The organism is Streptomyces litmocidini (assembly GCF_014649755.1).
Taxonomy (GTDB): Bacteria; Actinomycetota; Actinomycetes; order Streptomycetales; family Streptomycetaceae; genus Streptomyces; species Streptomyces litmocidini.
Window position 1 is genome coordinate 56,047 of the sequence record NZ_BMTQ01000021.1, and the last position, 56,036, is coordinate 112,082.

The following is a 56,036-nucleotide window of genomic DNA, read 5'->3' on the forward strand; positions in this document are numbered from 1 at the left end:
GGGACGGCCATGTCGCTCGTCTTCTCCTGCTTCAGCCCCGTCTCGGGGTCGGTCTCGACCTCGCCGAGGACGGCGACCACGGGGACGAGCAGCCGGGCCCCCTTCAGGGCTTCGAGGACCGGGCCGTGGGCGGTTCTGTCCTCCGCCCAGGCCGCGAGGGCCGCGACGAGCCGCGGGTCGGCGGTGCCGTCGTCTTCGGAGAAACCGGGGTCCGGAATGTTCTTGAGCGCCACGCGTCGAGCCTAGCCGCCGGGTCCGGGGCGCCGACTAGGAGGTCCGGTGGGCGCGCCGGAGCATCACGGCGGTGAGGAGGAGCAGGGCGCCGAGTCCGCCGGCGACGGGGGCGAGCAGGCCGAAGGACCGGCTCTCCTCGGCGGCGGGGAGGGGGCCGGGCCCGAAGTAGCGGCCCCGGTAGCCGGTGGTGGTGCTCTTGGGGTCGCCGGGCTCGATCCGGCGGCCGGCGGCGATCGCGGCGGCCGGGTCGACCGTCCCGTACCCCTTGGCGTCGCTGCGTCCGCCCTTCGGCCGGTTGCGGGCGGTGTCGATGAGCAGCCGCTTGATCTGGGCGGGGGTGAGGCCGGGGTGCGCCGAGCGGACGAGGGCGACGGATCCGGAGACGAAGGCGGCGGCGGCGCTGGTGCCCCAGCCCTCGTAGTAGCGGCGGTCGGGGTCGGCGATGACGATGTCGTCGCCGGGGGCGCTGACGGTGGCGTACCAGCGGCGGGTGGAGAAGGAGGCGTGGGTGCCGTAGCGGTCCACGGCGGCGGCGGCAATGACCCCGGGGTAGGCGGCGGGGTACGAGATGTGGTCGCCCTTCTCGCCGCCGTTGCCGGCGGAGGCGACGACGGAGACCCCCTTGGCGAGGGCGTACTGGACGGCGGCGTCCTCGCCCGCGTCGGGATGGGCGGACTCGGAGTCGTCGCCGAGGGACAGGTTGATGACGTCGGCGCCGTGGTCGGCGGCCCAGCGGATGCCCTCGGCGAGGGCCTTGCCCCGGGTCTTGCGGGCCTTGTCGCGAGCCTTGTCGGTGGACTCCAGGATGACCCGCACGGGCAGGATCCGGACGTCGGGGGCGACCCCGAGGACGCCGTCCCGGCCGCCGGGGCCGTGGCCGTGTCCGGCGATGATGCCGGCCATGGCGGTGCCGTGCCGTGCCCAGGCGCGGTCGCCCTTCGACGCGCCGAAGCCGATGAGGTCGCGTCCGGCGAGGACCGAACCCGCGAGGTCCGGGTGGCCGGCGTCGACGCCGGTGTCGAGGACGGCGACGGTGACGCCGTGGCCCTCGGTGGTGCGCCAGGCCTCCGCGGTGTGGAGGGCTTCGAGGCCCCACTGGCGGGCCCGGATGGTGTCGGCGTGGGCGGGGGCGGTGGTGGCGGGCAGGACGGAGAAGGCGGCGGCGAGCAGGGCGACCGCGCCGCCGCGGGTCCGGCGGTGGGCGGGGCGGGTCACCGGGCGTTCTCCTCGGCGGCCTCGGCGGCGGCCGTGCGCAGCAGCCGTACGAAGCGTTCGGTGATGCCCTGGGCCTCGTGGCCGAGACCCGACTGGGCGGTGGCGTCGGTGCGGTTCGCGCCGGAGGCCTCGGAGGCGGGGACGGGGCCTCCCTCGACGACCCGGCCGTCGGCGAAGCCGGAGACGGCGGAGACGACGACCGGCAGGTCGGCGGGGGCTTCCAGCCACCAGGCGGCCCGCTGCGGGGCGCCGAAGCGGGCGGCGACGGTGCCGGGTCCGGCGAGGGCCGGGGGGGCGTCCGTGCCGGGGCGCGCCACGAGGCTCTGACCGAGGCCGCGCTGGGTGGCGGCGTCGGCGCGGGTGAAGACGAGGCCGACGGTGATCACGCTGCTGGCGGTGGCGTCGGTGTACGTGGCGCGCAGGACGCGCTCGCAGCCGAGCGGTTCGACGGTGGCGCGGAGGGTCTTGGCGAGGACGGCGGGGGTGCAGGCGGCGTCCGGGGCGACGACGATCCGGGTCCAGGTGCGGTCGGCGCCGCCGGGGCCCGCGCCGGGGCCCGCGACGGTGCGGGGGAAGAGGGTGTCGACGGGCGCGTTGTGCCAGAGGTCCTCGGCCTCGCTGTACCCGACGGGTTCGACGGGCTTCCCGGGCTCGGACGCGGCCAGCCACACGCCGGCGAGGGCTCCGCCGATGAGCCCGAACCCGAGCACGGCGCAGGCGGCGACGGCGAGGGTCCGCCCGGGCCGCCGCTCCTGCACGGGCCGCAGCCGCGTGGTGATCTCGACGGGCGCCTCGGGCGGGAGCGCGCCGGGCCCGCGGTACGGGGCGGTGGTGCGGGCCGCCGCGTGAGGCGGCACGTCCGGGCGCCCGGCGGCGGCGACCGGGGGCCGGGCGGGGGCGGCACCCGGCCCGGCCGGGGGCCGGGCGGGGGCGGCTTCGGATCGGGTGGGGACCGCCGCGGCCCCGGCGGGCGCGGGCCGCGCGGAACCGGCCGCCGGACCGGTGGGGGCGGTCGCCGGCCCGGCGGGCTGGACAGGACCGCCGGTCGGCCCGAAAGGAGCGGCTGCGGGCCGGGCCCGGCCACCGGCGGGCTCGTCGTGGGGGGCCTCGCGCCACATGGGGGCGGCGGCGGGCCTGCCGGGGGCTTCCACCGGCCGCGCCGGGGCGCCGGCCGGCCGTGCCGGGGCCGTCGTGGACCGGAGCGACGCGGTCGCCGCGGCCGAAGGGACGGGCGCGGGCGGCGCCGTGCCGCCCTTGGGCGGGGTCGCGGGACGGGGCGGGACGGCGACCTGCGCGGGCGTCGCCGGGGCGGGCGTCGGCCGGTGACTCGGCGCGGGCGTCGCCGGCGCGGGCGTCGGCCGGTGACTCGGCGCGGGCGTCGCCGGGGCGGGCGTCGGCCGGTGACTCGGCGCGGGCGTCGCCGGGGCGGGCGTCGGCCGGGGCGGGGCGGGCGTCGCCGGGGCGGGCGGCGGACCGGAGGGCCGGTCCGTCGCGGGGACCGGGCGGAGGCGGGTCGTGGTCTCGACCGCCGGGAGGTCCGTGACGTCCGGGGCCGGGAGCAGGGCGTCCGTGATGCGGGAGGCCATGGGGCGGTGCTCGCCGGTCATCCCCGTCCCCCCGCTCGTGTCGACAATGCCCGTCACTCTACGGGCTGTTCCCCCGCGCACGGGAACCCAGGGGCTACCCACCCCCCGACCGGTCTGGCAAGCTCGGGCCATGACTCCCCGTGCCGCCGACCGGGCCCGTTACGACCGGGCCACCGCCCACCTCGACGCGCCCGTGGCGATCGTCGACCTGGAGGCCTTCGACGCCAACGCGGCGGACCTCGTGCGCCGGGCCGGGGGCAAGCCGGTCCGGGTGGCGAGCAAGTCGGTCCGGTGCCGGGCGCTCCTCGAGCGGGTGCTGTCGCGCGACGGGTTCGCCGGGATCATGTCGTTCACGCTCGACGAGTCGTTGTGGCTGGCGCGCGCCGGGTTCGAGGACGTCCTCCTGGCGTACCCCTCGGCCGACCGTTCGGGGTTCGGGGAGCTCGCGCGGGATCCGAAGCTCGCCGCCGCCGTGACCGTGATGGTGGACGACGTGGCGCAGCTCGATCTGATCGACGCGGCCCGCGCGGGCGGGACGGAGGAGGTGCGGGTCTGTCTGGAGCTGGACACGGCGCTGCACCTGTTCGGCGGGCGGATGCGGGTCGGGGCCCGGCGCTCGCCGCTGCGGGAGCCCGCCCAGCTCGCCGAGCTGGCCCGTTCCGTGGTGCGGCGGCCGGGCTTCCGGCTGGTCGGGATCATGGCGTACGAGGGGCACGTCGCCGGCGTCGGGGACGCGGTCGCGGGCCGGCCGCTGCGCTCGCGGGCGATCCGGCTGATGCAGTCCGCCGCCCGCAGGGAGCTGGCGGAGCGCAGGGCTGCCGTGGTGCGGGCCGTCCGGGCGGTGGCGCCGGACCTGGAGTTCGTGAACGGCGGCGGCACCGGGAGCGTGCAGCACACGGCCGCCGAGGACGCGGTGACGGAGATCGCCGCGGGTTCGGGGCTGTTCGTGCCGCGTCTCTTCGACAACTACACGTCCTTCAGCGGGCGTCCGGCCGCGCTCTTCGCCCAGCCGGTGGTCCGCCGCCCGGGTGTGGGCGTGGTGACGGTGCTCGGCGGCGGTTACCCGGCGTCGGGGGTCGCGGGTGCGGACCGGCTGCCCGTCCCGTACCTGCCCGAGGGGCTCCGGTACGACCCGCAGGAGGGTCCCGGCGAGGTGCAGACCCCGCTGCTCGGCTCCCCCGCCGATGATCTCCGGATCGGCGACAAGGTCTGGTTCCGGCACGCGAAGGCCGGGGAGCTGTGCGAGCGGTTCGAGAGCCTGCACCTGGTGGAGGGCGATCGCGTCACGGCGACCGTGCCCACGTACCGGGGCGAGGGGATGACCTTCCTCTAGAACACCGTGTCCGGCTGGTCCGGGACGATGCTGCCGTCGGGGCGCCGGACCGGCTGCGCGGTGCCGTCGCCCGCCGTGTAGCCGGTGGTGGCGCACGGGTACGGCGCCGTCCTCCGCTTCTTGGGCTCGATGAACATGGGGTTGACGAGCCAGCGGCCGTCGCCGTTCTCGTACGCCCGGCACATGAGCTCGTCCTTGTTGCGGTTGAGGACCAGGCGCAGCCCGGTGGCGTCCCGCAGGAAGGAGACGTCGGTGTCGGAGTCGCCGGCGGCGAAGACCTGGCGCCGGTCGGCGGGCCGGACGCGCTCGGCGTCGGGGCCGCGGACGCCGAAGACCTCCTGGTTGATCCAGCAGCGCTTGCCGTCGATGTAGGTGATCATCGTGTCCTCGCCGTCCCGGACGGTGCCGCAGCCCTTGAGGTGGCTGGTGAGGCGGCCGTGGTCGGTGGTGTTGCGGATGCCGACGGCGTGGGCGGGGTCGATGCCGACGCCCTTCGCCCAGACGTCGACGACGGGTTCGGGCGAGGCGGAGACGATCCAGACGTCGAAGCCGCCCTCCCGGAGGGCGCGGATCAGGTCCCGCTGCTGGTCGTAGTAACGGACCCAGCCGGTGACCCGCGCGGTGCCGACCCGCTGGGTGGCGCCCTGCGGGGCGGCGAGGTTCTCGGCGCGGGCGGCGGCGGCGAAGGAGGCGGCCTGGCGGGGGGTCCAGCCGTGCAGGAGCTGGGCGAGCCAGGCGTACCGGGGTTCCGTGCGGCGGTGGTCGTGGCCGGCGAAGGCCGTCCGGCCGGTGGTCGTGGCCCCGTCCGCGTACACGGAGAGGAGTTCGTCGGCGCAGCGGGTGTCGGTGGCCGTGGGGAGGGTGCGGACGCCGGTGGGGCAGGCCCGGCCGAGGGCCGTCGCGGCCTCGGGGGTGAGGTGGCGGCTGGTGGTGGACCAGTCGCCGTCCTTCGGGGGCCGGACGCGGTCGTGGCGCAGGAGCCAGGAGAAGGTGGCGTCGCCGACGTCGTTCTTGACGACGGTGTTGTCCCAGTCGAAGACCGCGACCGGCTTCCGGCCGCCCTTGTCGTGGCAGTGGTCGGCCAGCAGGGCCTCGATGCGCGCCTCGTTGTCGCCGTACCAGCCGTCGGAGACCTTCAGGGTGGGGCATCGGGCGGGTCCGGCCCCGGCGTTCGTCGTGGGGAGGAGGCCGGTGGCGGCGAGGGCGAGGGCGGACGCCGTGGCGAGGGTGCGGAGCTTGCCGTTCATGAACGCTCTCCCGGGTGTGCGCGGACAGCCGGGCGCCTCGTGACGCCCGGCTGTCGGGTGGGGGAAGGGGGGTGGCGGCGGTGGGGTCTAGAGGGGGGTCACGTACGCGCCCGAGATGCCGCCGTCGACGAGGAAGTCGCTGGCGTTGACGAAGGAGGAGTCGTCGCTCGCGAGGAAGGCGACGGCGGCGGCGATCTCCTCGGCCTCGGCGAAGCGGCCGACGGGGATGTGCACGAGGCGGCGCGCGGCCCGCTCGGGGTCCTTGGCGAACAGTTCCCGGAGGAGCGGAGTGTTGACCGGGCCGGGGCAGAGGGCGTTGACGCGGATGCCCTCCCGGGCGAACTGGACGCCCAGCTCGCGGGACATGGCGAGGACGCCGCCCTTGGAGGCGGTGTACGAGATCTGGCTGGTGGCGGCGCCCATGATGGCGACGAAGGAGGCGGTGTTGATGATGGAGCCCTTGCCCTGGCGGCGCATGTAGGGCAGGGCGGCCTTGCAGCAGAGGTAGACGGAGGTGAGGTTGACGTCCTGGACGCGCTTCCAGGCCTCCAGGCCGGTCTCCAGGATGGAGTCGTCGTCGGGGGGCGAGATGCCGGCGTTGTTGAAGGCGATGTCGACGGAGCCGTAGGTGTCGAAGGCGACCTCGAAGAGGTTCTCGACCTCGTCCGGGTCGGTGACGTCGACCCGGACGAAGGTGCCGCCGACCTCCTCGGCGGCGGCCTTGCCGGCGGTCTCGTCGATGTCGCCGCAGACGACGCGGGCGCCTTCGGAGGCGAGACGGCGGGCGGTGGCGAGGCCGATGCCGCTGCCCGCTCCGGTGATGACGGCGGTGCGGCCGACGAGGCGGCGGCAGATGATCTCGTTGCTCACAGTGCGGGACCCTCCGTGCTGATGAAGACGTTCTTGGTTTCGGTGAAGGCGGTGAGGGCGTCGGGGCCGAGTTCGCGGCCGAGGCCGGACTGCTGGTAGCCGCCGAACGGGGTCCAGTAGCGGACGCTGGAGTGGGAGTTGACGGAGAGGTTGCCGGCCCGGACGGCGCGGGAGGCGCGCAGCGCGCGGCCGACGTCCCGGGTCCAGATCGAGCCGGAGAGGCCGTACTCGGTGGCGTTGGCGAGGCGGATCGCGTCGGCCTCGTCCTCGAAGGGGAGGACGACGGCGACGGGTCCGAAGATCTCCTCGACGGCGCAGCGGGCGTCCTCGGGGACGCCGGTGAGGACGGTCGGCGGGAACCAGAAGCCGGGACCCTCGGGCGCCTTGCCCCGGATGCCGGCGGCGTGCTCCGGGACGTAGGAGCGGACGCGGTCGAGCTGGGCGCGGGAGATGAGCGGGCCCATCTGGGTGCGCTCGTCGGCGGGGTCGCCGACGACGATCTCCTCGATGGCGGGGGTGAGGAGTTCGAGGAAGCGGTCGTACGCGCCGCGCTGGACGAGGATCCGGGTGCGGGCGCAGCAGTCCTGGCCGCTGTTGTCGAGGAAGGACATCGGCGCCGCCGCCGCCGCGGCCTCCAGGTCCGCGTCGGCGAAGACGATGTTGGGGCTCTTGCCGCCGAGTTCGAGGGTGACCCGCTTCACCTGGTCGGCGCACTTCGCCATGATCGACTTGCCGACCCCGGTGGAGCCGGTGAAGACGATCTTGGCGATGCCGGGGTGTTCGACGAGGGCGTTGCCGGCGACGGGGCCGGTGCCGGGCAGGACCTGGAAGAGTCCCTCGGGGAGACCCGCTTCGAGGGCGAGTTCGGCGAGGCGGAGCGCGGTGAGCGGGGTGGCCTCGGCCGGCTTGAGGATCACGGCGTTGCCGGCGGCGAGGGCGGGCGCGGTGGCCCAGGCGGCGATCGGCATGGGGAAGTTCCAGGGGGCGATGACGCCGACGACCCCGAGCGGTTCGAGGATCGTGATGTCGAGGCCGCCGGCCACCGGGATCTGGCGGCCGTTGAGGCGCTCCACTCCCCCGGCGGCGAAGTCCAGCAGGTCGCGGACGTTGCCGGCCTCCCAGCGGGCGTTGCCGATGGTGTGGCCCGCCTCGGTGACCTCCAGGCGGGCCAGTTCCTCGACGTGGTCGTCGACGACGGCGGCGAAGCGGCGGAGCAGCCGGGCCCGGTCGGCGGGCGCGGCGGCGGCCCAGCCGCGCTGGGCGGCGGCGGCGCGGGCGACGGCGGCGTCGACGTCCGCGGGGGTGGCGGCGGGGACGGTGGCGACGGTTTCCTCGGTCGCCGGGTTCAGTACCTGGAGCAACTCGTTCCTCTCGGAGGCGATGCAGAGGCGGTCAGTGGCGTTCGAAGGAGCGGCGCAGCTCCCAGTCGGTCACCGCGGCGTCGAAGGCGTCGAGTTCGACGCGGGCCATGTTGCGGTAGTGGGCGACGACCTCGGCGCCGAAGGCGGCCTTGGCGATCTCGCTGGTCTCCCAGAGTTCGGCGGCCTCGCGCAGGGTGGTGGGGACGTGCGCGTACTCGGCGGTGTACGCGTTCCCGGTGCAGGGCGGGGGCAGTTCGAGGCGCTGCTCGATGCCGTACAGGCCGGCGGCGACCAGGCCGGCGACGGCGAGGTGGGGGTTGACGTCGCCGCCGGGGAGGCGGTTCTCGAAGCGGGTGGAGCGGCCGTGGCCGACGACCCGGAGCGAGCAGGTGCGGTTGTCGTGGCCCCAGGCGACGGCGGTGGGCGCGAAGGAACCGGGCTGGAACCGCTTGTAGGAGTTGATGTTGGGGGCGTAGAGGAGGGAGAAGTCGCGGAGGGCGGCGAGCTGTCCGGCGAGGAAGTGCCGCATGGTCGCGGACATGTGGTGCTCGTCGTCCCCGGCCATCACGTTCTCTCCGTCGGCGTTCTGGAGGGAGAGGTGGATGTGGCAGGAGTTGCCCTCGCGTTCGTCGTACTTCGCCATGAAGGTGAGCGAGTAGCCCTCCTGGGCGGCGATCTCCTTGGCGCCCGTCTTGTAGACGGCGTGCTGGTCGCAGGTGACGAGGGCCTCGTCGTACTTGAAGGCGATCTCGTGCTGGCCGGGGTTGCACTCGCCCTTGGCGGACTCGACGGTGAGTCCGGCGCCGGCCATCTCGTTGCGGATGCGGCGCAGGAGCGGTTCGATGCGTCCGGTGCCGAGGACGGAGTAGTCGATGTTGTACTGGTTGGCGGGGGTGAGGCCGCGGTAGTGCGCGTCCCAGGCCTGCTCGTAGCTGTCCCTGAAGACGATGAACTCGAGTTCGGTGCCGACGTGGGCGGTGAGGCCGAGCTCCGCGAGGCGCTCCAGCTGGCGGCGGAGGATCTGGCGGGGCGCGGCGGCGACGGGGGTGCCGTCGGCCCAGGCGAGGTCGGCCGTCACCATGGCGGTGGCGTCGTTCCAGGGGAGGCGGCGGAGGGTGGTGAGGTCGGGGTGCATGGCGAAGTCGCCGTAGCCGCGGTCCCAGGAGGACATCTCGTAGCCGTCGACGGTGTTCATCTCGGTGTCGACGGCGAGGAGGTAGTTGCAGCCCTCGGTGCCGTGGTCGAGGACCTCGTCCAGGAAGAACGGTGCGGCGAACCGCTTGCCCTGGAGTCTTCCCTGCATGTCGGGGAAGGCCAGGACGACGGTGTCGATCTCGCCGCTCGCGACGAGGGCGCGCAGCTCCTCGACGGTGAGCGGGGGTGTGCGGTCTGCCACGGGATTGCTCCTCCTTCGGCCTGCCGGGAGCCATAAGGTATTGCGGAAGACCATTGCTTGGGAAGTGCTGGAGGAAGGGAAACGAGAACGTGGCCAGTACGAGTGAACCGGCGGACCGGCTGACGCCCGTGCTGCGGCCGGTGCGGGCGGGCAACGGGTTCGAGGAGGCCCTGGAGCAGATCCTCCAGGTGGTGCGGCTCGGCCTGGTGCCCGGTGGGGAGCGGCTGCCCGCCGAGCGGGAGCTCGCCGACCGGATGGGGATCAGCCGGGTGACCCTGCGCGAGGTCCTGAAGGTCCTCCAGGAACAGGGGCTCGTGGAGAGCCGGCGCGGCCGGTACGGCGGGACGTTCGTGCTGCCCCGGGTCCAGACGGCCGACGAGGACGAGCTGCGCCGCCGGATCGCCACGGTCGACATGGAGGACACCCTGCGCTTCCGTGAGGTCCTGGAGGTGGGGGCCGCCGGGCTGTGCGCGGCCCACGGCCTCGACGCGGCGGGCGCCGAGCGGCTGCGGACGGCCCTCGCGGCGACCCATGACGCCCCGCTGGCCGATTACCGCCGCCAGGACACCCTGCTCCACCTGACGCTCGCGGAGCTCTCCGGCTCGCCGACGCTGACGGCCCGGTACGCAGCCGTCCGGGCGACGGTGAACGACCTCCTGGACTGCATCCCCCTGCTCGTGCGCAATCTGGAGCACTCCCAGCACCAGCACACCGCCCTGGTGGAGGCCGTGCTCGACGGGGACGCGGACGCGGCGCGCGAGGTGATGCGGGAGCACTGCTCGGGCACGGCGGCGCTGCTGCGGGGCTTCCTGACGTGAGGGGCGGGACCGCCGCGGGGCGTCCCGGCCCCGGCCCGGCACCGGGAACGGCGTGACCCGAAAGTAACGCACGGGGGTTGCGCTTCCCCACCGGCCACCGCAAAGGTATGGCACCAATCCATTGGGCCCGTTGCGGGGAGCTGACGCCGCCATGACGCTGGAAGACACCACGCAGTCGAAGGACGACTACCTCGAACGCCGGGCCCTGCGCCGCGGCAGCGCCGGCTGGCTGCTGCTGACCGGCCTCGGCGTCGCGTACGTCGTGTCCGGGGACTTCTCCGGCTGGAACATCGGCCTGTCGAAGGGCGGCTTCGGCGGCCTCGCCGTCGCCACCGTCCTGATGGGCGCGATGTACGCCTGTCTGGTCTTCGCGCTCGCCGAGCTCTCCGCCATCCTGCCCACCGCGGGCGGCGGCTACGGCTTCGCCCGCCGGGCGCTCGGCACCTGGGGCGGCTTCCTCACCGGCACCGCGATCCTCATCGAGTACGTCCTCGCCCCCGCCGCGATCTCCCTCTTCATCGGCGACTACGTCGAGTCCCTCGGCCTCTTCGGCCTGGAGTCCGGCTGGCCGGTCTACCTGGTCTGCTTCGCGCTCTTCATCGGCATCCACCTGTGGGGCGTGGGCGAGGCGCTGCGCTTCAGCCTGATCGTGACGGCGATCGCGGTCGCGGCCCTGGTCGTCTTCGCGGTCGGCGCGTTCACCGACTTCCACGTGGACGGCCTGGACGACATCCCGGTCGACGGGACGGCCTTCGGGTCGAACTCCTGGCTGCCCTTCGGACTGCTCGGGATCTGGGCCGCGTTCCCCTTCGGCATGTGGTTCTTCCTGGGCGTCGAGGGCGTGCCGCTGGCCGCGGAGGAGGCCAAGGACCCGGTGCGGTCGATGCCGAGGGCGCTCGCGATCTCCATGGGGATCCTGGTGCTGCTCGCCGTCATGACCTTCTTCGCCGCCACCGGGGCGCGCGGCGCGGCCGCCGTCCAGGAGGCCGGCAACCCGCTGGTCGTGGCGCTCCAGGGCGACGGAGAGCCCACGGCGCTCAGCCGCTTCGTGAACTACGCGGGCCTCGCGGGCCTGGTCGCCTCCTTCTTCTCCCTGATCTACGCCGGTTCGCGCCAGCTGTTCGCCCTCTCCCGCGCGGGCTACCTGCCCCGGTTCCTCTCCCTGACCAGCCGCCGCAAGTCGCCCTACCTGGGACTCCTCATCCCCGGCGCCATCGGCTTCGCGCTCGCCGCCGGCACCGGGGACGGGGCGCGGATGCTGAACGTCGCGGTCTTCGGCGCCACCATCTCGTACGCCCTGATGGCGCTCTCCCACATCGTGCTGCGCCGCCGCGAGCCGGGGCTGCACCGGCCGTACCGCACGCCCGGCGGGATCGTGACCTCGTCGGTGGCCTTCGTCCTGGCCCTGTCGGCGCTGGTCGCCACCTTCCTGGTGGACCGGACGGCGGCCTTCATGGCGCTGGGGGTGTACGTGATCGCCCTCGCCTACTTCGCGTTCTACAGTCGGCACCACCTGGTGGCCAGGGCGCCCGAGGAGGAGTTCGCGGCGCTCGCCGCGGCCGAGGCCGAACTCGAACGCGACTGACGTCCCTTCCCTTCCTGGAGGAAGTTCCGTGACCAAGCCGCTCATCGGCGTGACCACCTATCTGGACCGGGCGCGCTGGGGCGTGTGGGACATGACCGCCGCACTGCTCCCGGCCGCGTACCCGCGTCTCGTACGGGAGGGCGGCGGGCTCGCGGTCATGCTGCCGCCCGCCGGGCCCGAGGAGGCGGCGGCGGTCGTGGCCCGGCTCGACGGGCTCGTCGTCGCGGGCGGGGCGGACGTCGAGCCCGTACGGTACGGGGCCGAGCCCGACCCCCGCACCGGCCCGCCCGCCCGCGCCCGGGACGCCTGGGAGCTGGCCCTCATCGACGCGGCGCTGGCCTCCGGCACCCCGCTGCTCGGCATCTGCCGGGGGATGCAGCTCCTGAACGTGGCGCTCGGCGGCACGCTGGTCCAGCACCTGGACGGGCACGTGGAGGCGGTCGGCGTGATCGGCCGGCACGCGGTGAAGCCGGTGCCGGGCACGCGGTACGCCTCGCTGGTGCCCGAACTCGCCGAGGTCCCGACCTACCACCACCAGGCCGTCGACCGGCTCGGCGCGGGGCTCACAGCCTCGGCGCACGCGGAGGACGGCACGGTGGAGGCGGTGGAACTGGACGCGCCGGCCTGGGCGCTCGGGGTGCAGTGGCACCCGGAGATGGGCGAGGACACGCGCGTGATGCGCGGCCTGGTGGAGGCGGCCGGCCGGTAGCGGCCGGACGGACGGGGCCGCGGGGCGGCCGGGGCGGGCTCCGGCCGCCCGCGGTTCAGGGGGCTCGGAGGGCTCCGGCCGCCCCGCGGCCCGGTGGGCGAGGGCCCCGCGGCCCGGTGGGCGGGGGTGGTCGCCGCGGCTCAGCGGGCGGCGGCGGTCGCCGCGACCGCGCGGCGCCCCAGCACCACGTACAGCACGGTGGAGACCACCATGCCGACCGGCAGGGAGAGGTCCATGCCGCCGAGGGCGGCGGCGACCGGTCCCGTGTAGAGGGTGTTCACGCAGAGGGCGGCGGCGGCCACGCCCGTCAGCAGGGAGACGGCTCCCGCCCAGTTGACTCCGCCGGTGAACCAGAAGGGGCTGCCGGACGTCTCGTCCGAGAGCGCGACGCCGTCGTACCGGTTGCGGCGCAGCACGACGTCCGTCGCGTACACGGCCATGAGCGGGCCGATCAGGACGGTGATCACCTGGAGGGCGTTGCTGACGGTGTCGAGGAAGTTGGAGACGAGCAGCCCGTAGAGGGTGAGGCTCACCGCGACGACGCCGTCGAAGAGGACGCTGACGGTGCGGCGGATGCGCAGGCCGACGGCCTGGAGGGCGAGGCCGGCGCTGTAGGCCGTCAGTGCGTTGATGGAGATCGTGCCCAGGACCAGGGAGAGCAGGAAGACCGGTGTGAACCAGCCGGGCAGGATCTCCTGGAGCGCGTTCTGGGGGTCCGTCATGTCGACGGCCGTCGCGGCGAACGCGCCGAGCGCGCAGACGATGACGCTCGGCACGAAGGAGCCGAGCGCGGTCCAGCCGGCGACGGCCTTCGGCGAGGCCGTGCGGGGCAGGTAACGGGAGAAGTCGGCGCTCGTGGTGTACGAGAGCGGGCCCGAGGCCACCATCGCCGTGCCCGCGACGAGCACCGCCCACAGGTCCGTGCCCGTCAGCGACTCGGCGGGGACGTACGAGAAGTCGGCGTGCTCGAAGACCGCCAGCGCGACGACGGTGAAGGAGCCGGCCAGGGCCAGCGTGATCGGCAGGTACAGCTTGATGATCAGGCCGTGTCCGTACACGCTGATGCCGAGGGTGAGCGCGGCGATGACGACGATGACGGCGACCTTCACCGGGGTGTCGGCCGTGATGCCGACCTTCTCGACCAGGGCGAAGGCGGCGGTCGCGGCGGCGGCCAGGTTGAGGGCGAAGTAGCAGACGGAGACGAGCCAGCCGCCGACCGCGTTGTTCACGCGGTTGCCGATGACGCCGTAGAGGGCGCGGGTGATGACCTCGCTGGGCGCGCCCGCGGCGGGGCCCGGGGTGGCGACCAGGCCGGTGAGGACGCTGAAGAGGTTGCCGATGACGATCACGGCGAGCGACTGCCAGAGGGTCAGCCCCATCAGGACCAGGGCGCCGCCCACGACGAGGCTGAGGTAGTTGACGCTGGCGGCGGCCCAGACGGCGAACAGTTCGCGCGGGTTGCCGTGGCGCTCCGCGTCGGAGATGTGATCGATGCCGTGGGCCTCGATGCGGCCGGACCGGTCGGCCGGCGGGGTGACCTCGGCGCGGGCGGCGCCGGGGTCGGGGATCGTGGAAGCCATGCGGCCCTCCGGATGCGTGTGATGCCCACCTGGTTGCTTATTGGTCGCACACTCAATAGCATCGCCGGTATGCCGTCAAGCGTCCAGCGCAAGAGAATTCGGAAAACTCCCGAGGCCCGGAGGGCGGAGATCGTGGAGACCGCGGCCCGCGTCGCCCTCACCGAGGGCCTGGAGTGCGTCACGCTCCGGCGCATCGCCGAAGAGCTCGCCGTGCGCCCCGGTCTGATCAGCCACTACTTCCCCTCGGCGGAGGACCTGGTGGCCGAGGCCTTCAGCGTCGCCTCCACCGGCGAGCTCGACGCCCTGCTGCCCGCCGACCGCCCCGACGGGACGCCCACGCAGTACCTCGCGCGCTACTTCGCCCTCTCGGCCGGAGAGGCGTACGACGACATCAGCCGCCTGTGGATCAACGCCCGGCACCTCAGCCGCTACCGGCCCGTGCTCCGCGACCGGGTCGCCGAGCAGGAACTCGCCTCCGACGACCGCCTCGAAGGACTCATCCGCGAGGGCGTCGAACGCGGCGAGTTCCGCACGGACGACCCGCGCGCGGCGGCCATCCAGATCCTGGTGGTCCTCGACGGCCTCGGCGCCCACGCCAACACCGACCGCAGCAACCGCCCGGAGGCGGTGACGCGGATGGCGGTGACGACGGCGGAACGGGAACTCGGCCTGCCGTACGGCACCTTGACGGACGTACGGCTGCCGGGAGAACCGCCCGTGCCGAGCTGACGAGCGGAGACGACCGGGCGGCGACGCGCCGCGCCGGAGGCCACTCGGCCTCCGGTCCCACCGGTCCGCGAGCCCCACGGGCGAACGGGGCGGCGACCGACACCGGGCCGGCCTCCCGCCTGCGGCCGCCGGCGGGCCGCGCCTCCCCCGGCGACCGTCCGGTCCGCCACCGGGCCACGCCGACGGCCATCCGCCCGACGACCACCCCGCCCACCGGCCCCACACCGCCGACCCGCCCCGCACCCGCCCACCGGTCCCACCCCACCCCCACCTCCTACGACTCCACTGTCCCGACCGCCTTCCGCACCCTTCCTGGAGCCACCGTGCGCACCCGACTCGTCCTGCACTCCGCCCGTCTGCTCGACCCCGGCACGGGGGCGTTCCTGCCGGAAACCGCGCTCGCCGTCTCCGACGACGGCCGGATCTCCGCCCTGGGCGACGACCGCGAGATCCGGGCGCTGGCCGCTCCGGCGACGACCGTCGTCGACCTCAAGGGGGCCGTCGTCACCCCCGGCTTCGTCGACGGCCACCTGCACCCCGTCTCCGGCGCCGAACTCACCCACGGCCTCGACCTGTCGTACTGCGCCGACCTCGACGACGTACGGGAGGCGCTGGCACGCGAGGTGCGGTCCCTCGGCCGCGGCCAGTGGCTCTTCGGCTGGGGCCTGGACCCGAACGTCTTCGGCGGCCGGCCCGTCGGCACCGCCCCCTTCGACGCGGTGCTCGAAGGGGTGCCCGCCTTCCTGCTGCTCTTCGACGCGCACTCGGCCCTGGCCAGCCGCCGGGCCCTCGAACTCGCCGGGGTCGACGGCCCCCGCGTCTTCGACCAGGCCTCCGCCGAGGTCGTCTGCGACGCCGACGGACGCCCGACCGGACTGCTCCAGGAGGACGCCGCCTGCGAACTGGTCGAGCGGGTCGCCCCCAAGCCGACGCGCGAGGAGAGCCGGCAGCGGCTCGCGGCGGCGCTGCGGTCCATGGCGGCGGCAGGCCTCACCGGCGGTCACGCCATGGACGCCAACGGCGACAGCCTCGCCCTGTACGGGGAGCTCGACGCGGCCGGTGAGCTGCCGCTGCGGCTCCGGGTCGCGCCCTGGTGCCAGCCGGGCACCGACGCCGACGGCGTGCGCGCGCTGATCGAGCAGCAGGGCACGGGCGGGGAGCTGTGGCGGGTCGCCGGCGTGAAGCTCTTCATGGACGGGACCATCGACAACGGCACGGCGTGGCTGGAACGGCCGGACTGCCACGGCGAGTCCACGCACGCGTTCTGGCCGGACCCCGAGGCGTACACCCGGATCATCGGGGAACTGCACCGGGCGGGCGTGGCCACCGCGACGCACGCCATCGGCGACGCGGCCGTACGGCACGTCCTCGACTCCGTCGAGAAGGCGCGGGCGGAGGCGGGCGGCGGGGTACGGCACCGGGTCGAGCACATCGAGACGGTGCCGGACGACACGCTGCGCCGCTTCGCCGAGCTGGGCGTCCTGGCGTCGATGCAGCCCACGCACTGCTGCGACTTCACCCGCGCCGACCACACCGACAACTGGTCGCGGCGTCTGGGCGAGGAGCGCGCCGGGCGCGCGTGGCGCTGCCGCGACCTCGCGGAGTCGGGTGCGACCGTGGTCCTCGGCTCGGACTGGCCCATCGCGCCGTTCCCGCCGCTGGGCGTGATGGCCGGGGCCCGGCACCGGCGCCCGAGCCGTGACCTCGGGCAGGCGCCGCACGGGCCGGAGCAGGCGCTCACGGCGCTGGAGGCGCTGCGGGGCATGACGACGGCGCCGGCGTACGCGGCGGGCGAGGAGCACGAGGCGGGGCGTCCGGTCGTCGGCCACCGCGCCGATCTGACGGTCCTGGGGGCGGATCCCCTGACGACCCCGGCGACGGAACTCCCGGACGTCCCGGTCCGCCTGACGGCGGTGGCGGGGCGGATCACGTTCCGCGCGACGGACCTCTGACGCCCCCGGGCCACACCCCACACGGACCCGCGCCCTGCGGGGCGGCGCCTCCGCCCGCCTCCGTGTGGGCAATCGTCCCGCTGGGCGGGACGGGTGGGCACACGGGACGGCGCCCTCCAGCGGCGCCTCCGCGTTCCGGGCCTGAACCCGCACCCCGCGTGCGCCGTGCCCGTCGGTGCGGGTCCAGGCGCAGCAGCCTCGGGCGCCGGCAAGGGGCGCCGTCCGTTGTGCCCACCCGTTCCGCCCCAGCGGAACGACTGCCCACAACGGCGGGGCGGGCGCAGCCCGCGACGGGGCGCGGGGGCGGGCGCCGCCCCGCGGACGTCCGCAACGGGGGCGCGGGGGTGGCCGCCACCCCGGGGTTGCCCACAGCGGCGGCCAGGGGGTGGTCCGGTGGTCGGGGCCGATCAGGGTGCCGTCTTCGCGGGCTCGGTCACCCTCACGGGCTCCGTACCGACCGCGCTGTGCCGTTCGGCCCACGTCTCCAGGGCCGTACGGCAGGCGTGGTCGAGGTGGTGCAGCCCGGAGACGTCGACCACGATCGGTCGGTCCTGGGGCAGCGCCTCCAGGCTGTCGAGTATCTTCGGCAGCCGCAAGAAGGTCGCGTTGCCCGACAGGTGCGCCTGGAGCGGGCCCGCGCCCTTGTCGACGACCTCCAGTCCGACGTGCGACGTCTCCCAGGCGGTCTTGGCCACGGACAGGGCCAGTCCGATCAGCACGCCTTCGAACATGTTCACGGTGACGATCGCGACGGCCGTCACCACCAGGATCAGCGCCTCGCCCCGGTGCCCCCGCCACAGCGTCGCGACCCCGCGGAACGGGATCAGCTTCCAGCCCGCGTGGATCAGGACGCCGGCGAGCGCGGGCAGCGGGATCAGCGCCAGCGCCCCCGGCAGCAGCGCCGCGAACAGCAGCAGCCACACGCCGTGCAGGACGCGGGACGCCTTGGTCTTCGCGCCCGCCGCCACGTTGGCGGAACTGCGGACGATGACCGCGGTCATCGGCAGGGCGCCGAGCACGCCGCAGACCGCGTTGCCCGCGCCCTGCGCCATGAGTTCCTTGTCGTACTGGGTGCGTGGGCCGTCGTGCAGCCGGTCCACCGCGGCGGCGCTGAACAGGCTTTCGGCGGAGGCGATCAGGGTGAAGGCGAGGACCGTGCCCAGGACGGCCGGGTCGGCCAGTTCGCCGAGGGCGTCGGCGCCGGGCGGTCGGACGGAGTCGATCAGGCCGTTCACCTCGACGGTGGCCACCGGCAGGTCGAACGCCAGGGTGACCGCCGTCGCCAGGATCACCGCGGCGAGCGCGCCCGGTACGGTCCGCGCCTGTTTGGGCAGGTGCCTCCACCCCACCATCACGGCCACGGTGCCCGCGCCGACCGCGAGCGAGACGGGCGCCGCGGTGCCGAAGGCGTCGAGGGCGGCTCCGGGCAGCCCCAGGATCTTGTCGACGCCGGAGGCGGGAGCCTTGAGGCCGGCCGCCGCGTACAGCTGACCGGCGATGATCACCAGGCCGATGCCGGCCAGCATGCCCTCGACGACGGCGACGGAGATCGCCCGGAACCAGCGGCCCAGTCTCAGGGCGCCCATGGCCAGCTGGAGCACCCCGGCGGCGAGGACGATCACGCCGAGCGTGGCGAGTCCGAACTCGGTGACGGCCTCGAGGACCAGCACGGTCAGTCCCGCAGCCGGTCCGGACACCTGCAGGCTGCTGCCCCGCAGGAGACCGGTGACGATGCCGCCCACGATGCCGGTGACGAGTCCGAGTTCGGCCGGGACGCCCGAGGCGACGGCGACGCCGACGCACAGGGGGAGGGCGACGAGGAACACGACGAGCGAGGCGGCGAAGTCCTGCCGTAAGAAGGGGAAGTGGGTCATGTCGGCTTCCCTCACAGTGCTTCGAAGGCGTCGGTGTCCGCGCGGTGCTCGCGCACGGCTCCGGTGTGGACCTCGTAGTACCAGCCGTGCAGGTCGAGCCGCCCGGACGCGAGGCCCTCGTGGACACAGGGGTAGGAGCGCAGCCGCAGCAGCTGTGTCAGGACGTGGTGCTGTACGGCTTCGGCGAGCGTGGGGTCGGCCGGGTCGGCGCACCGGGGCTCCTCCGCGGCGTGCGCGAGCCAGTCGCGCACCGCGGGGACGGCGTCCAGGTCGTCGCCGCGCACCACGGCGCCCACGGCGCCGCAGTGGGAGTGGCCGCAGACCACGACGTGCCGGACGCCGAGGACCTCCACGGCGTACTCGATGGTGGCGGCCTCGCCGGTCGGGGTGCCGGAGCCGTACGGCGGGACGATGTTGCCCGCCGTGCGCAGTTCGAAGAGCCGGCCGGGCCGGGCGCCGGTGATCAGGGCGGGGACGACCCGGGAGTCGGCGCAGGTGATGAACAGGACCTCGGGGGACTGGCCTTCGGCCAGCCGGGCGAACTCCTCAGGGCGCTGTCCGAACGTACGGGCGTTGTCGATGAGGGGTTGCATGGCGTGGTGACTCCTCCTGGCGCGTCGTGGGGACGCGTCGGGTGTGCGGGGCGGGTGTGCGGGGTGGTGGTGGGGGCCACTCCGCCGCTCAGCAGCGGAACGCCTGGAGTGCGGCTATGGAGCGGAGGCCCGGCGTTCTCGCCGAGGAGGGATCCGCGGCACCGCGCGTGGCCGGCCGGGGTGCGGTCGGGGCGGGGCGCGGCGGCGACGGGCGTCCGGACGCGGCCGGCTTGTCGGCGGCGCGGTGGCGGTCGCGGGTGCGCGGGGGACCGATCGGGTCTCCAGGCGGTTCGAGGTCGCGGCAGGTGAGGGCCTCGTCGTGCGAGGTCGTCCCGGAGGGCTTCGTCCCGAACGGCGCCCCGGCGACGGCGTGCCGGGGCATGTGTGCGGAGGTGAAGGAGGCGGTGGTGAGGAGCTGGAGGGCGACGAGGACGGCGGCGAGGGTCGAAAGCCCCGTCCGGGCCGTCGTTGCTCGGTGCATATGCCTCCCCCAGGGCGTCCCACCGGGTCTGGAAATGACCAATGGTTGGTCAACGAATGGTCAAGGGGGACGATAACTCAGCAAAGTCGCTTGCGGGGCTGACTGAACGTCACCGATGGAAGCGAGCCCGAAAACCCGAGGAAATTTGACGCGCATCGGCCCTTGAACACCGCTCGCCGGTCGTGTAATTGCGAAGTTTCCCCGCGTGCCGGTCGTCGGCAGCGGGCACCGGTGGACCCGGTCGGGAAGAGGCCCCTATCCCCGCGTCAGCGACAGCAGGTCCCGCGCCGGGCCCGTCGGGCGGTGGCCCGTCGGCCACACGGCCCGCAGGTCGCGGCGGAGCAGCACCCCCTCCACCGGGATGGCGACGAGGCGTCGCGACGCCAGCTCCTCGGTGATCGCGAGTTCGCTCAGGACCGCGGGTCCCGCCCCGCTCACCGCCGCCGCCTTGACCGCCGTCGTGGAGGCGAGTTCGAGGAGCGGCTGCGCGAGGCCCCCGTGCGCGGCGAGCGCCGCGTCGAGGACCTGCCGGGTGCCGGAGCCGCGTTCGCGCAGGACCAGCGGGGTCGCGGCGAGTTCGGCCGGGTCGAGCGGGCTCCGGCGCCGGGCCCACGGGTGGGAGGACGCGGCGACGACCGCCAGCCTGTCGTGCGAGACGACGACGCCGTCCAGGCCGTCCGGCACGGCGAGCCCCTCGACGAAGCCGATGTCGGCCTCGCCCGCGAGGAGGCGTTCCGCGACGGCCGCCGAGTTCCCCGCCTGGAGCGACACGGCGGTGTCGGGACGCTGGGCGCGCAGTGCGATCAGCCAGCCCGGCAGCAGGTATTCGGCGATCGTCATGGACGCGGCCACCCGCAGCCGCGAGTCCCGTCGGCCGCGCAGCGCCTGCGCGCCCGCGTCGAAGGCCTCGGCGGCCTCCACGACGCGCCGCGCCCAGTCGGTGACGAGGGCGCCGGCGTCGGTGAGCCGGGAGCCGCGCGGGGAGCGGTCGAGCAGGGCCACGCCGAGCTGCCGTTCCATCGAGCGGATCCGGCTGCTGGCGGCGGGCTGGGTGATCCCGACCTCGCGGGCGGCGGCACCGAGGCTGCCGTGCCGGGCGACGGCGAGGAGGAGTTCGAGCGCGCCGAGGTCCGGGACCCGGTGGGAGAGGCCCCGGTGGGGGGAAGGGGGCGGTGTCGGGCCCGGCTCGCTGCTCATAAGGTCAGCTTATGGCCTCATAGTCGCGGCGTCCCTGGTGGGGGCCGTTCCGGCGCGAAACGATCGGGACATGGCAAGCCTCGCACCTTCTCCTCCCGCCCTTCGCGCCACCACCCCCGGCGCCCGGGCGACCCGTTCCGTCCGTCACCTCGGACCCAACTGGTACGCCTCCGTGATGGGCACGGCCGTCGTCGCCAACGCGGGCGCCACCCTCCCGCTGGACGTCCCCGGCCTCCGTACGGCCTGCGCCGCGGTCTGGGTCCTGTCGCTCGTCATGCTGCTCGCCCTGCTCACCGCCCGCGCCGCGCACTGGGCCCGCCACCGGGACCGGGCCCGCGCCCATCTGATGGACCCGGCGATGGCGCCGTTCTACGGCTGCCTGTCGATGGCGCTGCTCGCGGTCGGCGGCGGGGCGGTGATCGTGGGCCGGGACTGGGTCGGGCTTCCCGCGGCCGTCGCCCTCGACGCCGTCCTGTTCGCCGTCGGCACGGTGATCGGCCTGGTGGCCGCGGTGGGCGTCCCGTACCTCATGGTGGTGCACCACCGGATCGAGGGCGCGTCGCCGGTGTGGCTGCTGCCGGTGGTCGCTCCCATGGTGTCCGCCGCGCTCGGCCCGCTGCTCGTGCCCCACCTGCCCGCCGGGCAGGCACAGCAGACCCTGCTGATCGGCTGCTACGCACTCTTCGGCGTCAGTCTGCTCGCCACCCTGGTCATGCTGCCGCTGGTCTTCGGACGGCTCGTCACCGGCGGCCCGCTGCCGCTCGCCCTCACCCCCGCCCTCTTCCTGGTCCTCGGCCCGCTGGGCCAGTCGACGACCGCCGCGAACAAGTTCGCCGACACGGCCGCGGGCGTGCTGCCCGCCCCGTACGCCCACGGCTTCGCCGCCTTCGCCGTCCTCTACGGGGTGCCCGTCATGGGGTTCGCGCTGCTGTGGCTGGCGCTCGCCGGGGCGATGGTGCTGCGGGCGCGGCGGCGGGGCATGGGCTTCGCGATGACCTTCTGGGCGTTCACCTTCCCGGTCGGGACCTGCGTGACCGGTGCCGAGGGCCTGGCCGGGCACACCGGTCTGACGGCGTTCCGGTGGCTGGCGGTCGTCCTGTACGTGCTCCTCGTGGCGGCCTGGCTGGTGGCCGCTCTCCACACCGCGCGCGGGCTGTTCAGCGGTGCGCTGCTCGAAGGGCCCGGGCCAGGGCCCGCGGGGCCTCGGCCAGTGACGGGCCGTACCAGGTGAGCATGCGCCCGTCGACGAGGGCGGCGGCGGTCCCGGGGAAGGCCTCGGGTCCGTCGTCGCGCGTGAAGCGGTAGGGCTCGTCGGGCAGGACGACGAGGTCGGGGGCGGCGGCGCGGAGTTCGTCGAGCGGGACGCGCGGATAGCGCTCGGGGTGGTCGGCGTACAGGTTCCGGACGCCGAGGCGGGCGAGCAGGTCGCCCGCGAAGGTGTCGCGGCCGACGACCATCCAGGGCCGCCGCCAGATCGGCACGACGGCGGTGGCCGGTTCGAGGCGTGCGACGGACTCCCAGGCGGCCTCCGCCTCGTCGAGCCAGCGCGGCCGGGGCGCGCCGCAGGCGGCGAGGACCCGTTCCAGTTCCCGCAGCGCCTGGTCGAGGGTGCGGATCTCGGTGACCAGGACGTCGAGTCCGGCGGCCCGCAGGGCGGCGAGGTCGGGGGCGCGGTTCTCCTCCTCGTTGGCGACGACGAGGTCGGGCCGGAGCGCGGCGATCGCCGCGACGTCGGGGTTCTTCGTGCCGCCGATGCGGACGGCGTCGAGTCCGGCGGGGTGGCTGCACCAGTCGGTCGCGCCGACGAGGACGCCGGGGGCGGTGACGGCGACGGCCTCGGTGAGGGAGGGCACGAGGGAGACGACTCTCATCGGTGCGCGGCCCTCACTCCACCTCGGCCTCGACGTGGTCGCCGACGGCGACGACGAGGAGGCGGGTGCCGGGCTCGGTGGCGCGCCAGCGGTGTCGTACGCCGCCGGAGAGGTAGAGCGTGTCGCCGGGGCCGAGCCGGTGGGCGCGGCCCTCGGCCTCGACCTCGGCCGCGCCGTCGGCCACGTAGAGGAGTTCGTCGTTCCGGTGCTGGAACTCGCGGCCCGCGTCCTGCTCGCCGGTGAACTCCAGGGCGTGCAGCTGGTGTCGGCCGCGGACCAGCGTCCGGACGCCCGGGGGCATGCCGGGCGAGCGGTCCCCGGCGCGTACGACGTCGACGGTGCGGGAGGCCTCGGCGGCGGCGAGGAGTTCGCCCGCCGTGGTCTCCAGGGCCTCGGCGACGAGGTCGAGGGAGCGGCGGCTGGGGCGCGCGCGATCGTTCTCTACCTGGCTGAGGAAGGGCACGGAGAGGCCGCTGCGGGAGGCGACGACGGCCAGGGTCAGCTGGAGCGCTCTGCGGCGCCTCTTGACGGCCGCGCCCACGCGGGGTGCTTCCTTCTCGTCCACGTCGGCTCCCTCCCTCTGCTCGTACCGGTCGGTTACCTGAACCTTACGCAGCTTTGGGGCGGGGTTTCGCGTCGTGCCGAAAAGGGGTGGCCGCCGAACACGTTCGGCGACCACCCCTTTTCGGTCAGTGAGCGAAGTGCCCTACTGCGGGGCCAGCTTCTCCGCGAGGCCGGGGTTCCGGTCCAGCCAGGTGCGGACGGCCTGCTGCTCCTTGCCCTTGCCGGTCTCCTGGATGACGGCTTCCAGGCCCGTGAGCTGCTTCTCGGTCAGCGAGAAGTTCTTCAGCCAGGTGCCGACCTCGGGGTTCTCGGCGGCGAACCCCTTGCGGGCGAGGGTGTGGACGCCGTCGCCCTTGCCCCAGGAGCCCTTGGGGTCCTTGAGCTTCTTCAGGTCGTGGGCGGAGTAGGCCCAGTGCGGCGACCAGAGGGTGACGACGACGGGTTCCTTGCGGTCGTAGGCGCGCTTCAGCTCGGCGAGCATGCCGGGCGTGGAGCCGTCGACGACCTTGTACTCGCCCTCCAGGCCGTAGTCCTTGAGGACCTTGTCCTTGAGGAGGCCCATCATTCCGGCGCTGGGCTCGATGCCGACGATCCGGCCCTTGAACCGTCCGGCCTTGCCCTTGAGGTCGGCGAGGGAGTCGACGCCCTTGACGTACGAGGGGACGGAGAGCTCCAGGGAGGTGGGGCCGTACCAGGAGCCGAGGTCCTCCAGCTCGTTCTGGTACTTCTTCCAGTACTGGGCGTGGGTGACGGGGAGCCAGGCGTCGGTCTGGAGGTCGACCTGTCCGCCCGCGAGGCCGGTGTAGAGGGCGCCGGCCTCCAGCTGCTTGGTCTCGACCTCGTAGCCGCGGCGCTCCAGGAGCTCCTTCCAGAGGTACGTGGAGGCGATGCCCTCGTCCCAGGGGATGTAGCCGATGCTGACCTTCTTGCCGTGGCCGCCGTTCGGGCCCGAGGCGGAGGCCTGGCCGCCGGAGCCGCCGAGGAAGCCCGTGCCGCCGGCGGCGAGGGCGAGGACGACGACGCCGACGAGGGCGGTGACGGGCTGCGGGCGGTGGGCCCAGAGCTTGGCGCCGGGCCGCTTGGCGCCCAGCGCGGCGCGGGCCTTGGCGACGGCGCGGCGGCCCAGCGGGGAGACCTGGCTGCCGAGCGCGCCGGTCATCCGGTCCAGGTACATGGCGAGGACGACGATGGAGACGCCGGCCTCGAAGCCGAGGCCGATGTCGACGTTGCCGATGGCGCGGTAGACGGCGCCGCCGAGTCCGCCGCCGCCGACCATGCCGGCGATGACGACCATGGAGAGGCCGAGCATGATGACCTGGTTGACGCCGGCCATGATGGTCGGCAGGGCGAGCGGCAGCTGGACGCGCAGCAGCGTGTTGCGCGGGGTGGTGCCGAACGCCTCGGCGGCCTCGACGAGTTCGCCGTCGACCTGGCGGATGCCGAGCTCGGTCATGCGCACGCCCGGGGGCAGCGCGAAGACGATGGTGGCGATGATGCCGGGGACCACGCCGACGCCGAAGAAGATGATGCCGGGGATCAGGTAGACCATCGCCGGCATGGTCTGCATGAAGTCGAGGACGGGCCGCAGGACGGTGCTGACGTTCTTCGAGCGGGCCGCCCAGATGCCGAGCGGGACGGCGATCACCAGGGTGACGAGGGTGGCGACGAGGACGAGGGAGAGCGTGGCCATGGCCTCGTCCCACAGCTGGACCGAGTCGACGAGCGCGAATCCGGCGAAGGCGAGCACGCCGGCGGCGAGGCCGCGCAGCCACCAGGCGACGACGGCGAGGACACCGGCGAAGAGCAGCGGCTGGGGTGCGGACAGGACGGCGTCGATGCCGTCGTAGAGGCCGGTGACGCCGGTGGTGACGGCGTCGAAGAGCCAGGAGAACTGGGCCTGGAGCCAGTCGACGGAGCTGTCGACCCACTGGCCGAGGGGGAGCCTAGGCACGGGCGGTCACCTCCCGGGGCTCGGGGAACGGGGCGGTCGTCGCGGCGACACCGCCCATGACGGCGAGGAGGCGTTCCGTCGGTACGACTCCGAGGACGGAGCCTTCGGCGTCCTCGACGGTCACCGGGTGCGGGGCCAGGGCGGCGGCGGCGCACAGGTCGGCGACGAGGGTGTCGGGGCCGACGGGACGGCAGGCGCAGTCGTCGGGGCAGTCGACGGGGGCGGCGTCGGTCATGACGGCGGCGGCGGTGAGCACCCGGGAGCGGTCGACGTCCTGGATGAAGGAGGCGACGTAGTCGTCGGCGGGGCGGACGAGGATGTCCTCGGCGGTGCCGAGCTGGACGATCCTGCCGTCGCGCATGACGGCGATCCGGTCGCCGAGGCGCATGGCCTCGTTGAGGTCGTGGGTGATGAAGACGATGGTCTTCTTCAGCCGCTGCTGGAGCACGAGGAGCTGGTCCTGCATGTCGCGGCGGATCAGCGGGTCGAGTGCGCTGAAGGACTCGTCCATCAGGAGCAGGTCGGCGTCGGTGGCGAGGGCGCGGGCCAGGCCGACGCGCTGCTGCATGCCGCCGGAGAGCTCGTCGGGCCAGGACTTCTCCCAGCCGGCGAGGCCGCACAGTTCGAGGGCCTCGGCGGCGCGGGTCTCGCGCTCGGCACGGGGCACGCCCTGGACCTCCAGGCCGTAGGCGGCGTTCTCCAGGACGTTTCGGTGCGGGAAGAGCGCGAAGTGCTGGAAGACCATGCTGATCTTGGTGGCGCGGACCTCGCGCAGCTCGCGGGGGGAGAGCGCGGTGAGGTCGTGACCGTCGTAGAGGACCCGGCCGGCGGTCGGTTCCAGCAGGCCGTTGAGCATGCGGAGGAGGGTGGACTTCCCGGAGCCGGACAGGCCCATCACGACGAAGATCTGGCCGGGTTCGACGACGAAGCCCGCGTCCACGACGGCCGCGGTCGTGCCTTCGGCACGCAGCTCTTCGCGTTCGGCGCCGTCCGCGAGCCTGCGGACGGCCTCGTCGGGTCGTCTGCCGAACACCTTGTACAGATGATCGGCCTGGAGCCTGGACACATGCACCTCACGGGTAGGAACGAAGAACGGCCCCACCACCCCCGCGCGGCCGGGCCGTGGAGCGGGCGGGATCGGCCCGCGGCCCGTCGCGCACGGGATCCTTTTCGTTGAATCCCGTACCGGGTTCCGCTCCGGGCTCGCGCATGCCCTGCTTCACCGAGTGCAAACGCAAAGGTGACGGGGGTCACGCGAGGCTCCCCGGAAGGGCCCGCACACGGAACGGAGGGGCCTGTCGGTGGGGTGCGGCATGATCGGGGTGTGACGCGACGCCTGATGCTCCTCGACACCGCCAGCCTCTACTTCCGCGCGTACTTCGGCGTGCCGGACTCCGTCCGGGCGCCGGACGGCACCCCGGTGAACGCCGTGCGCGGGCTGCTCGACTTCATCACCCGGCTCGTCCAGGACCACCGCCCCGACGACCTGGTCGCCTGCTGGGACGAGGACTGGCGGCCGCAGTGGCGGGTGGACCTGATCCCCTCGTACAAGGCGCACCGGGTGGCCGCGGAGACGGCGGCGGGCCCGGACGCGGAGGAGATCCCGGACACCCTGTCCCCGCAGGTGCCGGTGATCGAGGAGGTCCTGTCCGCGCTCGGCATCGCGCGGGTCGGGGCGGCGGGTTACGAGGCGGACGACGTGATCGGGACGCTGACGGGCCGCGCCGGCGGGCCCGTGGACATCGTCACCGGCGACCGCGACCTGTTCCAGCTGGTGGACGACGCCCGGGGCGTCCGCGTGCTGTACCCGCGCAAGGGCGTCGGCGACTGCGACCTGGTGGACGCGGAGCTGATCCGCACGAAGTACGGCGTGCGGCCCGACCAGTACGCGGACTTCGCGGCGCTGCGCGGGGACACGAGCGACGGGCTGCCCGGCGTGAAGGGCATCGGCGAGAAGACGGCGGCGCAGCTGATCACGGAGTACGGGGACCTGGCGGGCGTCCGGGCGGCGGCGGAGGACCCGGCGTCGGGGCTGACGCCGGCGAAGCGGCGCGGGATCGTGGAGGCGGCCGCGTACCTGGACGTGGCGCCGACGGTGGTGCGGGTCGCCGCCGACGTGCCGCTCCCCGGGTTCGACCCGGCCCTGCCGACCGCTCCCCACGACCCGGAGGCCCTGGAGGCGCTGGTGAAGCGCTGGGGACTGGGGGGCGCGGTGGGCCGTCTGCTGCCGGTCCTGGAGCGCTGACCGGGACCGTTCGGGCCGCGCCCCTCTTGACGGATGATGGTAGCTTAGGCATACCTAAGTAAGCAGAGTCAGGAGAGCCCGTCGTGGCAGAGCAGCCGACCCGCAAGGCACCGAAGGCCACCGAAGCCCACGTGGTGCACACCGAGCGGATCACTCCGCACATGGTGCGGGTCGTGCTGGGCGGCCCCGGACTCGACGGCTTCTCGGCGGACACCTACACCGACCACTACGTGAAGCTGCTGTTCGCCCCGGAGGGGGTCACCTACCCGGAGCCGTTCGACGTGGAGCGGATCCGGGCGGAGTTCCCCCGGGAGCAGTGGCCGACGACGCGGACGTACACGGTGCGGTCGTGGGACCCGGTCCACCGCGAGCTGACCATCGACTTCGTGGTCCACGGCGACGAGGGCCTGGCGGGCCCCTGGGCGGCGCGCGCCCGGGCGGGCGAGACCGTACGCTTCCTCGGCCCCGGCGGCGGCTACGCTCCGGACCCGGCGGCGGACTGGCACCTGCTCGCGGGCGACGAGAGCGCGCTCCCGGCGATCGCGGCGGCCCTGGAGCGGCTGCCCGAGGGGGCGAGGGCGCACGTCCTGATCGAGGTCGCGGACGCGGCCGAGGAACAGAAGCTGGCGTCGGGGGCGGGCATCGACGTCACGTGGCTGCACCGGGGCGACCGCCCGACGGGCGAGGCGCTGGTCGAGGCGGTCACGGCCCTGGCCTTCCCGACGGGCGACGTGCACGCCTTCGTCCACGGCGAGGCGGGCTTCGTGAAGGAGCTGCGCCGGCACCTGCGGCTCGACCGGGGCGTGCCGCGCGAACGCCTGTCGATCTCGGGCTACTGGCGCCTGGGCAAGTCGGACGAGGCGTGGCGCGCGATCAAGCGCGAGTGGAACGACCAGGTGGAGCGCGAGCAGGAGAGCTGAGCGGCGGGGCCCGGGGCGACGAGAGCCCCGGGCCCGTCCGTCACTCCACCCGAACGCTTCCGCCACTCCGCCCCGGGCTCCTCCGTCACCGCGCCCCGGGCCCCTGCCGTCACTCGGCTCCCCCGTCCTCCTCCGTCCGGCCGAACATCCGGTTCGAGGCGTCCGTGTGGGCCAGGCGACGCAGCGCGGCGAAGATCGCGTCACCCAGGACCGTACCGACGACCGCGCTCTCGACCAGCTCCTCCCGCGCCACGTGGTGCGCCACGTAGTCCAGATCGGCCCGCGCCACCCCCTCCGCCGCGTCCGCGTACGCGTCCAGGACCTCGACGAACCGGCCGTGCCCGAGTTCGTCGAGCGCCACGAGGGCCGTCGCGAGGGCGTCCGACGCCGGGCCGGAGGGGTCGGCGCGCCAGCCCCGCGCCTCGATCAGCCCGGCGACCGTCTTCCGCGCCTCCTCGATGCCGCCGTCGGCCTCACGGCCGTAGCGCGGCACCAGCGGCTTGGTCGCCGCGCCCAGCACCATGTGCACCGGCCGCCCCGGGTCGTCGACCGCCATGACCACGCCCCGGATCGCCGCCACCGACAGGCCGCCCACGTCGAGGAGCGCCCTGATCAGGCGGAGCCGCCGCACGTGCGCCTCTCCGTACGACGCCTGGTTCGGGCTCGTCAGCTCACCGGCGGGCAGCAGGCCTTCCCGTACGTAGAACTTGATCGTCGGCACCGACACCCCGGTCCTGCGACTCAACTCTCCGATGCGCACAGCGCGTTCACCTTCCAGATCCCTCTCCGGCCTTGCCGACCGACACCTCCATCATAGATAGTGGCGCTATCAGATAGTGGCGAGTGCCACTATCCATACTTTCCCACGGGGGGATCCGTATGTCCTCGTCGAATCCACGCGCCCGCACCACCCCGCCACTCCGGCCGCACCGCCCCCTGATCTGGTTCGTCGCCTCGATGGGCGTCCTCGCCCTCGTCTCCGCCGTCGGCATCGCCGTCGACGACCGGGTACTGGTCGGCGTCCCCATCTGGACCAAACCGTTCAAGTTCTCGGTCTCGTTCATCGCCTACGGCCTCTCGCTGGCCTGGATGCTCTCGCTGCTCCCCCGCCGCCGACGGGCCGGCTGGTGGGCCGGGACGGTGGTCGCCGTCGCCAGTGCCGTCGAGATGGTGCTCATCACCCTCCAGGTGATCCGCGGCACCCAGAGCCACTTCAACCGGGCGACCCCCTTCGACGGCGCCGTCTTCCAGGTCATGGGCCTCACCGTCGCCGTGCTGTGGCTGAGCGCCCTGGCCATCGCGGTACTGCTGCTCCGCGCCCGGATCCTCGACCGGGCGATGGCCTGGGCCGTCCGGCTGTCCTCCCTGATCGCCCTGGCGGGCATGGCCGTCGGCTTCCTGATGGTCCGTCCGACACCGGAGCAGCTGACCGTCGACGACCCGCCGGTCGTCGGCGCCCACAGCGTCGGCGTCCCGGACGGCGGCCCCTCGATGCCGCTCACCGGCTGGGCCACCACCGGCGGCGACCTGCGCATCGCCCACTTCTTCGGCATGCACGCCCTTCAGCTGCTGCCGCTGCTGCTGATCGTCCTCACCGCCCTCGCCGCGCGCTCCGCCCGCTTCCCCGTCCTCGCCCGCCTGGCCGACGAGCAGGTCCGGCTGCGCCTCGCGTTCACGGCCTCGGCGACGTACGCGGCGGCCTTAGTCCTGCTGACCTGGCAGGCCCTGCGCGGCCAGGCGCTCCTGGCACCGGACGCCACGACGCTCGCCGCCGCGGGTGCCGTCGTGCTGCTCGGCGGGGCGGCCACGGCGCTGTCCCTCCGCACCGTCCCCGTCGCCTCCCCCGCCCGCACCGAGGAGGTCACGGCATGACCGGCTTCCTGTTCGAGCTGGCGTTCCTCCTCGCGGCGCCGGTCTGGCTGCTGATGATCTTCGCGCCGGGGTGGCGGGGCACGGAACGGCTCGCGGCCTCGCCGCTGACCGTCCTCCCGATCCTGGCCGTCTGGGCGGTGCTCGCCGCCCCCGTCCTGCCCGAGCTGTGGACGGCGGTCAGCAGCCCCGACCTCGACGCCTTCCGCGACCTCACCGCCCTCGCGAACGGCGCCGGCGCCCTCTGGGCCCAGGTCATCGCCTGGGACCTCCTCCTCGGCCAGTGGATGTACCGCGAGGCCCGCCGCCTCTCGGTCCCCCCGCTCCTGATGGCCCCCCTGCTCCTTCTGACGATCCTCCTCTCCCCCGTCGGCCTCCCCCTGTTCCTGGTCGTCCGCGCGATCTGGACGACCAGGGGCGAGCGGCGGCCGGTACGCGCTCCGGCGTGACGGCCCGGGACCACCCCGTCGCCCCGGGGCGGCGGGTCTACTCTGGCCGGATGCCGGACATCGACCGCGCCGTCGGCGCCGTACTGGGCTCCGCCGTCGGCGACGCGCCGGGCGCCCCTCAGCACCCCGAGCCAGAGGCGTCCGATTTCAGGCGCTGGGACGATCCACGCGACCGGTACGAAGAAGGTGACTCACGACCCACAAGATCGGGTGAACCGACCGGCTCCGTTGCCGTGCCAACACCCGCGGCGAACGGTCCAAAACAGCACGGGTGAAGGGACGTCAACTCTGCCGCCTCCGGTCGGACTTCGCGCATACTCGACCGCATGGAGACCGATCCGTACCTGGACCCCGAGCTGGTCGCCGCGCTGGCCGCCCGCGGCGGGGTGCCAGCGCCGCTGACGCCCGGCGGGCTGGCGGCCTGGCAGCGGCGGGACGCCGAACGGCGGCCGCGGCCGCCGCTGGGGCAACTCGCCGACGGCGGACGGTTCGAGGCGGCCGAGCACGACGCGGACGGGGTCGCCGTGGTCTCCGGCCGCCCGGCCGGGGCGGACGGCCCGCTGCCTGCGCTGCTGTACCTGCACGGGGGCGGCCTGATCGGCGGCAACGCGTACGCCGTCCTGCCCCGCGTGCTGCGGGAGTTGGCGGAGCCGCTCGGGCTGGCCGTGCTCTCCGTCGAGTACCCGCTCGCCCCTGCCGCCCGCTACCCCGCCCCGCTGCACGCCTGCCGCACCGCCCTGCGCTGGGCCGCCGCGCATGCCGGGCGGCTGCGGATCGATCCCGACCGGATCGTGCTCGCCGGCAAGAGCGCCGGCGGCGGACTGGCCGCCGCCCTCACCCTGCTGCTCCGCGACCGGGGCGGCCCGGCGCCATACGGACAACTGCTGCTCAGCCCGATGCTGGACGACCGCGGCACCACCTCCTCCGCCCGGCAGGCCTCCGGCCACGACACCTGGGACGCCACTTCCAACGCCACCGCTTGGCAGGCTGCCCTCGGCCCCCAGCACCGTGCCCCCGACCTCCCCTCGTACGCCGCTCCCGCCCGCGCCCACGACCTCACCGGCCTGCCCCCCGCCTACCTGGAGGTCGGCTCCGCCGAAACCTTCCGCGACGAGGTCACCGCCTACGCCGACGCCCTCTGGCGGGCAGGCGGCCACGTCGAACTCCACGTTTGGCCCGGCGCCCTCCACGGCTTCGACACCCTCGCCCCGGGCGCGGCCGTCAGCCGCACCGCGGTCGCGGCCCGACGGGACTGGCTGCGGCGCCTGCTCTGTTAGGCCCTCCCCCGATCCCGCCGGGTGCCCGACGTCGCGCGCCGGTCCGACAAGATCCGGAAGAGAGGGGCTGGGGCCGCTCTGCTCATGTGTCGAAGCAGCACCAGCCTCGGGCGGGGAAAGCAGACGGCAGGCCCTGCTCGATGTGTCACCCTTTCGGAGTGCTGTCGGAAGCGGTGAACAACTGCTGCCCCATTTCGCGAACAAGGCCCCTGGCTGGCACCCGGACGACGCGACCGAGTTCAACGGGGCGGTCTGGCCCTGCCTCGGCTCGGCGGTCTGGGCGCTGCGCACCACCGGTTCCTTCGAGGAGGCCCTCGCCGCGGCCGTCGACCTGGGCGGCGACACCGACACGGTGGCCGCCGTGACGGGCACCCTCGCGGGCGCGGTGTACGGCCCCGATGCCGTCCCCGCCCGCTGGACCGACCTCCTCCACGTCCCCCTCCCCGGTTTCGGCGCCCGGGTCCTGCGCGCCGGAGACCTACGGGGCCTGGCCAGGGCCCTCGCCTCCGCCGTGTGAGGGTCGGTCGGAAGTCGAACGCCCCGTTGTCGAACACCCCGTTCCGGAGCCGGCCCCTGTCGAGGCCCTCCCACGGCGCCCGCCCGTCTCAGCCCCGCGCGCGCACCGTGGCCAGGACGTCGCGGTCCGGTTGGAGGGTGAGGCTCGGGACCGGGAGGATCTCGTCCGCCGTGACGTCCAGGTGGTAGCGGCGTGCCAGGACCGCGAGGACGAGGACCGCTTCGACGAGGGCGAAGCGGGTGCCGAGGCAGACGCGGGGGCCGCCGCCGAAGGGGAACCAGGCGTACTCGGGTATCTCCTCGGCGGGTTCGCCGTCCCGGTCGATCCACCGCTCGGGGCGGAAGGCCTCGGCGTCGCCGTACCAGCGGGGGTCACGGTGGGTCGCCCACTGGCTGGACCAGACGCGGGTGCCGGCGGGCACGGGCATGCCGCCGAGGGTGGCGCCCTCTTTGGCCAGGCCGGTGATCAGCCAGATCGTGGGGTACAGCCGGAGGGTCTCCTTGATGACCGCCTGGGTGTACGTCAGGGAGGCGTAGTCGTCGTGACCGGGCTCGTGGTCGGCGAGGACCCGGTCGAGTTCCTCCGTGAGGGCCTCGCGGACCCGGGGGTTGCGGGAGAGCAGGTACCAGGCCCAGACGAGGGTGGAGCTCGTGGTCTCGTGACCGCCGATGTAGAGGGTGACGGTCTCGTCCCGGATCTCTTGGTCGGAGAGGGACGTTCCGGTCTCGTCCCGGGCGGCGAGCAGTCGGCTGAGCAGATCGGGACGGTCGCTCCCGCCGTCGCGGTGCTGGGACACGACGCGGGAGACCTCCGCGTCGATGACGGCGGTGGCGCGCCTGATCCGGGCGCGGCCGGGGGTGGGGACCCAGTCGGGCAGGACCGCTCCCATGCCGCTGAACTCGGCCCCGATCTCCTTCTGCGCGACGTCCATGGCCCGGCCGATGACCTCGGCGTCGGCCGCCGTGTCGACGCCGAAGATGGTGCGGACGGCGACGAGTTGGGTGAGGGCGGCCATCTCCTTCTTGACGTCGACCCGCTGCCCGTCGCTCCACCGGTCGGCGAGGGCGACGGCGCACTCGCTCATCGTCGCCGCGTAGGAACGGACCTGCTTCGGGCGGACCGAGGGCTGCACCAGGGACCGCTTGCGCCGCCAGTCCGCGCCCTTGGAGACGATGACGCCGTCGCCGAGGAGCGTCCGGAAGGCGATGCCGAGGTCGGGCTGGTCGAAGGTGCGCTCGACCTCGGTGAGGAGCTCACCGACCGCGTCGGGGTGCGCGATGAAGAGCGAGGGCTTGCCGCCGAAGCGCCAGCGGACGAAGTCGCCACGACTCCGGAGCTCCTCGAAGAAGGCGAGCGGGTCCTTGCCGAAGGCGGGCAGGTTCCCCAGGAAGGGAACGCCCGGTGGTCCCTCGACGACAACCGGAGCCGCCGGACCCCCTTCCCCCTCCCCCGTCGGCCGCCCCTCGTCCCGTGTCCCGGCATGCGGATGACCGGCTCGCGTGGTCATGTACGTCCCCTCCCCAACTGGCCTTTCCTGCTTGCGAGTCCATGCAAGCGGAAGGGCCCCGCACGCGCCACCCCTGTGGACGGACGCCTGTGGACGACCTCTGCCCGCGGTACGGCGAGGGGGCCCGTGGCATGCGCGCCACGGGCCCCCTCGGAAACTGCCGGACCGTCAGCCCACCGAGCTGTAGGCGACGACCCCGCGCAGCAGCTCGTCCACGGCCTTGCGGGCGTTCTTGGCGACCGTGCTGTTCTCCTTGGGCGCCGCCGCGGCGATCTGCCCGAGGACGTCGATCACCTGCTTGCACCAGCGGACGAAGTCGCCCGCGGGCATCTCCGCCTCGCGGAGCACCTCGTCGAGGCTCTTCCCGGAGGCCCACTGGTAGGCGGGCCAGGCGAAGCCGAGGTCGGGTTCGCGCTGGCCGACCCCTTCCGCCTGGTTGATCTTGAACTCCTCTTCGAGGGCGTCCAGCCGGCCCCAGATCCGGACCATCTCGCCGAGCGCGGCCTTCGCGTTGCCCGTGGGCAGCTTGGGCGCGACGGCGTCGTCGGCCTGCCGCGCCTCGAAGACCAGCGCCGAGACGCAGGCGGCGAGCTCGGCCGGGCTGAGGCCCTCCCAGACGCGGTCGCGGAGGCATTCGCTCGCCAGCAGGTCGAGCTCGCCGTAGAGCCGGGCGAGCCGCTTGCCGTTGTCCGTGACCTCGTTGCCGCGCAGGTAGTCGAGCTCGGTGAGGAGCGCGACGATCCGGTCGAAGGTGCGGGCGATGGTGTTGGTGCGCCCCTCGATGCGCCGCTCCAGCTGCTGGGTGTCGCGCTGGAGGCGGTGGTAGCGCTCGGCCCAGCGGGCGTGGTCCTCGCGCTCGTCGCAGCCGTGGCAGGGGTGCGCGCGGATCGCGGTGCGCAGCCGGGCGATCTCGCGGTCGTCGGCGGCGGCGGAGCGCTGCCGCTGGTGGCGCTCGGGGTTGATGTGCCCGGCCTTGCTCCGCAGGGCGGAGGCCAGGTCACGGCGGGACTGCGGGGAGCGCGGGTTGAAGGACTTGGGGATCCTCATGCGCTCCAGCGCCTCGACCGGGACCGGGAAGTCGATGGAGGCGAGCCTCTTGACCTGCCGCTCGGCGGTGAGGACGAGGGGGCGCGGCCCGTCGTGGTGCTCGAAGCCGCGGTGGCCGTTGGTGCGGCCGGCCGGGATGCCGGGGTCGAGGACGAGGGCGAGGCCGGCGAACTTGCCGGTGGGGACGTGGATGACGTCGCCGGGCTTGAGCTTCTCCAGGGAGCCGGCGGCCTGGGCGCGGCGCTGGGCGGCGCCCTGCCGGGCCAGCTCGGTCTCGCGGTCCTTGAGGTCGCGGCGGAGCCGCGCGTACTCCTCGAAGTCCCCGAGGTGGCAGGTCATGCCCTCGCGGTAGCCCTGGAGCCCCTCCTCGTTCCGCTGGACCTGGCGCGAGATGCCCACGACGGAACGGTCGGCCTGGAACTGGGCGAAGGAGGTCTCGAGGAGTTCGCGCGAGCGGTGCCGGCCGAACTGGTCGACGAGGTTGACCGCCATGTTGTACGAGGGCTTGAAGCTGGAGCGCAGGGGGTACGTGCGCGTGCCGGCGAGTCCGGCGAGGTGGTCGGGGTCGAGTCCGCGCTGCCAGAGCACGACGGCGTGGCCCTCGACGTCGATGCCGCGGCGGCCGGCGCGGCCGGTGAGCTGGGTGTACTCGCCGGGGGTGATGTCCGCGTGCTGCTCGCCGTTCCACTTGACGAGCTTCTCGAGGACGACGGAGCGCGCGGGCATGTTGATGCCGAGGGCGAGGGTCTCGGTGGCGAAGACGGCCTTGACGAGGCCACGGACGAAGAGCTCCTCGACGACCTCCTTGAAGGTCGGGAGCATGCCGGCGTGGTGGGCGGCGATGCCCCGCTCCAGGGCTTCGAGCCACTCGTAGTACCCGAGGACGTGCAGGTCCTCGGCGGGAATGGCGGCCGTGCGCGCCTCGACGATCTCGCGGACGCGCTCCCGTCCCTCGTCGTCGTTGAGCCTCAGGCCGGCGTAGAGGCACTGCTGGACGGCGGCCTCGCAGCCGGCGCGGCTGAAGATGAAGGTGATCGCGGGCAGGAGGCCCTCGGCGTCGAGGCGCTCGATGACCTCGGGCCGGCCGGGCGTCCAGATCCGGGAGCGCTGGCGGCGCTCGCGCTCGCGGTCGGCCTCGCGGACCATCTTGCCGCGCCGCCGGTCGCGCGGGTTGTACGTGCGCGTGTTCTCGGTGCGGGCGAGGCGGAGGAGGTCGGGGTTGACCTCGCGCCGGGACGCGCCGCGGCCGCCGTGGTCGGTCTCCTCCTCGAAGAGGTCGTACATCCGGCGTCCGGCGAGGACGTGCTGCCAGAGGGGGACGGGGCGGCTCTCCGAGACGATGACCTCGGTGTCGCCGCGGACGGTGTCGAGCCAGTCGCCGAACTCCTCGGCGTTGGACACGGTCGCGGAGAGCGAGACGAGGGTGACGGACTCGGGGAGGTGGATGATCACTTCCTCCCAGACGGCGCCGCGGAAGCGGTCGGAGAGGTAGTGGACCTCGTCCATCACGACGTACCCGAGGCCGGAGAGGGCCTGGGATCCCGCGTAGAGCATGTTGCGGAGGACTTCGGTGGTCATGACGACGATCGGGGCGTCGCCGTTCACGCTGTTGTCGCCGGTGAGCAGGCCGACCTTGTCGGGGCCGTACCGCTTGACGAGGTCGGCGTACTTCTGGTTCGACAGCGCCTTGATGGGGGTCGTGTAGAAGCACTTGCGGCCCTGGGTGAGGGCGAGGTGGACGGCGAACTCGCCCACGATGGTCTTGCCGGAGCCCGTGGGCGCGGCGACGAGCACGCCCTTTCCCGCTTCGAGGGCCTGGCACGCCTCGATCTGGAAGGGGTCCAGGTCGAAGTCGTACAGCTCGCGGAAGGGTGCCAGTGCGGTGCGCCGCTCGGCGTTGCGGGCGCGGGCGGCCGCGTACGCCTCGGCTGGTGTGAGGTCCTCTGTCATCTTGTTGTCGAGCCTACCCGCCCCCTGTGACAGTGACGCGATCTTTATCGAGGGGATGCGGAGGGCTCGGCTCCGGGAGGGGCGCCGCCGACCGCGCCCGGCGGCGGGACCGACGAAGAGGGTGAGATCGCCGGCCACGGGGGCCCTCCGGACCGGTTGTGGAACGCCCCCGGACCGGTCATGGAGGCGCCCGGACCGGCCGTGGCCCCCCGGACCGGTCATGAAGGCCCCGGACGGGCCACGGGCTCCCCCGGGCCGGACCGGTCATGGGACTCCGGCCGGAACCCGGGGGGCCCTACGCGGTCAGGTGATGTCGTCGTAGCCGTTGAGCCGGTGCGCGCCCGCACCGCCGTGCTCCCCGGTGGCCTGCTCGGGCAGGGCGCGGACCGCGCCCACGGGCTCGACGGTTCCGACGGCCTCGGGGGTCAGGTCGAGCGAGGAGGCCTCGTCGTCGTCGAGCTCGGCGTCGGGGTTGCCGCGCTTGCGCCGGCGGTCGTTGAGGAGGGAGAACCCGACGGCCCCGAAGTACAGGACGGTGATGGGTCCGGCGAGGGCGAGCATGCCGACGGGGTCGGTGGTGGGGGTGATGACGGCGCCGAAGACGAAGACGCCCATGATCACGCCGCGCCACCAGCCCGCCATCCGCCGGCCGGACAGGACACCGGTGAGGTTGAGCATCACCAGGACGAGCGGGAGCTCGAAGGCGAGGCCGAAGACGAGCACCATGCGCAGGGTGAAGTCGAGGACGTCACCGAGCGAGAGGATGTTCGCGGAGCCCTCCGGCGTGAGGCTGATGAGGACCTTCACGCTGACGGGGAGGATGAGGTACGCCAGGTAGGCGCCGGCGGCGAACAGCGGTACGGCCGCGCCCACGAACGCGTACGTGTACTTCTTCTCGTTCTTGTGCAGGCCGGGCGCGACGAAGGCCCACAGCTGGTAGAGCCAGACGGGGCTGGCGACGACCAGGCCCGTCGTCAGGGACAGCTGGATCGTCGTGCTGAAGGGGGCCATCAGCGTGTTGAAGGAGACGATCGCGCAGTTGCCGCCATTACTGGTGACGTGCGGTGCGCAGGTGGGCACCGACCTCGTCAGGAACTGCATGAGCTCCTCGCTGTACACGAGGGCCACGATCGTCACCGCCGCGATGGCGAGGAGACCCTTCGCCAGGCGGTTGCGGAGTTCACGCAGGTGCTCCACGAGGGGCATCCGGCCCTCGGGGTCCTTCTCCTGCTTGCGGGCAGACTTGGGCAACCCACGTCCTCATCTCGTGCGGCAGGCCGCCGCCCGGTGCGGCGGCCGCGGCGGACCGGGTCAGCGCTTGGTGGTGTCCGAGGGCTCGGTCACGGGACGCGCGCTGGTCACGTCGCCGGGAGCGGCCTGGATGGTGCGCGCGGCGGGCTCCTGCGTGCCGGTTCCGGCGTGCGGGGGGTCGGCGGGGGCGCTCTGCTGGTCGTCCGCCTTCATCGCCTTGGCCTCGCTCTTGAGGATGCGGGCCGACTTGCCCAGCGAGCGCGCCATGTCGGGGAGCTTCTTGGCGCCGAACAGGAGGATGACGACGACGAGGATGAGAATGATCTCGGTGGGGCCGAGCCTACCCATAGCTGTTTACCTTCTTCACCGAGGCGACAGGGAGTACGTGCCCGGCGGGTCGGACAGGCGTCCGGCCACCGCGCTGCCTGCGATCGTAACCCGCAGGAGTAAACGCGGGGCAATGCCCCTGCGTACTCCCGATTGCGTCCCGCCGACCGTGGCCGGGGCGGCTTCCCGCAGCGTGGGCCGTGGAGTCAGCGGAGCGTCTCACCGGTTCGGGCGAGGCCGACGGCGGCGGTCTCGAGCTCTTCGGCGGCCCGCTGGATCCGGTCCGTGGTGCGGGCCACTTGACGGCCGAGGCGCTGGACCTCCAGGAACACCTTGACGGCGAGGACGCCGAGGACGGCGATGCCGAGGAAGCCGAGGGCGATGGCGAGCATGGGCCAGAACATGTGCTGAAGCCTAGACCTTGGGCGGGCGCCGGTCGTTCAGACGGTGGTGTGGAGGCGCAGGGTGCGGACGCCGCCGCCGGTGAGGAGTTCGACGATGCGCTCGCCCGCGGGCTTGCGGACGGAGCTGCCGCACTCGGGGCAGGTGAAGGAGTAGAAGGTGGTGCGGCGGCTCGCCCCGATGGCGAGGCGCAGGGCGCTCGCGGAGAGTTCGAAGCGCGAGCGGCAGTCGGGGCAGGCGGCCTTGAAGAGGACCGGGGCCATGGACGCCGCAAAACCGTGCATCACGGACATCTCCCTCATCTCTCTCGACTCTGGCATCACGTCAGTAACAGCGTCCCGGAAGCGGGGAACGTCACACGCCCTCGCGGACACCCCTGCGACCGGCGAACTCACACACCCTCGTACGCGGCGAGCGCGGCGGCCGCCGCCGTCCTCGCGCTGTCGGCCAGCTCCGCCGGCGCGACGATCCGCCCGTCGCTGCCGAGCCGCAGCGCCAGCCTGCGCAGCGAGGCCGGGTCGGGCGTCCGCAGCGTGATCCGCAGCCCGCCGTCCGGCAGCTCCTCGGCCCGGTCGTGCGGGTAGTACTCGGCGACCCAGCGCCCACCGGGCCCCACCTCGACCACGACCTCCGGGTCGTCGGCGGACGGGTGCACCAGGCCCTCGGAGAGGTCGCGCAGCTCCAGCTCCGGCGGGGCCGCGTGCTCGTCGAGGATCCGGATCTCCACGACCCGGTCGAGCCGGAAGGTGCGGCGCGCCTCGGAGAGCCGGCACCACGCCTCCATGTAGGTGTGGCCGACGGCGAAGAGCCGGATCGGGTCGACCTCGCGCTCGGTGAGCTCGTCGCGCGCCGGCGAGTAGTACCGCACCCACAGCCGCCTGCGCTCCGAGATGGCCCGGTCGACCTCGGCGAAGACGCCGCCCTCGGACTCGAAGGTCACCGAGAGCCGGGCGCTGGCCCCGGCGGCCTCTCCGGCCGCCGCCTCCAGCTTGGCGGTGGCGCGCAGCAGGGCGTCCCGGTCGCTCTCGCGGAGCCCCGGCAGGGTGGCGACGGCCCGGGCGGCGACGAGCAGCGCGGTGGCCTCGTCGGCGGCGAGGCGCAGCGGCTCCGCGACGTCGTCGGGGTTGTGCCACCAGATCCGGTCGCCGTCGGTGTCGATGTCCAGGAGGTCGCCGCCCCGGAAGCTGGTGCCGCACATGGGCAGCACGTCCAGGTCGGAGATCAGCTCGTCCTCGGTGATCCCGAAGGCGCGCGCCACGTCGGCGACGTGGGCGCCGGGGCGCTCGCGGAGGTAGGTGACGAGCGAGAGCATCCGCCTCGTCTGGTCGATCGCGTTGGCAGCCATGCGGTACGCCTTCCCCTCAGCCCTTGGCGACGGCGCGCAGCCGCTCCACCACATCGGCCCGCAGATCGGCGGGCTCCAGTACGACCACGTCGGGGCCGAACTCGACGAGCCAGGCGTCGAGCCCGTGCCCGTACGGGATCTCCAGCTCGTCCCAGCCGTCGTCGCCCCCGGTCACGGCCCGGGCGCGGGCCCGCAGCGGGTAGCCGCAGCCGGCGCGGAGCCGGATCCGGGCGGAGCGGGTGGCGGTCTCGCCGGCCCAGCTCTCGACGGTCTCCCGGACGGTCACGACGTCGGGGACGGGCGCCGTGAAGGCGCCGGCCCGGGAGCGGACCTTGCCGGTGATGCGGGAGAGCCGGAAGACGCGCTCGGCGCCGCGGTCGCGGTCCCAGCCGGCCAGGTACCAGTGGCCGCGCCAGCACTCCAGGGTCCAGGGCTCGACGTGGCGGGTCTCGGGGCGGGCGGCGTTGGCCTTGCGGTAGTCGAAGACGACGGGCCGGCGGTCGCGGCAGGCCAGCATGAGCGGCTCGAAGGCGGCCTCGTGGACCGGGATGCGCGGCTCCAGGGCGCTGGGCTGGGTCTCGTACGAGTCCTCGGCCTCGGGCATGCCGGCGGCGCGGAGCTTCTGGAGGGCGCCGCTGGCGGCTCCGGCGAGGCGGGCCTGCTGCCACACCTTGGCGGCGAGGCCGAGCGCGGCGGCCTCCTCGGCGTCGAGGGTGATCGGCGGCAGCCGGTTGGAGTCGCGGCGGGCGAGGTAGCCGGTCTCGCCCTCCAGGTTCTCGACGGTCTCGATGACCAGGCCGAGCTCGCGGAGGTCGTCCTTGTCCCGCTCGAACATGCGGTTGAAGGCCTCGTCGCCGCTCGCTTCGAGATAGGCCTCGATGGAGCCGCGGAGCTCCCGCTTGCTCAGCGGACGGCGCGTCCCGAGCAGACACAGCGCGAGATTCATCAGCCGCTCGGACTTGGCAATCGCCATCGACGCCCTGCACCCTTCCGCCGGTTCCACTTCTCGGACGTCCGACCGTACCGCCCCGGGGTGTCGCGACAAAAGCCGAGGGCCCCCGCCGCGGACGGCGGGGGCCCCGGAACGACCTGGACCAGGTCGGCGCTACTTCACGGACACGAGGTCGCAGACGAAGATCAGCGTCTCGCCCGGAGCGATCTTGCCGCCGGCGCCGCGGTCGCCGTAGGCGAGGTGCGGGGGGATGATCAGCTGGCGGCGGCCGCCGACCTTCATGCCCTGGATGCCCTGGTCCCAGCCGGAGATGACCTGGCCGGCGCCGAGCTTGAACTCGAGCGGGTTGTCGCGGTTCCAGGAGGCGTCGAACTCCTCGCCGGTGGAGAAGGCCACGCCCACGTAGTGGACCTCCGCGAAGTGGCCGGCCTCGGCGACCTCGCCGTCGCCCTCCCAGAGGTCCTTGATCTCCAGGTCCTTCGGCGGCTCGCCGCCCGGGAAGTCGATCTCGGGCTTCTCGATGCTCACTGAACTGCTCCTCAAACCGATGAACTGCGCGATGACGATCCGCGCGAACAGGACAGTCTTACACCTTCGTCAGGATGTCCACCGCGAAGACCAGCGTGGAGTTCTTCGGGATGCCCTGCTGCTCCTTGTCGCCGAACCCCTCCGACGGCGGGGCGACGATCAGGACGCGGCTGCCGACCTTCTTGCCGACGAGGCCGTCCTTGAGGCCCTTCAGCGTCAGGTTCGCGAGCGGGAAGTTCGCGGGCTTGCCCGTGGTGTAGGTCGAGTCGAAGACCTTGCCGTCCTTCCACAGGGCGGCGACGTAGTTCACGACGACCGTGTCGGTGGCCTTGACGGCCTCGCCCTTGGACTCGAGCACGTAGTTCGAGACGAGCTTGGTCGGCGGGTCGGTCTTCGGGACCGTCAGCGAGGGGGCCTTGCCGTCGGTGTTCGTGCCGACCTTCGGCAGGTCCTTGTTCTCCTGGGCGACCTCGGTGCCCGTGGCGGACTTCGGGATCGTCACGGCCTTCAGGATGTCCACGACGAAGACGAGGGTGGCGTTGGGCTTGATGCTCGGCGGCGAGCCGGCCTCGCCGTAGGCGAGCTCCGGCGGGATGCCGAGCTCGATGCGGCTGCCCACCTTCTGGCCCTCCAGGCCCTGGTCCCAGCCCTTGATGACCCGGCCCTCGCCCAGCGTGAGGTCGAAGGGCTGGCCGCGGTCGAAGCTGTTGTCGAAGGGGGTGGTGGAGTCCCAGGCCTGCCCCAGGTAGTTCACCTTGAGCGCGTCGCCCTTCTTCGTCACCGGGCCCTTGCCCTCGCTGATGACGTTGACCTTCAGTTCCTTGGGCGGGGCGCCCTCGCCCTTGGAGAGGGTCGGCTTCTCCCCGAACTTCTCCCCCGCGGTGATGGCGGGCAGCCCGTTCTTCATCGAGGCGGAATCGGAGCCCTTGTCGTCGCTGCCGCAGGCCGCTGTGGAGAGCAGCAGCAGCGGGACGACGAGAAGGCCGGCAAGTCGGCGCACGTGTTCCTCAGATCTCAGACGGCACGGTAGTGGTGCCGACACTCTAGGCGTTCCTCCTGTCACGTCGAGAGCCCCGCACGCCGAACGTGCGGGGCCCTGCCTGTCCGTACGACCTGCCTACATTCCGGCGATCAGCTTTTCCACCCGGTCGTCGACGGAGCGGAAGGGGTCCTTGCACAACACCGTGCGCTGCGCCTGGTCGTTGAGCTTCAGGTGGACCCAGTCGACGGTGAAGTCCCGCCGCTGCTCCTGCGCGCGGCGGATGAAGTCGCCGCGCAGCCGGGCCCGAGTGGTCTGCGGGGGCACCGACTTGCCCTCGAAGATCTTCAGGTCGTTGCAGATCCGGGCCGCCTGGCCGTTCTTCTGGAGCAGGTAGTACAGCCCGCGACGACGGTGGATGTCGTGGTAGGCGAGGTCTATCTGCGCGACCCTCGGGTTCGACATGGTCATGTTGTGCTTGGCCCGGTACCGCTCGATGAGCTTGTACTTCATGACCCAGTCGATCTCGGTCTCGATCCGGTCGAGCTGCTCGCTCTCGATCGCGTCGAGCGTACGGCCCCACAGCTCCAGGACCTGGGCGACCGTCCCGGCGCGGATGCCCCGGCGGTCGACGAAGTCCACGGCCTTCTCGTAGTACTCGCGCTGGACCTCCAGGGCGGAGGCCTCGCGGCCGCTGGCGAGGCGGACCTTGCGCTGCCCGGTGATGTCGTGGCTGACCTCGCGGATGGCCCGGATGGGGTTCTCCAGGGTCAGGTCGCGCATCACCGTGCCCGCCTCGATCATGCGGAGCACCAGGTCGGTGGCGCCGACCTTGAGCAGCATGGTCGTCTCGGACATGTTGGAGTCGCCGACGATGACGTGCAGCCGGCGGTAGCGCTCGGCGTCGGCGTGCGGCTCGTCCCGGGTGTTGATGATGGGGCGCGAGCGGGTGGTGGCGGAGCTGACGCCCTCCCAGATGTGCTCGGCGCGCTGGGAGACGCAGTAGACCGCGCCGCGCGGGGTCTGGAGGACCTTTCCCGCGCCGCAGATGAGCTGCCGCGTCACGAGGAAGGGAATGAGGATGTCCGCGAGCCGGGAGAACTCGCCGTGACGGGCGACGAGATAGTTCTCGTGGCAGCCGTAGGAGTTTCCGGCCGAGTCGGTGTTGTTCTTGAAGAGGTAGACGTCGCCCGCGATTCCCTCCTCGTGCAGGCGGCGTTCGGCGTCGACGAGCAGGCCCTCGAGAATGCGCTCGCCCGCCTTGTCGTGGGTGACCAGTTCGGTCACGTTGTCGCATTCCGGTGTTGCGTATTCCGGATGCGAACCCACGTCCAGGTACAGGCGGGCACCGTTCCGCAGGAAGACATTGCTGCTGCGGCCCCATGACACGACACGGCGGAAGAGGTAGCGCGCCACTTCGTCAGGAGACAGTCGGCGCTGTCCCCTGAACGTGCACGTGACGCCGTACTCGTTCTCCAGCCCGAAAATGCGGCGGTCCATGTCTGAACATTACGCCTGACAGCGTGCGCTGAAACCGGGTTGGACGTCCCCGTTTCGATCATTTTCCGATCAGTGCGCGTTCTTTTCGGCGTGTACGGCGGTGGACACCGCCCCTCCGTCGGCGTGTCGCGCGCCGGCACCGGCGCCGCCGGGCGTGTCGGGGGCGGCGAGGACGCGGCCGGTGGCGAGCAGGACGAGCAGCGCCACGAGGCCGCCCGCGCCGGCCACGGCGAACCCGGCCGCCGTTCCGGCCAGTTCGACCGCCGGTCCGGCGACGGCCGAGCCCAGGGCCGCTCCGACGCCGAAGGTGGTGACGAGCCAGGAGAAGGCCTCGGTGACCGTGCCGCGGGGGGCGTGCCGGTCGACCACGATGAAGGCGCAGGCGAGGACGGGGGCGAGGAAGAACCCGGAGAGCACCGAGAGGCCGGTCATGGCGACGGGGCCGGGGGTGAGCATGAGCGGCAGGTAGCAGAGCGCCAGGAGGGCCACGAGGACCCTCAGCCGCCGCTCGGGCGCCCCGGCCCACCGCCGGGCTCCGTAGAGGACGCCGCCGGCCAGCGCGCCGAGGCCGAGGGCGGCCATCAGCCAGCCGTACACGGACGGCGCGCCCCGGTCGTCGGCGTAGGCCACGGCGGCGACCGTGATGGAGCCGAGGGCGAGGCCGACGAAGAAGAACGAGCCGAGGAGGGCGAGGAGCCCGGGCGAGCGCAGGGCCCCCAGCCAGTGGGCCTCGCGGGGGGCGGAGCGCCAGGCGCGGGAGGGCTCGGAGAGGACGACGGCGAGGGCGCCGAGGATGCCCAGGACGTTGATGACGAGGAGGGCGGCGGCGGGTGACCACAGGGCGACCAGGAGCGTCACCAGGAGCGGGCCCACGGTGAACATGACCTCCTGGGCGACGGCGTCCAGGGCGTACGCCCGGTGGACCCGGTCCTCCCGGCCGAGGACGCTCGGCCAGAGGGCGCGCAGGCCGCCCTCCAGGGGCGGGGTGAAGAGTCCGGCGACCACGACGGCGGCGTAGGCGAGGGCCAGGTGGCCGATGCCGGTGAGGGCGAAGAGGGCCATGCCAAGGGCCGAGAGGACGGCGGCGGGCAGCTGGACGCGGGGCTGGCCCTTGAGGTCGACGGCGCGGCCGAGGAGCGGCTGCCCGACGGCGTTGGAGACGCCGTAGGCCGCGATCAGTCCGCCGGCCAGGGTGTAGCTGCCGCCCAGGTCCCGGACGAACAGGGTCATGGCGATGGGGCCGGTGCCGTTGGGCAGGCGCCCGACGAGGGTTCCGGCGAGGAGCCGGGCGGCGTGCGGCGCCCGGAGTATGTCGAGATAGCCGCCGTGCGCGGGGGCCTCGGTGGCCATGTCACTCTCCCGTCACCTCGGAGCCACGCCGAGGTTTTACGTATAACGTCCGGAGTCATACGTACCATGTCGACGTGACGCGGGTCCACCCCGCACCCTCCGGGACGCGGGCCCACCCGCGCCCCGCCCCCGACCACCGTCCCACGCGGAGGCCATCCGTGCAGTCCCCCGAGCCCTCCGGCGCCCGCCCGACCAGCAGGGACGTGGCCCGGGCCGCGGGCGTCTCCCAGGCCACCGTCTCCCTGGTGCTCGGCGAGAAGTGGCGCGGCCGGGTCTCCGAGCGCACCGCCGAGTCGGTCCGCCTCGCCGCCCGCGAGCTGGGCTACCGGCCCAACCTCGCCGCCCGCAACCTGCGGCTCGGCCGGACCCGCACCGCCATGCTCGTCGTCCCCGCCCTCACCAACGAGTTCTTCGCCCACGTCCACACGGGTGCCGCCCTCGCCGCGGCGCGACACGGCTTCGGCGTCGTCCTCTACCCCTCCCCCGACGGCGTCGGCCCCGCCCGCGACCCCTTCGCCTCGGCCCAGGCCGCCCTGGACGGCGTCATCGCCTCCTCCATGGCCGCCGACGCCCTCAAGGCCTTGCGGGGCACCGGCCTCCCCCTCGTCATGCTCGACAGCGACCCCTCCGACCCGGGCGCCTCCGCGCACCTCAACCTCGACGTCGCCGACGGCATGCGGCGGGTGACCGGCCACCTGCTGGAGCTGGGCCACCGCCGCTTCCTGCACCTGGCGTCCGCGGTCCCCTCCTGGACCTTCGACGTCCGGGCCGCCGCCCTCGCCGAGGCCCTGCGCGGCACGGAACTGCGCACCGTACGGTCCCCGCTGAACGTCGCCGACGCGTGGGAGGCCGCCGACCTCGCGTTCGGCGCCCCCGGCCCCCGGCCCACCGCGGTGATCTGCGACGACGACATCCTGGCGGTCGGCGTCCTCAAGGCCGCCCGCCGACGGGGACTGCGCGTCCCCGAGGAGCTGTCGGTCACCGGCTTCGACGACCTGGCCCTCGCCACCGCCGTGGAACCCGAGCTCACCACGGTCCGGCTCCCCGCCGAGGAGTTCGGCCGACGGGGCATGGAGGCGCTCCTCGCCGTCCTGGCGGGCGAACCGGCCCCGCCGGTCACCCTGCCCGTGTCCCTGGTCCGGCGGGGCTCCACCGGCCCCGCACCGGCCGTCTGAGCCCGAAAACCGGCCCTCCGGGCCGGGAAACGCCGGAGGGCCCCGGTCCGCGTGGACCGGGGCCCCTCCGGGCGGGGCCGACTACTCCTCGGGCGCCTCGTCCGAGGGCTCGTCCGTCTTCGCCGCCGCCGCGTTGTCCGCCTCCAGGAGGCGCGACAGCTGACGGCCGACGATCCGCTTGAACTTGCGCTGCTGCGGACGCGTGCGGTCCAGCACCGCCACCTCCAGGCGCTCCGCGGGGATCTCCCGCTCGGTGCCGTTGGTGTCCCGCGACAGGGCCTGCACGGCCAGCTTCAGGGCCTCGGCCAGCGACATGCCGTCCCGGTGCCGCTGGTCGAGGAAGGAGCTGATCTGCTCCGCGTTGCCGCCGACCGCGACCGAGCCGTGCTCGTCCACGATCGAGCCGTCGTGCGGCAGCCGGTAGATCTGGTCGCCCTCCGGCTCGGAGCCGACCTCGGCGACGACCAGCTCCACCTCGTAGGGCTTCTCCCCCGCGCTGGAGAAGATCGTGCCCAGGGTCTGGGCGTAGACGTTCGCCAGGCCGCGCGCGGTGACGTCGTCCCGGTCGTAGGTGTAGCCCCGCAGGTCGGCGTAGCGCACACCGCCGATGCGGAGGTTCTCGTACTCGTTGTACTTGCCGGCGGCCGCGAAGCCGATCCGGTCGTAGATCTCGCTGAACTTGTGCAGGGCACGGGACGGGTTCTCACCGACGAAGACGATGCCGTCGGTGTACTGGAGGACGACCAGGCTGCGGCCGCGGGCGATGCCCTTGCGGGCGTACTCGGCCCGGTCGGCCATGGCCTGCTGGGGTGAGACATAGAACGGCGTGGACACCGGCTACCGTCCCTTTCTTCCGGTCTGAAGGGCTTCTACGGGCGACGAAACGGTCAGAGCAGGGCGGCACGCGGCCCGTCGGGCTGCTCCAGACGCCGCTCGGTGATCGACCGGGCCAGCTCGGAGGACTCCGCCTCGCTGAGCCTGCGGAAACCCTCGTCGGTGATGACGGTGACGATCGGGAAGATCCGGCGGGCCATGTCGGGACCGCCGGTCGCCGAGTCGTCGTCCGCCGCGTCGTACAGCGCCTGCACCACCAGCGTGGTGGCCTGCTCCTCGGTCAGGTCGGCGCGGTACAGCTTCTTCATCGAACCGCGCGCGAAGATCGAGCCGGAGCCGGTGGCGGCGAAGCCGTGCTCCTCGGAGCGGCCGCCGGTCACGTCGTACGAGAAGATCCGGCCCTTCTCCTTGCCCTCGTCCCAGCCCGCGAAGAGCGGCACGACGGCGAGGCCCTGCATGGCCATGCCCAGGTTTCCCCGGATCATGGTGGAGAGACGGTTCGCCTTGCCCTCCAGGGAGAGCGTCGCGCCCTCCACCTTCTCGAAGTGCTCCAGCTCCAGCTGGAACAGCTTGACCATCTCCACGGCGAGACCGGCGGTGCCGGCGATGCCGACGGCCGAGTACTCGTCGGCCGGGAACACCTTCTCGATGTCCCGCTGCGCGATCATGTTCCCCATGGTGGCCCGGCGGTCACCGGCGAGCACGACGCCCCCCGGGAACGTCGCGGCCACGATGGTGGTGCCGTGCGGGGCCTCGACGATCCCCTCCGGCAGCTTCCGGTTCCCCGGGAGCAGGTCCGGCGAGTGATCGGCCAGGAAGTCCATGAACGAGGACGAACCCGGCGTCAGGAAGGCCGCCGGCAGACGCCCGGTGCTTCGAGGGTTGGCTTCCACGCGATTCCTTCCGGTGGGACAGTCGGCCGGTCGTGGGAAGCACCGGCTGATCTTGGATGCTGTGCACGGACCTTACCCGTGCCACCGCTTGTCATCCGTCCCCGGACCCACGGCTTTCACCGGGGCTCCGGGGACGGAGGACGACAGACGCGTGGGGCGGCTACTCGCCGCCCTTTTGCACGAAGGACCGCACGAAGTCCTCGGCGTTCTCCTCGAGCACGTCGTCGATCTCGTCCAGGACGGAGTCCACGTCGTCGCTCAGCTTCTCCTGGCGTTCCTTGAGGTCGGAGCTCGCCTCGGTGGTGGTCTCCTCGACCTCCTCCGTGGATCGCGTCGCCTTCTGCTGTCCGCCGCCGGTGTCCTTGGTCGCCATATCCCTCACCCCGCTCGAATCGGCCCGCTCGGTTGAGTCCGTACAAGATCAGACCTTATAGGTCGGGTCTGACTTCGGCCCCGCAGTTTCCACAAACGCCCGGGCACTGATTCCATGATTCCCAGTGCCGGGGCATTTCAGGCCCGTACCGGGCCCTCGGTTCAGCCGCCGGACAGCACGCGGACGAGTTCCTCCGCGGTCCGGCAGCGGTCCAGCAGTGACTTCACGTGGGCCTTGGTGCCGCGCAACGGCTCCAGGGTCGGCACGCGCTGGAGGGAGTCCCGGCCGGGCAGGTCGAAGATCACCGAGTCCCAGGAGGCCGCGGCGACGTCGTCGGCGTACTGCTCCAGGCAGCGGCCCCGGAAATAGGCCCTGGTGTCCTCCGGAGGCGCCGTCTCCGCCCGCTCCACCTCGGCCTCGTCGAGCAGCCGCTTCATGCGCCCGCGGGCCACCAGACGGTTGTAGAGGCCCTTGTCGGGCCGTACGTCCGCGTACTGGAGGTCCACCAGGTGCAGCCGGGCCGCGTCCCAGTCCAGGCCGTCACGGCGCCGGTAGCCCTCCATGAGCTCCCGCTTGGCGACCCAGTCCAGCTCGCCGGCGAGGCTCATCGGGTCGGTCTCCAGGCGCCCCAGGGTGTCCTCCCAGCGCGTGAGGACGTCCATGGTCTGCTCGTCCGCGTCGGAGCCGTAGCGCTCCTCCACGTACTTCCTGGCCAGCTCGAAGTACTCCATCTGGAGCTGGACCGCGGTCAGTGTCCGGCCGCTGCGGAGCGTGATCAGGTACTGGAGCGACGGGTCGTGCGAGACGTGGTGCAGGGTGCGGACCGGCTGGTCGACGGCGAGGTCGACCGTGATGAAGCCGTCCTCGATCATCGAGAGGACCAGGGAGGTGGTGCCGAGCTTGAGGTAGGTGGAGATCTCCGAGAGGTTCGCGTCGCCGATGATCACGTGCAGGCGGCGGTACTTCTCGGCGTCGGCGTGGGGCTCGTCCCGGGTGTTGATGATGGGCCGCTTGAGGGTGGTCTCCAGGCCCACCTCGACCTCGAAGTAGTCGGCGCGCTGGCTGAGCTGGAAGCCGTTCTCCCGCCCGTCCTGGCCGACGCCGACCCGTCCCGCCCCGGTGACGACCTGGCGGGAGACGAAGAAGGGCGTGAGGTGGCGCACGATGTCCGAGAAGGGGGTCTCCCGCTTCATCAGGTAGTTCTCGTGCGTGCCGTAGGACGCGCCCTTGTTGTCGGTGTTGTTCTTGTAGAGGTGGATGGGCTGGGCCCCGGGGAGCTGGGCGGCGCGCTCGGCCGCCTCGGCCATGATCCGCTCGCCGGCCTTGTCCCAGAGGACGGCGTCGCGCGGGTTGGTGACCTCGGGCGCGCTGTACTCGGGATGGGCGTGGTCCACGTAGAGCCGGGCCCCGTTGGTGAGGATCACGTTGGCCAGGCCGATGTCCTCGTCGGTGAGCTGGCTGGAGTCGGCAACCTCGCGGGCGAGGTCGAAGCCGCGGGCGTCCCGCAGCGGGTTCTCCTCCTCGAAGTCCCAGCGGGCGCGGCGCGCCCGGTGCATCGCCGCCGCGTAGGCGTTGACGATCTGGGACGAGGTGAGCATGGCATTGGCGTTCGGGTGTCCCGGGACGGAGATCCCGTACTCCGTCTCGATGCCCATTACTCGCCGTACGGTCATGCGGCCCTCCTTGCCCGGCGGCGCTCACGGTGCGCGACTCGGCGGTACCGATGAGCCTAGAACGGCTCCGCGCTGGTGGGGAGATCGATTGCGGCATTTCTCCGTGGCGCCGGAGAAATGCTGGATGGAATGCGTCGGCTGCGGATGCCCGGTTTCCGGACATCCGCAGCCGGGGGCGTTCTACAGGTACTGGCCGGTATTGGCCACCGTGTCGATGGAGCGTCCGGTGTCCGCGCCCTGCTTTCCGGTGACGAGCGTGCGGATGAACACGATCCGCTCGCCCTTCTTTCCGGAGATCCGGGCCCAGTCGTCGGGGTTGGTGGTGTTGGGCAGGTCCTCGTTCTCCTTGAACTCGTCCACGCACGCCTGGAGGAGGTGGGAGACCCGGATGCCCTTCTGGTTGTGGTCGAGGAAGGCCTTGATGGCCATCTTCTTGGCCCGGTCGACGATGTTCTGGATCATCGCGCCGGAGTTGAAGTCCTTGAAGTACAGGACTTCCTTGTCGCCGTTGGCGTACGTGACTTCGAGGAAGCGGTTCTCCTCGGATTCCGCGTACATCTGCTCGACGACGGACTGGATCATTCCGTGGGCGGCGGCGGCCTTCGAGCCGCTGTGCTCGGAGATGTCGTCCGCGTGGAGCGGCAGGTTGGCCGTGAGGTACTTCGCGAAGATGTCCTTCGCGGCCTCCGCGTCCGGACGCTCGATCTTGATCTTGACGTCGAGCCGGCCGGGCCGCAGGATCGCGGGGTCGATCATGTCCTCGCGGTTGGAGGCGCCGATGACGATGACGTTCTCCAGGCCCTCCACGCCGTCGATCTCGGCGAGCAGCTGCGGGACGATGGTGTTCTCCACGTCCGAGCTGACACCGGAGCCGCGGGTGCGGAAGAGGGATTCCATCTCGTCGAAGAAGACGATCACGGGGGTGCCCTCGCTCGCCTTCTCCCGGGCACGCTGGAAGACGAGGCGGATGTGCCGCTCGGTCTCGCCGACGTACTTGTTGAGGAGCTCGGGGCCCTTGATGTTGAGGAAGTAGGACTTCCCCGCGGGCTGACCGGTCACCTCGGCGACCTTCTTGGCCAGGGAGTTGGCCACGGCCTTCGCGATCAGCGTCTTGCCGCAGCCGGGCGGGCCGTAGAGCAGGATGCCCTTGGGCGGCCGCAGTTCGTGCTCCTTGAAGAGGTCCGGGTAGAGGTACGGGAGCTCGACCGCGTCGCGGATCAGTTCGATCTGGTTGCCCAGACCGCCGATCTTGTCGTAGTCGACGTCCGGGACCTCTTCCAGAACGAGCTCCTCGACCTCGCTCTTGGGGACCACCTCGTAGACGTAGCCGGACCTGGGGTCGAGCAGCAGGGCGTCGCCGGCGCGGATGGTGACGTCCAGCAGAGGCTCGGCGAGCCTCACCACCCGCTCCTCGTCGGTGTGCCCCACCACCAGGGCGCGCTCGCCGTCCTCAAGGATCTCCTTGAGGGTGACGATGTCCCCGGCACGCTCGAACTCCATGGCCTCGACCACGTTGAGCGCTTCGTTGAGCATGACTTCCTGGCCGCGCTTGAGCCCTTCGAGCTCGATGCTCGGGCTGACGTTCACCCGGAGCTTGCGGCCCCCGGTGAAGATGTCGCACGTGCCGTCCTCATTGGCCTGCAGGAAGACACCGAAGCCGGCCGGCGGCTGCGCGAGCCGGTCGACCTCCTCCTTGAGGGCCACGATCTGGTCGCGGGCCTCACGGAGCGTGTTCGCGAGTCGTTCGTTCTGCGCGGACACGCCGGCCAGGTTGCTCTGCAGCTCGACGATCCGCTCTTCGAGAATCCTCGTGTGACGCGGAGAGTCGGCGAGCTTGCGGCGCAGGACGGCGATTTCCTGCTCGAGATAGGCAACCTGACCGGCGGGGTCTTCAGACCCCCGCCCCGGCCGGATGCCGCGGTTGATGTCGTCGTCGTGGGCTGCCACGGTCCTCACCTCCTCCAAGGGGAGCTGGACGCTTCCTGACCCTACCTGCGTGGGTGGTGATTGAAACCCCTAGATCAAAAAGACTCCGGGGTGTGTCCGATCTTCACCCTTGCGCTTCCCCTCTCGCCAGGGGAATACCCACCCTTCACGGTCTGAAAGCGGGCGGTTGTATCGTCGTCATCGGTCAACACCCGTCAGGGGTGGCCCGACTTATCGCGCGAAGCAGAAACGGCAGGAGATATGACCGTGCAGCACGAGGCCCCGGAGACGGGCGCCGAGGAGGCGCTGGAGGTCTGGATCGACCAGGACCTGTGCACCGGGGACGGGATCTGCGCGCAGTACGCCCCCGAGGTCTTCGAGCTCGACATCGACGGGCTCGCTTATGTGAAGAGCGCCGACGACGAACTGCTCCAGGACGCGGGGGCCACCACGCCGGTGCCGCTGACGCTGCTCCAGGACGTGGTGGACTCCGCGAAGGAGTGCCCGGGCGACTGCATCCACGTCCGCCGGGTCGCGGACCAGGTCGAGGTGTACGGCCCCGACGCCGAGTGACGGCTCAGGCGCCGAGCGCGTCGGCCTGGTCGCCGCGGACGAAGGCGCCGCCCCTCCAGCGCCAGCTGACCTGCTCCTTCTCGTCGGGGCAGCAGCTGGGCACGTCGGGGGACGAGTAGCCGAGCAGCGTGGCGCGCACGGCTCCGTCGCGCACGGCGAGCTCGGTGACGTTCCGGTGCTGCTCGGGTGCCACGAGGGTGGCGACGACGCGCGCGGGGGCGCCGCCCGCCTTGCCGCGGGTGAGGACGTAGACGCCGCTCGGCGGGGTGCCGGAGCCGGCTTCGCAGTGCACGACCGCAACGGTCTCGGGGTTCCCGTCGCCGTCGAGGTCTCCGGAGACCCGCTTCGCGACCGTGTGGGGGCCTCCCCCGCATTCCAGGGGGTAGGAGACCGCGGCGGCGTCCGGGGCGGGTGCCGGGCGCGGGGCGGCGGCCGGGACGGTGCCGGCTCCGGCGGGGCCGGGCTGGAGCAGTCCGGCGAGGGCGACGACCGCGGCGGTCGCGGTGGCGGTGGCCAGCCAGTGGGCCGGCCGGGCGTGGGTGTGGGCGAGGTCCGCGAGGTCCGGGGCGGCGGAGGGCTGCACGCGAGACGTCTCCTGTGGGGTGGTGCGGCGGGGTTCCCGGCATCGTGCCACACGTCACAGGGGGACGGAACAGGTGGGGGTGGGCGCCGTCCGGCCGGTGCCGGGCGGCGGCGAACATGAGGACGCCGCCGACGAGTTCCCCGCAAGGGCGGGGAACTCGTCGGCGGCGCGGTGGGGATGTCGGGACGTCAGCCCTTGTTGGGGCCCTCGTAGTCCTCGCCGTAGGCGCCCTTGGCGGGGCGGCGGCGGCGCATCGGGGGCTCGACCCCGTCCGCGAGGCGACGGGCGGTGACGAGGAAGCCGGTGTGGCCGATCATGCGGTGGTCGGGGCGGACGGCGAGGCCCTCGACGTGCCAGTTGCGGATCATGGACTCCCAGGGCTGCGGCTCGGCGTAGCAGCCGAACTCGCGGATGGACTCCACGGTGCGGGCGAGCTGGGTGGTGGTCGCCACGTAGCAGCAGAGGATGCCGCCGGGGACGAGGGCCTTGGAGACGGCCTCCAGGCACTCCCAGGGGGCGAGCATGTCCAGGATGACGCGGTCGACGTCGGTGTCGGACAGGTTGTCCTGGAGGTCGCCGACGGTCAGCTGCCAGGCCGGGTGGGGGCCGCCGAAGTAGCGCTCGACGTTGCCCTTGGCGATCTCGGCGAAGTCCTCGCGGCGCTCGTAGGAGTGCAGCATGCCGCTGTCTCCGATGGCGCGCAGGAGGAAGCTGCTCAGCGATCCCGAGCCCACTCCGGCTTCCACGACGCGGGCGCCGGGGAAGATGTCGGCGAAGGCCAGGATCTGCCCCGCGTCCTTGGGGTAGACCACGGCTGCGCCGCGGGGCATGGAGAGGACGTAGTCGGGGAGCAGGGGGCGCAGCGCGAGGTAGGCGACGTTTCCGGTGGTACGGACAACGCTGCCCTCGGGGGCGCCGATCAGTTCGTCGTGCGGGAAAGAACCCTTGTGGGTGTGGAAGTTCTTTCCCTCTTCGAGCGTGAACGTGTAGTGACGGCCCTTGGGGTCGGTCAGCTGAACCTGGTCCCCGACCTTGAAGGGCCCGCGTCGGCGGGCGGCACCGGTCGGTTCGGACATGTGAACAACCATACCGGCCTCACGAAGAGGGGCGTGCCATGGCCCGGACGAAGGCCCGCTCGACGTCGGTGGTGGCGAGGACCCCGTAGATCTCGCCGGTGTCCTCCACCACGAGGTACTCGGTGGCGGGGCTGGCGCGGAGGTGGTCGAGGAGGGGCTGGCCGGTGAGTTCGGCGGGGACCCGCATGCCGTCGGTGAGGTCCTGGGCGAGGGTGCTGACGGCGACCCAGGGGCGGCGGTGCTGGGGGACGGCGGCGATGGCGGCCTCGCGGACGATGCCGGTGGGTTCGCCGGTGGCGTCGACGACGACGAGGGCGCGGGCGCCGGCCTCGTTGGCGCGGCGGAGGGCCTCGGAGAGGGGCGTGACGGGTTCGACGGGGATGGCGCGGCGGGTGAGGGCGCGGGCGCGGAGCTCGGGGAGGTGCTCGCGGAGGCGGGCCATGCGGAGGCTGTTGCCGGCGCCGGTCCAGATGATGGCGGCGAGGATCGCGGCGAGGAGGGCGTCGGTGACGGTCTCGAAGCCGCTGATGTCGTCGGTGGAGTTGCCGAGGAGTCCGGTGCGGGTGAGCAGGGGCAGGCCGACGAGGACGAGGACGGCGAGGGCGCGGCCGACCCAGGCGGCGGCGACGGTGCCGCTCATGGGCTTGCCGGTGATCTTCCAGACGACGGCGCGGAGCATGCGGCCGCCGTCGAGGGGGAGCCCGGGGAGCAGGTTGAAGGCGGCGACGATCAGGTTGGAGATCATCAGGCCGCCGAGGAGGACGCCGGGGACGGTGCCGGGCTCGACGGCGTGGAGCGAGAGGTAGAACACGCCGGCGAGGACGAGGGAGAGCAGCGGGCCGACGAAGGCGAGGACGAATTCGCGGCCGGGTGTCTCGGTCTCCTTCTCGATCTCGGAGACGCCGCCGAAGAACTGGAGCTGGATGCGGCGCACCGGGAGCTTGAAGCGGAGCGCGGCGAGGGTGTGGGCGAGCTCGTGGACGAGCACGGAGGCGTAGAAGGCGACGGCGAAGAAGAGGGAGACGAGGTAGCGGGCGGCGCCGAGCTCGGGCAGGACGCGGTCGATCTGGTCGCCGAAGACCCAGGTGATCAGGGCGGCGACGACGAACCAGCTGGGGGCGACGTAGACGGGCACGCCGAAGGGCCGTCCCATGAGGATCCCGCCGCCGGGCTCTTCGGTCCGCTGCGGCTTGGGCTCGTCCTGGTTCACGGGTTCCTCTCGTCGCGTGGTGTGACCCGCGTCGGTGCGTCGGGGTTCGATCATGCAGTGCGACGGGGTCCCGGGTCGATGGTATTCCGCTCGCTGTCGGTGGCGGGTCGTAGGGTCTTGTCATGAGTACGAGCGAGCAGGTGCCGGCGGAGCCCCGGG

52 protein-coding genes and 1 pseudogene (2 of these 53 only partly in view) are annotated in these 56,036 nt (G+C 73.0%); 16 read left to right on the plus strand and 37 right to left on the minus strand.

Annotation, left to right across the window (positions count from 1 at the left end):
• The 3 genes in view from IE180_RS31915 to IE180_RS36875 are tightly spaced (at most 34 nt apart) and all read right to left on the minus strand, a layout consistent with a single transcriptional unit that may run on beyond the window.
• A protein-coding gene (locus IE180_RS31915) for an SseB family protein (RefSeq protein ID WP_190160434.1) crosses the window boundary here: on the minus strand, positions 1-233 show its start. It extends 505 nt beyond the left edge of the window; the window shows 233 of its 738 coding nt (coding positions 1-233); it begins with the start codon at positions 231-233; the stop codon falls past the left edge of the window.
• Between the two features lie 34 nt (positions 234-267).
• A complete protein-coding gene (gene mycP / locus IE180_RS31920; RefSeq protein WP_190160435.1) occupies positions 268-1,449 on the minus strand; it encodes a type VII secretion-associated serine protease mycosin in 1,182 nt (393 codons plus the stop codon).
• Complete coding sequence (locus tag IE180_RS36875) at positions 1,446-3,056, minus strand: hypothetical protein (RefSeq protein ID WP_229861112.1); 1,611 nt, start codon at positions 3,054-3,056, stop codon at positions 1,446-1,448. Before IE180_RS36875 ends, mycP begins: the two co-directional genes overlap by 4 nt.
• A gap of 109 nt (positions 3,057-3,165) precedes the next feature.
• Between IE180_RS36875 and IE180_RS31930 the strand changes: the two genes are divergently transcribed.
• Positions 3,166-4,368 carry an amino acid deaminase/aldolase gene (locus tag IE180_RS31930; protein WP_190160436.1) on the plus strand — a complete coding sequence of 401 codons (1,203 nt, stop codon included), beginning with the start codon at positions 3,166-3,168 and terminating at the stop codon, positions 4,366-4,368.
• Here the strand turns inward: IE180_RS31930 and IE180_RS31935 are convergent.
• The 4 genes from IE180_RS31935 to IE180_RS31950 all read right to left on the minus strand — a co-directional run bounded on the left by IE180_RS31935 (position 4,365) and on the right by IE180_RS31950 (position 9,242).
• Positions 4,365-5,615 (minus strand): haloacid dehalogenase-like hydrolase, encoded by a 1,251-nt coding sequence (locus IE180_RS31935; RefSeq protein ID WP_190160437.1) that lies wholly within the window; start codon positions 5,613-5,615, stop codon positions 4,365-4,367. The two genes, IE180_RS31930 and IE180_RS31935, sit on opposite strands and share 4 nt — an antisense overlap.
• A gap of 87 nt (positions 5,616-5,702) precedes the next feature.
• Positions 5,703-6,485, minus strand: a complete 783-nt coding sequence (locus tag IE180_RS31940) for a 3-oxoacyl-ACP reductase (RefSeq protein ID WP_190160438.1) — start codon at positions 6,483-6,485, stop codon at positions 5,703-5,705.
• Entirely contained in the window at positions 6,482-7,846 is a 1,365-nt protein-coding gene (locus IE180_RS31945; protein ID WP_190160439.1) for an aldehyde dehydrogenase family protein, read from the minus strand. Before IE180_RS31945 ends, IE180_RS31940 begins: the two co-directional genes overlap by 4 nt.
• A 31-nt stretch (positions 7,847-7,877) precedes the next feature.
• Positions 7,878-9,242 carry a glutamine synthetase family protein gene (locus tag IE180_RS31950; RefSeq protein ID WP_190160440.1) on the minus strand — a complete coding sequence of 455 codons (1,365 nt, stop codon included), beginning with the start codon at positions 9,240-9,242 and terminating at the stop codon, positions 7,878-7,880.
• An 89-nt stretch (positions 9,243-9,331) separates the two neighbouring features.
• On the opposite strand from IE180_RS31950, the gene IE180_RS31955 reads away from it, so the two are divergent.
• From IE180_RS31955 to IE180_RS31965, 3 genes are all read left to right on the plus strand, one after another.
• Positions 9,332-10,060 carry a FadR/GntR family transcriptional regulator gene (locus IE180_RS31955; RefSeq protein WP_190160441.1) on the plus strand — a complete coding sequence of 243 codons (729 nt, stop codon included), beginning with the start codon at positions 9,332-9,334 and terminating at the stop codon, positions 10,058-10,060.
• Between the two features lie 151 nt (positions 10,061-10,211).
• Positions 10,212-11,645 carry an ethanolamine permease gene (gene eat / locus IE180_RS31960; RefSeq protein ID WP_190160442.1) on the plus strand — a complete coding sequence of 478 codons (1,434 nt, stop codon included), beginning with the start codon at positions 10,212-10,214 and terminating at the stop codon, positions 11,643-11,645.
• Positions 11,646-11,673: 28 nt separating this feature from the next.
• Positions 11,674-12,354, plus strand: coding sequence for a gamma-glutamyl-gamma-aminobutyrate hydrolase family protein (locus IE180_RS31965; RefSeq protein WP_190160443.1), 681 nt, complete (start codon positions 11,674-11,676; stop codon positions 12,352-12,354).
• 140 nt (positions 12,355-12,494) lie between these two features.
• Here the strand turns inward: IE180_RS31965 and IE180_RS31970 are convergent, their stop codons facing one another.
• Positions 12,495-13,934 carry a purine-cytosine permease family protein gene (locus IE180_RS31970; protein ID WP_190160444.1) on the minus strand — a complete coding sequence of 480 codons (1,440 nt, stop codon included), beginning with the start codon at positions 13,932-13,934 and terminating at the stop codon, positions 12,495-12,497.
• Positions 13,935-14,003: 69 nt separating this feature from the next.
• On the opposite strand from IE180_RS31970, the gene IE180_RS31975 reads away from it, so the two are divergent.
• Positions 14,004-14,663: a TetR/AcrR family transcriptional regulator gene (locus IE180_RS31975; protein WP_190160445.1), complete on the plus strand. Its 660-nt coding sequence runs from the start codon at positions 14,004-14,006 to the stop codon at positions 14,661-14,663.
• A 323-nt stretch (positions 14,664-14,986) separates the two neighbouring features.
• Complete coding sequence (locus IE180_RS31980) at positions 14,987-16,615, plus strand: amidohydrolase (RefSeq protein ID WP_190160446.1); 1,629 nt, start codon at positions 14,987-14,989, stop codon at positions 16,613-16,615.
• Positions 16,616-17,022: 407 nt separating this feature from the next.
• On the opposite strand, the gene IE180_RS31985 is transcribed toward IE180_RS31980, so the two are convergent.
• From IE180_RS31985 to IE180_RS32000, 4 genes are all read right to left on the minus strand, one after another.
• On the minus strand, positions 17,023-18,489 hold the full coding sequence (locus tag IE180_RS31985) for a SulP family inorganic anion transporter (protein WP_190160447.1): 1,467 nt from the start codon (positions 18,487-18,489) through the stop codon (positions 17,023-17,025).
• An 11-nt stretch (positions 18,490-18,500) separates the two neighbouring features.
• Positions 18,501-19,082 carry a carbonic anhydrase gene (locus tag IE180_RS31990; RefSeq protein ID WP_190160448.1) on the minus strand — a complete coding sequence of 194 codons (582 nt, stop codon included), beginning with the start codon at positions 19,080-19,082 and terminating at the stop codon, positions 18,501-18,503.
• 88 nt (positions 19,083-19,170) lie between these two features.
• A complete protein-coding gene (locus tag IE180_RS31995; protein WP_190160449.1) occupies positions 19,171-19,563 on the minus strand; it encodes a hypothetical protein in 393 nt (130 codons plus the stop codon).
• A gap of 255 nt (positions 19,564-19,818) precedes the next feature.
• Positions 19,819-20,760 carry a LysR family transcriptional regulator gene (locus tag IE180_RS32000; RefSeq protein ID WP_190160450.1) on the minus strand — a complete coding sequence of 314 codons (942 nt, stop codon included), beginning with the start codon at positions 20,758-20,760 and terminating at the stop codon, positions 19,819-19,821.
• Positions 20,761-20,830: 70 nt separating this feature from the next.
• On the opposite strand from IE180_RS32000, the gene IE180_RS32005 reads away from it, so the two are divergent.
• The gene (locus IE180_RS32005; RefSeq protein WP_190160451.1) at positions 20,831-21,991 is read left to right on the plus strand and encodes a TDT family transporter; all 1,161 of its coding nucleotides are present in this window, start codon (positions 20,831-20,833) and stop codon (positions 21,989-21,991) included.
• On the opposite strand, the gene IE180_RS32010 is transcribed toward IE180_RS32005, so the two are convergent.
• From IE180_RS32010 to IE180_RS32025, 4 genes are all read right to left on the minus strand, one after another.
• Positions 21,918-22,631, minus strand: a complete 714-nt coding sequence (locus IE180_RS32010) for a helical backbone metal receptor (RefSeq protein WP_190160452.1) — start codon at positions 22,629-22,631, stop codon at positions 21,918-21,920. The two genes, IE180_RS32005 and IE180_RS32010, sit on opposite strands and share 74 nt — an antisense overlap.
• 13 nt (positions 22,632-22,644) lie before the next feature.
• Complete coding sequence (locus IE180_RS32015; RefSeq protein WP_190160453.1) at positions 22,645-23,196, minus strand: helix-turn-helix domain-containing protein; 552 nt, start codon at positions 23,194-23,196, stop codon at positions 22,645-22,647.
• Between the two features lie 141 nt (positions 23,197-23,337).
• On the minus strand, positions 23,338-25,146 hold the full coding sequence (locus IE180_RS32020; RefSeq protein ID WP_190160454.1) for an ABC transporter permease/substrate binding protein: 1,809 nt from the start codon (positions 25,144-25,146) through the stop codon (positions 23,338-23,340).
• Positions 25,139-26,212 carry a quaternary amine ABC transporter ATP-binding protein gene (locus IE180_RS32025; protein ID WP_190160455.1) on the minus strand — a complete coding sequence of 358 codons (1,074 nt, stop codon included), beginning with the start codon at positions 26,210-26,212 and terminating at the stop codon, positions 25,139-25,141. Before IE180_RS32025 ends, IE180_RS32020 begins: the two co-directional genes overlap by 8 nt.
• 273 nt (positions 26,213-26,485) lie before the next feature.
• On the opposite strand from IE180_RS32025, the gene IE180_RS32030 reads away from it, so the two are divergent.
• Positions 26,486-27,391, plus strand: a complete 906-nt coding sequence (locus tag IE180_RS32030; RefSeq protein ID WP_190160484.1) for a 5'-3' exonuclease — start codon at positions 26,486-26,488, stop codon at positions 27,389-27,391.
• 83 nt (positions 27,392-27,474) lie between these two features.
• Positions 27,475-28,311 (plus strand): siderophore-interacting protein, encoded by an 837-nt coding sequence (locus tag IE180_RS32035; protein ID WP_190160456.1) that lies wholly within the window; start codon positions 27,475-27,477, stop codon positions 28,309-28,311.
• Between the two features lie 109 nt (positions 28,312-28,420).
• On the opposite strand, the gene IE180_RS32040 is transcribed toward IE180_RS32035, so the two are convergent.
• On the minus strand, positions 28,421-29,071 hold the full coding sequence (locus IE180_RS32040; protein WP_190160457.1) for a MerR family transcriptional regulator: 651 nt from the start codon (positions 29,069-29,071) through the stop codon (positions 28,421-28,423).
• Between the two features lie 197 nt (positions 29,072-29,268).
• On the opposite strand from IE180_RS32040, the gene IE180_RS32045 reads away from it, so the two are divergent.
• The 4 genes and pseudogenes from IE180_RS32045 to IE180_RS32060 all read left to right on the plus strand — a co-directional run.
• The gene (locus IE180_RS32045; protein WP_190160485.1) at positions 29,269-30,183 is read left to right on the plus strand and encodes a hypothetical protein; all 915 of its coding nucleotides are present in this window, start codon (positions 29,269-29,271) and stop codon (positions 30,181-30,183) included.
• A complete protein-coding gene (locus IE180_RS32050; protein WP_190160458.1) occupies positions 30,180-30,629 on the plus strand; it encodes an ABA4-like family protein in 450 nt (149 codons plus the stop codon). The genes IE180_RS32045 and IE180_RS32050 overlap by 4 nt, the downstream gene beginning before the upstream one ends.
• A 326-nt stretch (positions 30,630-30,955) precedes the next feature.
• Positions 30,956-31,906: an alpha/beta hydrolase gene (locus IE180_RS32055; protein WP_190160459.1), complete on the plus strand. Its 951-nt coding sequence runs from the start codon at positions 30,956-30,958 to the stop codon at positions 31,904-31,906.
• A 205-nt stretch (positions 31,907-32,111) separates the two neighbouring features.
• Positions 32,112-32,423, plus strand: a pseudogene (locus IE180_RS32060) (ADP-ribosylglycohydrolase family protein); the annotation flags it as partial.
• Positions 32,424-32,511: 88 nt separating this feature from the next.
• On the opposite strand, the gene IE180_RS32065 reads toward IE180_RS32060, so the two are convergent.
• The 12 genes from IE180_RS32065 to IE180_RS32120 all read right to left on the minus strand — a co-directional run bounded on the left by IE180_RS32065 (position 32,512) and on the right by IE180_RS32120 (position 45,561).
• Positions 32,512-33,930, minus strand: a complete 1,419-nt coding sequence (locus IE180_RS32065; RefSeq protein WP_190160460.1) for a cytochrome P450 — start codon at positions 33,928-33,930, stop codon at positions 32,512-32,514.
• A gap of 168 nt (positions 33,931-34,098) precedes the next feature.
• Positions 34,099-36,927 (minus strand): DEAD/DEAH box helicase, encoded by a 2,829-nt coding sequence (locus IE180_RS32070; protein WP_190160461.1) that lies wholly within the window; start codon positions 36,925-36,927, stop codon positions 34,099-34,101.
• A 303-nt stretch (positions 36,928-37,230) separates the two neighbouring features.
• Positions 37,231-38,133: a twin-arginine translocase subunit TatC gene (gene tatC, locus IE180_RS32075; RefSeq protein ID WP_190160486.1), complete on the minus strand. Its 903-nt coding sequence runs from the start codon at positions 38,131-38,133 to the stop codon at positions 37,231-37,233.
• A 105-nt stretch (positions 38,134-38,238) separates the two neighbouring features.
• Entirely contained in the window at positions 38,239-38,526 is a 288-nt protein-coding gene (gene tatA / locus IE180_RS32080; RefSeq protein WP_116161899.1) for a Sec-independent protein translocase subunit TatA, read from the minus strand.
• Positions 38,527-38,711: 185 nt separating this feature from the next.
• The gene (locus IE180_RS32085; RefSeq protein WP_190160462.1) at positions 38,712-38,909 is read right to left on the minus strand and encodes a hypothetical protein; all 198 of its coding nucleotides are present in this window, start codon (positions 38,907-38,909) and stop codon (positions 38,712-38,714) included.
• A gap of 36 nt (positions 38,910-38,945) precedes the next feature.
• Positions 38,946-39,209, minus strand: coding sequence for a CpXC domain-containing protein (locus tag IE180_RS32090; protein ID WP_123450571.1), 264 nt, complete (start codon positions 39,207-39,209; stop codon positions 38,946-38,948).
• An 89-nt stretch (positions 39,210-39,298) separates the two neighbouring features.
• Complete coding sequence (locus IE180_RS32095; RefSeq protein WP_190160463.1) at positions 39,299-40,252, minus strand: helix-turn-helix transcriptional regulator; 954 nt, start codon at positions 40,250-40,252, stop codon at positions 39,299-39,301.
• Positions 40,253-40,268: 16 nt separating this feature from the next.
• On the minus strand, positions 40,269-41,225 hold the full coding sequence (locus tag IE180_RS32100) for a helix-turn-helix transcriptional regulator (RefSeq protein ID WP_190160464.1): 957 nt from the start codon (positions 41,223-41,225) through the stop codon (positions 40,269-40,271).
• Between the two features lie 132 nt (positions 41,226-41,357).
• Positions 41,358-41,732 carry an FKBP-type peptidyl-prolyl cis-trans isomerase gene (locus tag IE180_RS32105; protein ID WP_190160465.1) on the minus strand — a complete coding sequence of 125 codons (375 nt, stop codon included), beginning with the start codon at positions 41,730-41,732 and terminating at the stop codon, positions 41,358-41,360.
• Positions 41,733-41,790: 58 nt separating this feature from the next.
• Positions 41,791-42,732, minus strand: coding sequence for an FKBP-type peptidyl-prolyl cis-trans isomerase (locus IE180_RS32110; protein ID WP_190160466.1), 942 nt, complete (start codon positions 42,730-42,732; stop codon positions 41,791-41,793).
• Positions 42,733-42,849: 117 nt separating this feature from the next.
• Positions 42,850-44,211 (minus strand): Pup--protein ligase, encoded by a 1,362-nt coding sequence (gene pafA / locus IE180_RS32115; RefSeq protein ID WP_030691901.1) that lies wholly within the window; start codon positions 44,209-44,211, stop codon positions 42,850-42,852.
• Between the two features lie 69 nt (positions 44,212-44,280).
• Positions 44,281-45,561: an MFS transporter gene (locus IE180_RS32120; RefSeq protein ID WP_190160467.1), complete on the minus strand. Its 1,281-nt coding sequence runs from the start codon at positions 45,559-45,561 to the stop codon at positions 44,281-44,283.
• Positions 45,562-45,719: 158 nt separating this feature from the next.
• Between IE180_RS32120 and IE180_RS32125 the strand changes: the two genes are divergently transcribed.
• Positions 45,720-46,736 carry a LacI family DNA-binding transcriptional regulator gene (locus IE180_RS32125; RefSeq protein WP_190160468.1) on the plus strand — a complete coding sequence of 339 codons (1,017 nt, stop codon included), beginning with the start codon at positions 45,720-45,722 and terminating at the stop codon, positions 46,734-46,736.
• Positions 46,737-46,817: 81 nt separating this feature from the next.
• Here the strand turns inward: IE180_RS32125 and prcA are convergent, their stop codons facing one another.
• The 5 genes from prcA to arc form a co-directional block, all read right to left on the minus strand.
• A complete protein-coding gene (prcA, locus tag IE180_RS32130; protein WP_123450585.1) occupies positions 46,818-47,570 on the minus strand; it encodes a proteasome subunit alpha in 753 nt (250 codons plus the stop codon).
• 53 nt (positions 47,571-47,623) lie between these two features.
• Positions 47,624-48,463 (minus strand): proteasome subunit beta, encoded by an 840-nt coding sequence (gene prcB / locus IE180_RS32135; RefSeq protein ID WP_190160469.1) that lies wholly within the window; start codon positions 48,461-48,463, stop codon positions 47,624-47,626.
• 160 nt (positions 48,464-48,623) lie between these two features.
• Entirely contained in the window at positions 48,624-48,836 is a 213-nt protein-coding gene (locus IE180_RS32140) for a ubiquitin-like protein Pup (RefSeq protein ID WP_015032443.1), read from the minus strand.
• Positions 48,837-48,997: 161 nt separating this feature from the next.
• Positions 48,998-50,509 (minus strand): depupylase/deamidase Dop, encoded by a 1,512-nt coding sequence (gene dop / locus IE180_RS32145; protein WP_190160470.1) that lies wholly within the window; start codon positions 50,507-50,509, stop codon positions 48,998-49,000.
• A 180-nt stretch (positions 50,510-50,689) separates the two neighbouring features.
• Entirely contained in the window at positions 50,690-52,456 is a 1,767-nt protein-coding gene (gene arc, locus IE180_RS32150) for a proteasome ATPase (RefSeq protein WP_190160471.1), read from the minus strand.
• 240 nt (positions 52,457-52,696) lie between these two features.
• Between arc and IE180_RS32155 the strand changes: the two genes are divergently transcribed.
• Positions 52,697-53,008 (plus strand): ferredoxin, encoded by a 312-nt coding sequence (locus IE180_RS32155; RefSeq protein WP_190160472.1) that lies wholly within the window; start codon positions 52,697-52,699, stop codon positions 53,006-53,008.
• A 4-nt stretch (positions 53,009-53,012) separates the two neighbouring features.
• On the opposite strand, the gene IE180_RS32160 is transcribed toward IE180_RS32155, so the two are convergent.
• From IE180_RS32160 to IE180_RS32170, 3 genes are all read right to left on the minus strand, one after another.
• The gene (locus tag IE180_RS32160; RefSeq protein ID WP_190160473.1) at positions 53,013-53,591 is read right to left on the minus strand and encodes a hypothetical protein; all 579 of its coding nucleotides are present in this window, start codon (positions 53,589-53,591) and stop codon (positions 53,013-53,015) included.
• Between the two features lie 188 nt (positions 53,592-53,779).
• Positions 53,780-54,667: a tRNA (adenine-N1)-methyltransferase gene (locus tag IE180_RS32165; RefSeq protein ID WP_015032448.1), complete on the minus strand. Its 888-nt coding sequence runs from the start codon at positions 54,665-54,667 to the stop codon at positions 53,780-53,782.
• 19 nt (positions 54,668-54,686) lie between these two features.
• The gene (locus IE180_RS32170) at positions 54,687-55,820 is read right to left on the minus strand and encodes a site-2 protease family protein (protein ID WP_373302847.1); all 1,134 of its coding nucleotides are present in this window, start codon (positions 55,818-55,820) and stop codon (positions 54,687-54,689) included.
• Between the two features lie 179 nt (positions 55,821-55,999).
• Here IE180_RS32170 and IE180_RS32175 point away from each other — a divergent pair, with 179 nt between their 5' ends.
• A protein-coding gene (locus IE180_RS32175) for a RecB family exonuclease (RefSeq protein WP_190160475.1) crosses the window boundary here: on the plus strand, positions 56,000-56,036 show its 5' portion. Its footprint extends 866 nt past the window's final position; only the first 37 of its 903 coding nucleotides appear in the window; the start codon lies at positions 56,000-56,002; its stop codon lies beyond the right edge, outside the window.

What these genes read in the sequence shown, in the direction of transcription:
- IE180_RS36875 (WP_229861112.1), bottom strand. Translation starts at nt 3,056, where the DNA reads ATGACCGGCGAGCACCGCCCCATGGCCTCCCGCATCACGGACGCCCTG.
- IE180_RS31930 (WP_190160436.1), top strand. Translation starts at nt 3,166, where the DNA reads ATGACTCCCCGTGCCGCCGACCGGGCCCGTTACGACCGGGCCACCGCC.
- IE180_RS31935 (WP_190160437.1), bottom strand. Translation starts at nt 5,615, where the DNA reads ATGAACGGCAAGCTCCGCACCCTCGCCACGGCGTCCGCCCTCGCCCTC.
- eat (WP_190160442.1), top strand. Translation starts at nt 10,212, where the DNA reads ATGACGCTGGAAGACACCACGCAGTCGAAGGACGACTACCTCGAACGC.
- IE180_RS31970 (WP_190160444.1), bottom strand. Translation starts at nt 13,934, where the DNA reads ATGGCTTCCACGATCCCCGACCCCGGCGCCGCCCGCGCCGAGGTCACC.
- IE180_RS31975 (WP_190160445.1), top strand. Translation starts at nt 14,004, where the DNA reads ATGCCGTCAAGCGTCCAGCGCAAGAGAATTCGGAAAACTCCCGAGGCC.
- IE180_RS31985 (WP_190160447.1), bottom strand. Translation starts at nt 18,489, where the DNA reads ATGACCCACTTCCCCTTCTTACGGCAGGACTTCGCCGCCTCGCTCGTC.
- IE180_RS31990 (WP_190160448.1), bottom strand. Translation starts at nt 19,082, where the DNA reads ATGCAACCCCTCATCGACAACGCCCGTACGTTCGGACAGCGCCCTGAG.
- IE180_RS31995 (WP_190160449.1), bottom strand. Translation starts at nt 19,563, where the DNA reads ATGCACCGAGCAACGACGGCCCGGACGGGGCTTTCGACCCTCGCCGCC.
- IE180_RS32000 (WP_190160450.1), bottom strand. Translation starts at nt 20,760, where the DNA reads ATGAGCAGCGAGCCGGGCCCGACACCGCCCCCTTCCCCCCACCGGGGC.
- IE180_RS32005 (WP_190160451.1), top strand. Translation starts at nt 20,831, where the DNA reads ATGGCAAGCCTCGCACCTTCTCCTCCCGCCCTTCGCGCCACCACCCCC.
- IE180_RS32010 (WP_190160452.1), bottom strand. Translation starts at nt 22,631, where the DNA reads ATGAGAGTCGTCTCCCTCGTGCCCTCCCTCACCGAGGCCGTCGCCGTC.
- IE180_RS32030 (WP_190160484.1), top strand. Translation starts at nt 26,486, where the DNA reads ATGCTCCTCGACACCGCCAGCCTCTACTTCCGCGCGTACTTCGGCGTG.
- IE180_RS32045 (WP_190160485.1), top strand. Translation starts at nt 29,269, where the DNA reads ATGGGCGTCCTCGCCCTCGTCTCCGCCGTCGGCATCGCCGTCGACGAC.
- IE180_RS32050 (WP_190160458.1), top strand. Translation starts at nt 30,180, where the DNA reads ATGACCGGCTTCCTGTTCGAGCTGGCGTTCCTCCTCGCGGCGCCGGTC.
- IE180_RS32055 (WP_190160459.1), top strand. Translation starts at nt 30,956, where the DNA reads ATGGAGACCGATCCGTACCTGGACCCCGAGCTGGTCGCCGCGCTGGCC.
- IE180_RS32065 (WP_190160460.1), bottom strand. Translation starts at nt 33,930, where the DNA reads ATGACCACGCGAGCCGGTCATCCGCATGCCGGGACACGGGACGAGGGG.
- IE180_RS32070 (WP_190160461.1), bottom strand. Translation starts at nt 36,927, where the DNA reads ATGACAGAGGACCTCACACCAGCCGAGGCGTACGCGGCCGCCCGCGCC.
- tatC (WP_190160486.1), bottom strand. Translation starts at nt 38,133, where the DNA reads ATGCCCCTCGTGGAGCACCTGCGTGAACTCCGCAACCGCCTGGCGAAG.
- tatA (WP_116161899.1), bottom strand. Translation starts at nt 38,526, where the DNA reads ATGGGTAGGCTCGGCCCCACCGAGATCATTCTCATCCTCGTCGTCGTC.
- IE180_RS32085 (WP_190160462.1), bottom strand. Translation starts at nt 38,909, where the DNA reads ATGTTCTGGCCCATGCTCGCCATCGCCCTCGGCTTCCTCGGCATCGCC.
- IE180_RS32090 (WP_123450571.1), bottom strand. Translation starts at nt 39,209, where the DNA reads ATGAGGGAGATGTCCGTGATGCACGGTTTTGCGGCGTCCATGGCCCCG.
- IE180_RS32095 (WP_190160463.1), bottom strand. Translation starts at nt 40,252, where the DNA reads ATGGCTGCCAACGCGATCGACCAGACGAGGCGGATGCTCTCGCTCGTC.
- IE180_RS32100 (WP_190160464.1), bottom strand. Translation starts at nt 41,225, where the DNA reads ATGGCGATTGCCAAGTCCGAGCGGCTGATGAATCTCGCGCTGTGTCTG.
- pafA (WP_030691901.1), bottom strand. Translation starts at nt 44,211, where the DNA reads ATGGACCGCCGCATTTTCGGGCTGGAGAACGAGTACGGCGTCACGTGC.
- IE180_RS32120 (WP_190160467.1), bottom strand. Translation starts at nt 45,561, where the DNA reads ATGGCCACCGAGGCCCCCGCGCACGGCGGCTATCTCGACATACTCCGG.
- IE180_RS32140 (WP_015032443.1), bottom strand. Translation starts at nt 48,836, where the DNA reads ATGGCGACCAAGGACACCGGCGGCGGACAGCAGAAGGCGACGCGATCC.
- dop (WP_190160470.1), bottom strand. Translation starts at nt 50,509, where the DNA reads ATGACCGTACGGCGAGTAATGGGCATCGAGACGGAGTACGGGATCTCC.
- IE180_RS32155 (WP_190160472.1), top strand. Translation starts at nt 52,697, where the DNA reads ATGACCGTGCAGCACGAGGCCCCGGAGACGGGCGCCGAGGAGGCGCTG.
- IE180_RS32165 (WP_015032448.1), bottom strand. Translation starts at nt 54,667, where the DNA reads ATGTCCGAACCGACCGGTGCCGCCCGCCGACGCGGGCCCTTCAAGGTC.
- IE180_RS32170 (WP_373302847.1), bottom strand. Translation starts at nt 55,820, where the DNA reads ATGGGACGGCCCTTCGGCGTGCCCGTCTACGTCGCCCCCAGCTGGTTC.